41 protein-coding genes, 8 pseudogenes and 1 riboswitch (2 of these 50 only partly in view) are annotated in these 57,671 nt (G+C 63.7%); of the genes and pseudogenes, 15 read left to right on the forward strand and 34 right to left on the reverse strand.

Annotation, left to right across the window (positions count from 1 at the left end; genetic code table 11):
* From dapE to ACQVLG_RS28620, 3 genes and pseudogenes are all read left to right on the forward strand, one after another.
* Positions 1 to 206, forward strand: partial view of a succinyl-diaminopimelate desuccinylase gene (gene dapE, locus ACQVLG_RS28610; protein WP_230540465.1) — the 3' portion only. The gene continues 931 nt to the left of window position 1, outside the view; only the last 206 of its 1,137 coding nucleotides appear in the window; its start codon lies off the left edge, out of view; its stop codon occupies positions 204 to 206.
* 56 nt (positions 207 to 262) lie between these two features.
* Positions 263 to 1,153, forward strand: a complete 891-nt coding sequence (prmB, locus tag ACQVLG_RS28615; protein WP_230540459.1) for a 50S ribosomal protein L3 N(5)-glutamine methyltransferase — start codon at positions 263 to 265, stop codon at positions 1,151 to 1,153.
* Positions 1,154 to 1,257: 104 nt separating this feature from the next.
* Positions 1,258 to 3,253: pseudogene (locus tag ACQVLG_RS28620) on the forward strand (ATP-binding cassette domain-containing protein).
* Positions 3,254 to 3,295: 42 nt separating this feature from the next.
* Here the strand turns inward: ACQVLG_RS28620 and ACQVLG_RS28625 are convergent.
* The gene (locus ACQVLG_RS28625) at positions 3,296 to 3,778 is read right to left on the reverse strand and encodes a chemotaxis protein CheW (RefSeq protein WP_474292044.1); all 483 of its coding nucleotides are present in this window, start codon (positions 3,776 to 3,778) and stop codon (positions 3,296 to 3,298) included.
* A gap of 194 nt (positions 3,779 to 3,972) precedes the next feature.
* On the opposite strand from ACQVLG_RS28625, the gene arfB reads away from it, so the two are divergent.
* Positions 3,973 to 4,371: an alternative ribosome rescue aminoacyl-tRNA hydrolase ArfB gene (arfB, locus tag ACQVLG_RS28630; protein WP_034749850.1), complete on the forward strand. Its 399-nt coding sequence runs from the start codon at positions 3,973 to 3,975 to the stop codon at positions 4,369 to 4,371.
* Here the strand turns inward: arfB and ACQVLG_RS28635 are convergent, their stop codons facing one another.
* Together ACQVLG_RS28635 and ACQVLG_RS28640 are read right to left on the reverse strand one after the other, a co-directional pair.
* Entirely contained in the window at positions 4,372 to 6,237 is a 1,866-nt protein-coding gene (locus tag ACQVLG_RS28635; protein WP_474292045.1) for a flagellar assembly protein A, read from the reverse strand.
* A gap of 273 nt (positions 6,238 to 6,510) precedes the next feature.
* Positions 6,511 to 6,900 carry a hypothetical protein gene (locus ACQVLG_RS28640; RefSeq protein ID WP_230540448.1) on the reverse strand — a complete coding sequence of 130 codons (390 nt, stop codon included), beginning with the start codon at positions 6,898 to 6,900 and terminating at the stop codon, positions 6,511 to 6,513.
* A gap of 264 nt (positions 6,901 to 7,164) precedes the next feature.
* Between ACQVLG_RS28640 and ompR the strand changes: the two genes are divergently transcribed.
* Both ompR and ACQVLG_RS28650 read left to right on the forward strand, forming a co-directional pair.
* A complete protein-coding gene (gene ompR, locus ACQVLG_RS28645; protein WP_223278807.1) occupies positions 7,165 to 7,866 on the forward strand; it encodes an osmolarity response regulator transcription factor OmpR in 702 nt (233 codons plus the stop codon).
* 13 nt (positions 7,867 to 7,879) lie between these two features.
* Complete coding sequence (locus ACQVLG_RS28650; protein ID WP_230540447.1) at positions 7,880 to 9,238, forward strand: sensor histidine kinase; 1,359 nt, start codon at positions 7,880 to 7,882, stop codon at positions 9,236 to 9,238.
* A 66-nt stretch (positions 9,239 to 9,304) separates the two neighbouring features.
* On the opposite strand, the gene ACQVLG_RS28655 is transcribed toward ACQVLG_RS28650, so the two are convergent.
* Entirely contained in the window at positions 9,305 to 9,784 is a 480-nt protein-coding gene (locus tag ACQVLG_RS28655; protein ID WP_230540445.1) for an Imm26 family immunity protein, read from the reverse strand.
* A 93-nt stretch (positions 9,785 to 9,877) separates the two neighbouring features.
* Positions 9,878 to 10,183: a ferritin family protein gene (locus tag ACQVLG_RS28660; protein ID WP_034750230.1), complete on the reverse strand. Its 306-nt coding sequence runs from the start codon at positions 10,181 to 10,183 to the stop codon at positions 9,878 to 9,880.
* Between the two features lie 142 nt (positions 10,184 to 10,325).
* On the opposite strand from ACQVLG_RS28660, the pseudogene ACQVLG_RS28665 reads away from it, so the two are divergent.
* Positions 10,326 to 11,485 (forward strand): annotated as a pseudogene (locus ACQVLG_RS28665) (iron-containing alcohol dehydrogenase).
* A 66-nt stretch (positions 11,486 to 11,551) separates the two neighbouring features.
* Positions 11,552 to 11,649, forward strand: a riboswitch (TPP riboswitch).
* 85 nt (positions 11,650 to 11,734) lie between these two features.
* Complete coding sequence (locus ACQVLG_RS28670; RefSeq protein ID WP_474292046.1) at positions 11,735 to 13,900, forward strand: TonB-dependent siderophore receptor; 2,166 nt, start codon at positions 11,735 to 11,737, stop codon at positions 13,898 to 13,900.
* Here the strand turns inward: ACQVLG_RS28670 and ACQVLG_RS28675 are convergent.
* From ACQVLG_RS28675 to ACQVLG_RS28685, 3 genes are all read right to left on the reverse strand, one after another.
* Positions 13,897 to 14,445, reverse strand: coding sequence for an AAA family ATPase (locus ACQVLG_RS28675; protein ID WP_474295837.1), 549 nt, complete (start codon positions 14,443 to 14,445; stop codon positions 13,897 to 13,899). The two genes, ACQVLG_RS28670 and ACQVLG_RS28675, sit on opposite strands and share 4 nt — an antisense overlap.
* Positions 14,445 to 15,056, reverse strand: coding sequence for a nicotinamide riboside transporter PnuC (gene pnuC, locus ACQVLG_RS28680; RefSeq protein ID WP_474292047.1), 612 nt, complete (start codon positions 15,054 to 15,056; stop codon positions 14,445 to 14,447). The genes ACQVLG_RS28675 and pnuC overlap by 1 nt, the downstream gene beginning before the upstream one ends.
* An 86-nt stretch (positions 15,057 to 15,142) precedes the next feature.
* Positions 15,143 to 15,661 carry a DUF2867 domain-containing protein gene (locus ACQVLG_RS28685; RefSeq protein ID WP_474292048.1) on the reverse strand — a complete coding sequence of 173 codons (519 nt, stop codon included), beginning with the start codon at positions 15,659 to 15,661 and terminating at the stop codon, positions 15,143 to 15,145.
* A 67-nt stretch (positions 15,662 to 15,728) separates the two neighbouring features.
* Here ACQVLG_RS28685 and ACQVLG_RS28690 point away from each other — a divergent pair, with 67 nt between their 5' ends.
* Positions 15,729 to 16,379 carry a TetR/AcrR family transcriptional regulator gene (locus ACQVLG_RS28690; RefSeq protein ID WP_230540436.1) on the forward strand — a complete coding sequence of 217 codons (651 nt, stop codon included), beginning with the start codon at positions 15,729 to 15,731 and terminating at the stop codon, positions 16,377 to 16,379.
* Entirely contained in the window at positions 16,361 to 16,852 is a 492-nt protein-coding gene (locus tag ACQVLG_RS28695) for a hypothetical protein (RefSeq protein WP_230540434.1), read from the forward strand. The genes ACQVLG_RS28690 and ACQVLG_RS28695 overlap by 19 nt, the downstream gene beginning before the upstream one ends.
* Positions 16,853 to 16,855: 3 nt before the next feature.
* Here ACQVLG_RS28695 and ACQVLG_RS28700 read toward each other — a convergent pair whose 3' ends face one another.
* The 21 genes and pseudogenes from ACQVLG_RS28700 to ACQVLG_RS28800 all read right to left on the reverse strand — a co-directional run bounded on the left by ACQVLG_RS28700 (position 16,856) and on the right by ACQVLG_RS28800 (position 50,086).
* Positions 16,856 to 17,389 (reverse strand): hypothetical protein, encoded by a 534-nt coding sequence (locus tag ACQVLG_RS28700; protein WP_474292049.1) that lies wholly within the window; start codon positions 17,387 to 17,389, stop codon positions 16,856 to 16,858.
* 42 nt (positions 17,390 to 17,431) lie between these two features.
* Positions 17,432 to 18,529 carry a tetratricopeptide repeat protein gene (locus tag ACQVLG_RS28705; RefSeq protein ID WP_474292050.1) on the reverse strand — a complete coding sequence of 366 codons (1,098 nt, stop codon included), beginning with the start codon at positions 18,527 to 18,529 and terminating at the stop codon, positions 17,432 to 17,434.
* A gap of 90 nt (positions 18,530 to 18,619) precedes the next feature.
* Positions 18,620 to 20,212 carry an SEL1-like repeat protein gene (locus tag ACQVLG_RS28710; RefSeq protein ID WP_474292051.1) on the reverse strand — a complete coding sequence of 531 codons (1,593 nt, stop codon included), beginning with the start codon at positions 20,210 to 20,212 and terminating at the stop codon, positions 18,620 to 18,622.
* 4 nt (positions 20,213 to 20,216) lie between these two features.
* A complete protein-coding gene (locus ACQVLG_RS28715; RefSeq protein ID WP_474292052.1) occupies positions 20,217 to 21,815 on the reverse strand; it encodes a tetratricopeptide repeat protein in 1,599 nt (532 codons plus the stop codon).
* 2 nt (positions 21,816 to 21,817) lie between these two features.
* Entirely contained in the window at positions 21,818 to 23,875 is a 2,058-nt protein-coding gene (locus tag ACQVLG_RS28720; RefSeq protein ID WP_474292053.1) for a phospholipase D-like domain-containing protein, read from the reverse strand.
* 25 nt (positions 23,876 to 23,900) lie between these two features.
* Complete coding sequence (locus ACQVLG_RS28725; RefSeq protein WP_474295839.1) at positions 23,901 to 25,601, reverse strand: type VI secretion system Vgr family protein; 1,701 nt, start codon at positions 25,599 to 25,601, stop codon at positions 23,901 to 23,903.
* A gap of 20 nt (positions 25,602 to 25,621) precedes the next feature.
* Positions 25,622 to 26,674, reverse strand: a pseudogene (locus ACQVLG_RS28730) (type VI secretion system Vgr family protein); the annotation flags it as partial.
* A gap of 145 nt (positions 26,675 to 26,819) precedes the next feature.
* The gene (locus ACQVLG_RS28735; protein WP_474292054.1) at positions 26,820 to 28,976 is read right to left on the reverse strand and encodes a S46 family peptidase; all 2,157 of its coding nucleotides are present in this window, start codon (positions 28,974 to 28,976) and stop codon (positions 26,820 to 26,822) included.
* An 87-nt stretch (positions 28,977 to 29,063) separates the two neighbouring features.
* Positions 29,064 to 31,187, reverse strand: coding sequence for a PAS domain-containing sensor histidine kinase (locus ACQVLG_RS28740; protein ID WP_474292055.1), 2,124 nt, complete (start codon positions 31,185 to 31,187; stop codon positions 29,064 to 29,066).
* Positions 31,184 to 33,766 (reverse strand): chemotaxis protein CheB, encoded by a 2,583-nt coding sequence (locus ACQVLG_RS28745; RefSeq protein WP_230540421.1) that lies wholly within the window; start codon positions 33,764 to 33,766, stop codon positions 31,184 to 31,186. The genes ACQVLG_RS28740 and ACQVLG_RS28745 overlap by 4 nt, the downstream gene beginning before the upstream one ends.
* A gap of 128 nt (positions 33,767 to 33,894) precedes the next feature.
* Positions 33,895 to 35,325, reverse strand: a complete 1,431-nt coding sequence (locus ACQVLG_RS28750; RefSeq protein WP_474292056.1) for an efflux transporter outer membrane subunit — start codon at positions 35,323 to 35,325, stop codon at positions 33,895 to 33,897.
* Positions 35,322 to 38,556: pseudogene (locus ACQVLG_RS28755) on the reverse strand (efflux RND transporter permease subunit). Before ACQVLG_RS28755 ends, ACQVLG_RS28750 begins: the two are co-directional and overlap by 4 nt.
* A pseudogene (locus tag ACQVLG_RS28760) lies at positions 38,553 to 41,679 on the reverse strand (efflux RND transporter permease subunit). The pseudogenes ACQVLG_RS28755 and ACQVLG_RS28760 overlap by 4 nt, the downstream one beginning before the upstream one ends.
* Positions 41,676 to 43,042 (reverse strand): annotated as a pseudogene (locus ACQVLG_RS28765) (efflux RND transporter periplasmic adaptor subunit). Before ACQVLG_RS28765 ends, ACQVLG_RS28760 begins: the two co-directional pseudogenes overlap by 4 nt.
* 438 nt (positions 43,043 to 43,480) lie before the next feature.
* Entirely contained in the window at positions 43,481 to 44,020 is a 540-nt protein-coding gene (locus tag ACQVLG_RS28770) for an N-acetyltransferase family protein (protein WP_474292057.1), read from the reverse strand.
* A gap of 75 nt (positions 44,021 to 44,095) precedes the next feature.
* The gene (locus ACQVLG_RS28775) at positions 44,096 to 44,557 is read right to left on the reverse strand and encodes a S49 family peptidase (RefSeq protein WP_474295841.1); all 462 of its coding nucleotides are present in this window, start codon (positions 44,555 to 44,557) and stop codon (positions 44,096 to 44,098) included.
* The gene (locus tag ACQVLG_RS28780) at positions 44,469 to 45,506 is read right to left on the reverse strand and encodes a S49 family peptidase (RefSeq protein ID WP_474292058.1); all 1,038 of its coding nucleotides are present in this window, start codon (positions 45,504 to 45,506) and stop codon (positions 44,469 to 44,471) included. Before ACQVLG_RS28780 ends, ACQVLG_RS28775 begins: the two co-directional genes overlap by 89 nt.
* Complete coding sequence (locus tag ACQVLG_RS28785) at positions 45,395 to 45,973, reverse strand: hypothetical protein (RefSeq protein WP_474292059.1); 579 nt, start codon at positions 45,971 to 45,973, stop codon at positions 45,395 to 45,397. Before ACQVLG_RS28785 ends, ACQVLG_RS28780 begins: the two co-directional genes overlap by 112 nt.
* Before the next feature lie 63 nt (positions 45,974 to 46,036).
* The gene (locus ACQVLG_RS28790; protein ID WP_474292060.1) at positions 46,037 to 47,515 is read right to left on the reverse strand and encodes a sodium:solute symporter; all 1,479 of its coding nucleotides are present in this window, start codon (positions 47,513 to 47,515) and stop codon (positions 46,037 to 46,039) included.
* Between the two features lie 68 nt (positions 47,516 to 47,583).
* Positions 47,584 to 48,799: pseudogene (locus ACQVLG_RS28795) on the reverse strand (YeeE/YedE family protein).
* Between the two features lie 75 nt (positions 48,800 to 48,874).
* The gene (locus ACQVLG_RS28800) at positions 48,875 to 50,086 is read right to left on the reverse strand and encodes an MFS transporter (protein WP_474292061.1); all 1,212 of its coding nucleotides are present in this window, start codon (positions 50,084 to 50,086) and stop codon (positions 48,875 to 48,877) included.
* A 144-nt stretch (positions 50,087 to 50,230) separates the two neighbouring features.
* Here ACQVLG_RS28800 and ACQVLG_RS28805 point away from each other — a divergent pair, with 144 nt between their 5' ends.
* The gene (locus ACQVLG_RS28805) at positions 50,231 to 50,467 is read left to right on the forward strand and encodes a DUF3820 family protein (RefSeq protein WP_034749909.1); all 237 of its coding nucleotides are present in this window, start codon (positions 50,231 to 50,233) and stop codon (positions 50,465 to 50,467) included.
* An 8-nt stretch (positions 50,468 to 50,475) separates the two neighbouring features.
* Here the strand turns inward: ACQVLG_RS28805 and ACQVLG_RS28810 are convergent, their stop codons facing one another.
* Positions 50,476 to 50,859 (reverse strand): glutaredoxin domain-containing protein, encoded by a 384-nt coding sequence (locus tag ACQVLG_RS28810; RefSeq protein WP_474292062.1) that lies wholly within the window; start codon positions 50,857 to 50,859, stop codon positions 50,476 to 50,478.
* Positions 50,860 to 50,994: 135 nt separating this feature from the next.
* Between ACQVLG_RS28810 and ACQVLG_RS28815 the strand changes: the two genes are divergently transcribed.
* Entirely contained in the window at positions 50,995 to 51,519 is a 525-nt protein-coding gene (locus ACQVLG_RS28815) for a hypothetical protein (RefSeq protein ID WP_474292063.1), read from the forward strand.
* Positions 51,520 to 51,532: 13 nt separating this feature from the next.
* Here the strand turns inward: ACQVLG_RS28815 and ACQVLG_RS28820 are convergent, their stop codons facing one another.
* On the reverse strand, positions 51,533 to 52,357 hold the full coding sequence (locus ACQVLG_RS28820; RefSeq protein ID WP_474292064.1) for an APH(3') family aminoglycoside O-phosphotransferase: 825 nt from the start codon (positions 52,355 to 52,357) through the stop codon (positions 51,533 to 51,535).
* A gap of 4 nt (positions 52,358 to 52,361) precedes the next feature.
* Positions 52,362 to 52,785 (reverse strand): annotated as a pseudogene (locus ACQVLG_RS28825) (Lrp/AsnC family transcriptional regulator).
* On the opposite strand from ACQVLG_RS28825, the gene ACQVLG_RS28830 reads away from it, so the two are divergent.
* Together ACQVLG_RS28830 and ACQVLG_RS28835 are read left to right on the forward strand one after the other, a co-directional pair.
* The gene (locus tag ACQVLG_RS28830) at positions 52,735 to 52,893 is read left to right on the forward strand and encodes a hypothetical protein (RefSeq protein WP_474295911.1); all 159 of its coding nucleotides are present in this window, start codon (positions 52,735 to 52,737) and stop codon (positions 52,891 to 52,893) included. The pseudogene ACQVLG_RS28825 and the gene ACQVLG_RS28830 overlap by 51 nt on opposite strands.
* Before the next feature lie 35 nt (positions 52,894 to 52,928).
* The gene (locus ACQVLG_RS28835; protein ID WP_474292065.1) at positions 52,929 to 53,816 is read left to right on the forward strand and encodes an EamA family transporter; all 888 of its coding nucleotides are present in this window, start codon (positions 52,929 to 52,931) and stop codon (positions 53,814 to 53,816) included.
* A 3-nt stretch (positions 53,817 to 53,819) separates the two neighbouring features.
* On the opposite strand, the gene ACQVLG_RS28840 is transcribed toward ACQVLG_RS28835, so the two are convergent.
* Positions 53,820 to 55,052, reverse strand: coding sequence for an MFS transporter (locus ACQVLG_RS28840; RefSeq protein ID WP_474292066.1), 1,233 nt, complete (start codon positions 55,050 to 55,052; stop codon positions 53,820 to 53,822).
* Between the two features lie 98 nt (positions 55,053 to 55,150).
* Here ACQVLG_RS28840 and ACQVLG_RS28845 point away from each other — a divergent pair, with 98 nt between their 5' ends.
* Positions 55,151 to 56,068 carry a LysR family transcriptional regulator gene (locus ACQVLG_RS28845; protein WP_474292067.1) on the forward strand — a complete coding sequence of 306 codons (918 nt, stop codon included), beginning with the start codon at positions 55,151 to 55,153 and terminating at the stop codon, positions 56,066 to 56,068.
* Here the strand turns inward: ACQVLG_RS28845 and ACQVLG_RS28850 are convergent.
* Positions 56,065 to 57,671, reverse strand: the 3' portion of a protein-coding gene (locus ACQVLG_RS28850; protein ID WP_230540401.1) for a putative bifunctional diguanylate cyclase/phosphodiesterase. 553 nt of this gene lie beyond the right edge of the window; the window shows 1,607 of its 2,160 coding nt (coding positions 554-2,160); its start codon lies beyond the right edge, outside the window — the gene reads right to left on this strand; the stop codon is at positions 56,065 to 56,067. The two genes, ACQVLG_RS28845 and ACQVLG_RS28850, sit on opposite strands and share 4 nt — an antisense overlap.

Raw genomic sequence — 57,671 nt, forward strand, 5'->3', positions numbered from 1 at the left:
TGGAAGAAACGGGCCTCACGACGGAGCTGTCGACCACGGGCGGCACCTCGGATGGCCGGTTTATCGCGCAAATCTGCCCCCAAGTGATAGAATTCGGGCCGCCCAATGCCAGTATTCACAAGATCGACGAGCACATCGAACTGCGCCACATCGATCCCCTGAAGAATATTTACCGGCGCACGCTGGAGCATTTGCTGCCCGTCTGAACCAGAATACCGAGGCCCGTCACGGCGGGCCAGAACACCGTCTTTTCGAGAATGCCATGACCCCGAACCCGTTTTCCACGCCACGCGACCTGCTGCGCTACGCCGTTACCCGTTTTAACACCGCCAAGCTGTTTTTCGGCCACGGCAGCGCCGAAGCGTTCGACGAAGCGGCCTATCTGATCCTGCACACGTTGAAGTTGCCGCTCGACAAGCTCGAACCGTTTCTCGACGCCAAATTGCTGCCGTCGGAAGTGGCCAGCGTCATGGCGGTCATCGACCGCCGCAGCATCGACCGCGTGCCGGCCGCCTACATCACCAAGGAAGGCTGGCTGGGCACGTATAACTTCTACGTGGACGAGCGCGTGATCGTGCCCCGCTCCTTCATCGCCGAGCTGATCCCTGAATACTTCTCACCATGGGTGGCGGAACCGGAAGCCGTGGAAAACATCCTGGAACTGTGCACCGGCTCGGGCTGCCTGTCGATCATGATGGCCGACGCCTTCCCGAACGCCAGCGTCGACGCCGTGGACATTTCCGCCGACGCCCTGGCCGTGGCCAAGCGCAACGTCGACACGTACAAATTGCAGGACCGCGTGAACCTGATCGAATCGGACCTGTACACGAACGTGCCGGCCAAGAAATATGATTTGATCATCAGCAACCCGCCGTACGTGAATTCCGCGTCGATGGGCGCCCTGCCCCAGGAATACCTGGCCGAACCGCAAATCGCCCTCGACGGCGGCAGCGACGGCATGGACCTGGTGCGCAAGATCATCGCCGGCGCGGCCGAGCGCCTGACGGATGACGGCATCCTGATGATTGAAATCGGCAACGAACGCGAATACGCGGAAGCGGCCTTCGGCGAACTGGGCCTGACCTGGCTGACGACGAGCGCCGGCGATGACATGGTGTTCCTGCTGACGGCCGAGCAGTTGAAGCTGGTTTAATTGACAAACGCACGACCTCACTCAACCCAACAGCAAATGCCGGGGTCGTACCCTCAGGGTACGACCCCAGGTTTCCGCCTCTGGGTTAAAACACAAAGAAAAAAATGATACGTTTCCTACAAGTAAGCCTGATGCGCGGCATCAAACCGTTGCTCGAACAAGTCGATGTCACCCTCAATCCGGGCGACAAGATCGGCCTGATCGGCGCCAATGGCGCGGGCAAATCGAGCCTGTTCGCCATGATGCGCGGCGAACTGCACCCTGACCAGGGCGAGATCGATTTCCCGGCCAAGTGGCGTGTGGCTTACGTGGCGCAGGAAACCCCGCCGCTGGACCGTGCCGCGCTCGACTACGCCATCGACGGCGACGTGACCCTGCGCAAGCTGGAAGCGAACTGGCGCGCCTGGAATCGGAACCGGCCACGTCGGAAAACGGCATCGCCATCGGCGAGATCTACAGCGCACTGGCCGATGCGGACGCCTACACCGTGCAGTCGCGCGGCGAGCAATTGCTGCTGGGCCTGGGCTTTACCCTGGACCAGATGCAGCAGCCTGTCGCCAGCTTCTCCGGCGGCTGGCGCATGCGTCTGAACCTGGCGCAAGCGCTGATGTGCCCGTCCGACCTGCTGCTGCTCGATGAACCGACCAACCATTTGGACCTGGACGCCATCATCTGGCTGGAAGACTGGCTGAAGCGCTACGCCGGCACCTTGCTGATCATTTCCCATGACCGCGACTTCCTCGATGAAGTGGTCAACGTGGTCGTGCATATCGACGAGCGCAAGCTGAAGCGCTACTCGGGCAACTATTCGAGCTTCGAGCGCCAGCGCGCGGCGCAGATGATCCTGGCCGCCGGCGCGCTGGAAAAGCAGCAGCGCAAGCGTGCCCATCTGGAATCGTTCGTGAACCGCTTCAAGGCGCAAGCGTCCAAAGCCCGCCAGGCGCAAAGCCGCATGAAGGCGCTGGCAAAGATGGAAGAACTGGCGCCGCTGCGCGCCGCCGCCGAATTCTCGTTCGAGTTCCGCGAGCCGCTGTCGGCCCCGAACCCGCTGCTGGTGATGGAAGACGTCGACGCGGGCTACAAGATCGAAAACGAGGCGACGGGCGAGATCACGCACAAGACCATCGTCAACGGCATCAAGTTTTCGCTGCAGATCGGCCAGCGCATCGGCCTGCTGGGCCAGAACGGCGCCGGCAAATCGACCCTGATCAAGACCATCGCGGGCGAACTGATGCCTTTGACGGGCGACGCCACCATGGGCAAGGGCCTCAACATCGGCTACTTCGCCCAGCACCAGGTGGAAATGCTGCGCCACGACGAATCGCCGCTGTGGCATCTGGCCAAGATCGCGCCGACCGTGCGCGAGCAGGAACTGCGCAACTTCCTCTCGGCGGCTTCAACTTCCCCGGCAACATGGTCACCGCGTCCATCGCCCCGTTCTCGGGCGGCGAAAAAGCCCGCCTGGCGCTGGCCCTGATCGTCTGGCAGCGTCCGAATTTGCTGCTGCTCGATGAACCGACCAACCATCTGGATCTGGAAACGCGCGAAGCGCTGACGGAAGCGCTGGCGCAGTTCGAAGGCACCCTGGTCGTCGTGTCCCATGATCGCCATTTGCTGCGCGCCACCACGGACGAATTCATCATCGTGGCCGACGGCAAGCTGCAGCCGTTCGACGGCGACCTGGACGACTACAAGGATTGGCTGTTCAAGACCAAGCTGGGTAAAGGTACCGATGTGCTGCCGGCCGCCGGCAAGGCCAACAAGACCGATTTCCCCGTAACGTCATCCGTCCCTGCGCCGGCCGCCGCCCCTGCCGCGCCCGTGCGCGACAAGCGCAAGGAAGCGGAAGAGCGCCAGAAAACGGCCGCCCTGCGCAAGCCGATCGAAAACAAGATCAAGCGCCAGGAAGAGCAGATCGCCAAGCGCAATGCGCAAAAAGCGGAAACCGACGCCAAGCTGGGCGAGCCAACCATCTACGACGCGGCCAACAAGGCCAAGCTGAAACAGTTGCTGGCCGACCAGACCTTCTTCACCAAGGACCTGGCGCAGCTGGAAGCGGAATGGCTCGATTTGCAGGATCAGCTGGAGAAACTCGGCTAATTCTGCGCTGATAGAAGACGACCTCCGGGTCGTCTTTTTTTTTCAGGCTGCCTGCATGGGGCTGGGGCTGCGGATCGCCATCAGGCGGTCGATGTCGACGAGGATCAATCTGCGTCCCGCCACCGTGCCCAGGCCCAGCAGGTAATCGGCTTCCGTCTCGCCCAAACCGGGCACGGCGGCGATGTCGGCGGGCGCCAGGCTGACGATGTCGGTGACGCCGTCGACCACCATGCCCATCACGCCATTGCTCAGCTGCAAGATGATCACGTCGGTGGCGGGGTCGGGCGCGCCGTGGGTGCTGCCGAACGCGGCGCGCATGTCGACGATGGGAATGATCACGCCGCGCGAGACGGCCACGCTTTGCAGCACTTCCCCTTCCGAGGAAAAGCGGTCAAGTTCCTTCAGCGGGCGCAATTCCCGCACGCAGCGATAATCGAGGCCGTATTCCAGGCCGCCCAGCCGGAAGCTCAGGTACTGCGTCAGGTATTGGGCCGATGCGGCGCCAGGCGTGGTCGTGGGCTGCATGGTGTTCCTTTCATCCGGTAAGCGCTGCCAGATGCGCAGTGGCGCAACGTTGGCCCCATGCTAACCAGCATCGCCGCCGCCAGCGTTGAGAAACATCAACTTTCCAGGAAGACAGCACCGTGTGCGGCCACGGCCTTGCGCCGGCGCAGCCATCTTCCCTTACAATAGCCCCATCGTTTCCCCACAGGCAGGCCATGCAACACCTCGTCAATCCCGCTGAAGTTGAATTTTCCGCCATCCGCGCCCAAGGGCCGGGCGGGCAGAATGTCAACAAGGTGTCCAGCGCCATCCATCTGCGCTTCCCCATTGCCGCCTCGTCGCTGCCGGAAGCGTACAAGGAGCGCCTGCTGGCCCTGCGCGACAGCCGCATCAGCAAGGATGGCGTGCTGGTGCTCAAGGCGCAGCAGTCGCGCAGCCAGGAACAGAACAAGGAAGAAGCCTTGCGGCGCCTGCAGGAAATCATCGACAGCGTGACCTTCCTGCCCGCCGTGCGCCGTGCTACCAAGCCCACGCGCAGCTCGCAGCGGCGCCGCCTCGACAGCAAGAGCACGCACAGCGTCTTGAAACAGTCGCGCGGAAAAGTGACGGATTAACTACGGCGGCGGCTGGTACGTCCAGTCCAGGCTGCCTGTGCTGTCCGCAAACACGGCTTGCGTCACCGGCGTGGCGCTGCGCAACAGCGCCTTGATCTCTTTCGGCGGCCGGTCGTACACCTTGGCCTGCCCGGGCGGCACGACCAGGGCGCGCACCGTCGTTTCGCCATCGACCAGGCCCAGGGTGCAGCGCGACTGGCCAGCCGTCGCCTGCCGCTCCTGGCGCAGCTGCGCCACCAGCGCCAGCATCTGCGCGTGCAGGATTTCCGACTGTTTGACTTCCAGCCGCAGCCGCGCCACTTCCTTCAGGACGGGGGCGATGCGCGCGGCCAGCTTGTCGTACTGCAACTGTTGCGCCGGCTGCAGCTGCAATTCGCCGCGCCGCAGCTGGCCCGCCAGGGCCAGGTAATTGCGCACCTCGAGCAATTGCGCGATGGCATCGATTTCCTGCTGGCGCTTGTGCTGCAACTGCTGGTATTGCGCCGCCTTCGCCAGGCTTTCCGCGATTCTCTGCTCCAGGACGCTCAAATCGGGCACCAGCGGGAACAGCAGCATCTCCACCTGCCTGCGCGGACCGGCGCTGCCGATGCGGATGATGCGCGCCGCCACGGCGCAGCCTTCAGCCAGTTCGATGACAACCTCGTCGGCGATGATTTCGCAATTGCTGCTGGCGCTGTCGATCACCACGCGCGTGCCGGCGATGACGCAGCTTTCGGCACGCTTCACGTGGACTTCGCCGCTGAGCGCCTGCAGCACGGAACCGGAAGCGACGCCCTCGACGCGCACGTCGCCGTGCTCATTGAAGGCCGTGCCGCCCACCAGGTTGCGCTGCAACAAGATCAGCCCGCCGTGCGAGTGCAAATGCCCATACACGTCGCCATGGATGGTGATGTCGCTGCCGTCAAGCTGGCGCTGCTCCTGCACGTCGCCATACTCCTCGTAGGCGGCGCGCAGCTTCAGATTGCCCGTGGTGCGGCTGCTGACGCCTTCGCGGCTGACGATCTTGTTCTCGATGGAAATCTTGCCGCCCTCATCGACATTCACGTAACCAGCCTGGGTGGCCACGACGAAGTCGCCATCGCTGAAATGCTCGACGGCCGTGCCGGCGCCGGCCACCGTAGCCAGGTCCAGCTCCAGCGGCGCGGGCGGCGGCAGCAGCTTGCCGGCCAGGTCGTCGTAGCCGGGCAAGCCGGGCGCGCCTGGCAGCAGACGCAGCAGGCGCGCGTGTTTCTTGACTTGAGGAAAGCGGTTCTTGAAGCTGAGCAAATCCAGCCGGCCATCGGAGCGTTCGCGCGGCGCATCGTCGCGGTGGATGCCTTGCGACACTTCGGCCAGCCGGGCATCGCGCCCCGGCTGCGGCGGCAGCGCCCGCGCCACCGTGATGCGCTCTGCCTTGCCGCTGCCGAGAATGGCGCGCACGGCCACGCCATCGATGCCGTAGTGCACGCCCTTGCACCACAGGTCAGCCACCAGCTCGTCGAATTCGCGGCGCGCCGGCACCTGGCCATCCGCATCGGCAGGCAAGGCTTCAAAGTAAAACTCGGCGCTGTCGCCGCGGATCTTGACCTGTTTATATAACGCGCGGCGCTGGGGCGGGAATGGCGCCACGCGCACGGCGATGCGCAGCAAGGCGTCGCCCTTGGGCGCGGCGCGGGGCGCGGGGGCATGGAACAGGGTCAGCAGGAACAAACCGTAGTCGAGGCCGGCCAGCAACTGCCCGGACTGAAATAGTTGCTCGACGGCATTGCGCAACTGCGCCGGCGCCAGCGACAGGTCCAAAAACACGCCCTCGTCGCGCTGGACGATGCCGCGCGGCAGGCCGGCAACAGGGACCGCATCAGGAACGGGCACGTCGTCGTCACTCACCACTCGCCTCCCCCGGCAACACATTCAGAGAATTGTCTCAGTGCACTAGAACAATATCACGGGGCGTGACGGTGTGCCGGATTAGCATAATCCTGGCGCAACAAACAGGGAGGGGAATGAAAAATGGAGATAGATGTTTCAGGTAAAGTCACGACATCTGGCAAGACCGTAGCGAGCGGAAGTGAATTGTGGCCGAGAAGCGGAACTGTACTTTAGTACAGTGAGCATCGCAGGCCACAAGTCGCGACGCGCAGTAGGTATTGCCGGATGTCATCAACGGCGCGGGGGATTCGAGTAAATATCCTGCCCCACTTCGTTGATCTGGCGGCGCAGGTCGCGCCGTTCGTCGGGCGTCATGCGGCCCGTGCGGCGCGACGCGTCGGCGCCTTCGCTGGCGCGGCGCTGCTCTTCGGCGCGCGTGTCGAAACTGCGTGCGTCACGCTGTTCGCGCAGTCGCGTATCATTGCTGTTGCTGCGCTGTACCTGCTCATACCGCTGGGCCTGCATTTGCTGCTGGTCGTCACGGCGTGGCGGCGGCTGGTTTTGCGCTGACGCCAGGCTGGCGGCGAACACGGAGCAAACGGCAAAGGCGGACAGCACAGCCGTACGTGCGGCGATAGCTGCGCTGGGAGCGGCGTGAATTTTTTTAGTAAAGATATTCATTGAGTTCCTCTTCCGCAATGCCGTATAAACTTAAAGCTGATTTCCACTGTGGCCCCAGTGTATGATGCTTTACACGGTGCAGTAAGAGTAATTGGGTAAAGTTTGTAACACTTTGTAATGGGTCGCCACAGCCCCTTGCCGACGCCGCGCGAGGCGTTACTATAGCAACTAATATACGATAACACGACACCCTAAATGACCACAACCTCCACTACCGGCAGCAACACGACAACGCAATCGATCCATGGCCACCAGGCAAAAATCATGGTGGTCGATGACGATGTGCGCCTGCGCGACCTGCTGCGCCGCTACCTGACCGAACAGGGTTTCAATGTCTTCACGGCAGAGAGCGCGACGGCCATGAACAAGCTGTGGCTGCGCGAACGCTACGACCTGCTGGTGCTCGACCTGATGCTGCCCGGCGAAGACGGCCTGTCCATCTGCCGCCGCCTGCGCGGCGCGGGCGACCAGACGCCGATCATCATGCTGACGGCCAAGGGCGAGGACGTGGACCGCATCGTGGGGCTGGAAATGGGTGCCGACGATTACCTGCCGAAGCCGTTCAACCCGCGCGAACTCGTGGCCCGCATCGGCGCCGTGCTGCGCCGCAAGGGTCCCGATGAAATCCCGGGTGCGCCGTCGGAAACGCCGCAAACCTTCGAATTCGGCGACTTCGTGCTGGACCTGGGCACGCGCACCCTGAAAAAGAACGGCGAAACGGTGCCGCTGACGACCGGTGAATTTTCTGTGCTGAAAGTATTTGCCCGCCATGCGCGCCAGCCCCTGTCGCGCGAAAAACTGATGGAACTGGCGCGCGGACGCGAATACGAAGTGTTCGACCGCAGCCTGGACGTGCAGATTTCGCGCCTGCGCAAACTGATCGAACCAGATCCGTCGAGCCCGCTGTTCATCCAGACCGTGTGGGGCCTCGGCTACGTCTTCATCCCGGACGGACAGCCGCGCTGATCGCTGGCGAGGCATGATGAAGCTTGTTCCCGATATCAGCCTGGCGCGGCTGAAAAGCGGCCTGTTCTGGCGCACCTTTTTGCTGCTGGGTACTTTGACCACCGTCAGCATGATCACCTGGATCGGCATGATTTCCGTCATCCAGCGCGAGCCGCAGGCGCAGCAGATTTCCGCCCAGATCATTTCCGTCGTCACCATCACGCATGCGGCACTGACGCACTCGGCGCCCGAGCTGCGCCGAGAGCTGCTGTTCGACCTCGTCAGCAACGAAGGCATCCGCATCTTCTCGCTGGAAGAAGACGACCGCATCGAGCCGCCGCCCGACAATTACCTGATGCCCGACATCGAGGCGCTGGTGAAGGCCAAGCTGGGCAAGGACACGCGCTTTTCCGCGCGCGTCAACGGCGTGGCCGGCTTCTGGGTCAGCTTCAAGATCGACGACGACGAGTACTGGCTAATGCTGGACCGCGAGCGCCTGCGCGGCCTGACGGGCTTCCAGTGGCTGGGCTGGGCCAGCCTGGTATCGCTGCTGTCGCTGCTGGGCGCGGCCATCATATCCAGCCTGATCAATCTGCCGCTGTCGCGTCTGACGGCGGCCGCGCGCGACATCGCCAAGGGCAAGCAGCCGGCGCCGCTGCCGGAAAAGGGCCCGATCGAAATCATCGAGGCAAACCGCAGCTTCAACCAGATGGTCGATGACTTAAAGCAAGTGGAATCGGACCGCGCCGTGATTTTGGCGGGCATTTCGCACGACTTGCGCACGCCGCTGGCGCGCATGCAGCTGGAAGTGGAAATGGCGAATCTGTCGGACGAGGCGCGCGAAGGCATCCAGTCCGATATCGGGCAAATGGACGCCATCATCGGCCAGTTCCTCGACTACGCCAAGCCGACGGAAGCGTCGAGCTTCACGGACGTTGACCTGAGCGGTTTGCTCAACGACATGGCGCGCGAAGCGATGCGCCTGCCCGACGTGAAGATCAATGCCAGCATTGCGGAAGGCGCGCACGCGATGGGCAACCCCACCGACTTGCGCCGCGTGCTGAACAACCTGATCGAGAATGCGCGCCGCTATGGCAAGACACCGGGCAGCGACGTGACGGAAATCGACATCGCCTGCCAGGTGCGCACCAGCCACGGCGCGAAAAAGGTGATCATCGAGGTGCAGGACCACGGCACGGGCGTGCCGGCGGAAAAGATCGAGCAGCTGATGAAGCCGTTCACCCGCCTCGACACGGCGCGCGGGCAGGCAAACGGCGCCGGCCTGGGCCTGGCCATCGTCGACCGCGTGCTGCTGCGCCATGGCGCCGAATTGCAGGTGCGCAACCGCGAAGGCGGCGGCCTCGCGTTTCAGATCAGCTTGCCGGCGGCATAATTGATGTAGGTTGGATTAGCACGGCATCGCCGTGCGTAATCCAACGCCGATGCCGCCCGGCAGCCATCATGCCGGCGCCTGCTCCGGCGCCAGCAATTTATTCATCAGCAATTCCGTCGCCCCATAGCCGTACAGGGAATCGCTTTCCATGCCCGGCGTATCGAAGGGGATCGATTCCTCGCGGTTCAGCTTGGCAGGGTCGGCGTCCGCATAGCTGGCGCGCCAGGCGCGCTGCAGGGATTCATTGCGGCGGATAAAGGCCGGCATGGGCCAGGCGTCGCGCTCCCAGTGGCGGCTGTCGCCCAGCAGGGGCCAGCGCTCGTTGAGCAAGGCCATGTCGCCCGTGCGCAGGCGGCGCACGGCCTGTTCCGGCCGCAAGCCTTCCACCTCTTCCAGCGTGGGCAGGCTGTCGCGCTTCGGCCCGAACATATACGCCAGCATGATGCGCCCGGCAGGCGCCCTGCGCGCCACCACGCCGACGGCATAGCCGCCGCCCGGCAGGGGCACGGCAAACCAGCTGCCTTCTCGGTATGGTAATGATCTCATCGTTGCAAACTCCCCCAAAATCGTGTTCGGGGCACAGTCTACGCGAAACGATGCGAATGTGGCGCATGGTACGTTACAGCAACAAACCAATAGTTACAATATTTTCTCGTCATAGTGATACTGGGCAACAATCGGCCCCGCCTTGAACAGCGCTTCCTTCATGGCCGTGTCCAGGCGCGCGTCGCGGCGGCGCATCCATTCGAGCAGCATGGCCGCTTCCTTGCGGCTGGTGTCGCCCGCATGCGCCAGCACGCGGCGCAGTTCGGGGTCGGTGCACGCCTCGAAACGCTGGCTGTTCAAGTCCAGCGCCTGCAGCGCGGCGATGGTGGCGCCGATGGCCCGGTGCATGTCGAGCGCCGTGGCCGGCAAGCCGGATTCTTCCAGTGGGACGGTGGTCATGCGCATTCCTTTTCGCGTGGTGGTGACATCGGCTGCATTCTCCACCGCGCGGGCGAAAAGCTCAAGCGTCCACGACACGATTTCATCCGTTCGGCCATAATCATGGCTCAGCAACAGCCTACACCTCGGCAGCGGGAGCCCCATGTTCAATTTCGACTTTTACAATCCGACGCAAATCCTCTTCGGCCAGGGCCAGATCGCCGCCATCGCCGGCCTGATCCCGCCGCAGGCGCGGATCCTGATGACCTACGGCGGCGGCAGCATCCGGCAGAACGGCGTCTACGACGAAGTCAAGGCGGCGCTGGCCGGCCACACGGTGCTGGAATTTGCCGGCATCGAACCGAATCCCAGCTATGAAACCCTGATGCAGGCCGTGGCCATGGTGAAAAGCGAGCGCATCGATTTCCTGCTGGCCGTCGGCGGCGGCTCCGTGGTCGATGGCACCAAGTTCATCGCCGCCGCCGCCCTGCATGAGGGCGAGGCGTGGGACATCCTGGCCAAAGGCGGCAAGATCGTCGAAGCGGCCCTGCCCTTCGGCACCGTGTTGACCTTGCCGGCCACGGGGTCCGAAATGAATGGCTCGGCCGTGATCACGCGCAAGGCGACGCAGGAAAAGCGCTCGTTCATGAGCCGCAAGGTGTATCCTAAATTTTCCGTGCTGGATCCGTCGAAGACGTTCACCTTGCCGCTGCGCCAGGTGGGCAATGGCGTCGTCGATGCGTTCGCGCATGTGATGGAACAGTATCTGACCTACCCCGTCAATGCCTCCGTGCAGGACCGCTTCGCCGAAGGCATTTTATTGACGCTGATCGAGGAAGGCCCGAAGGCGCTGTCGCAGCCGGACGACTACGACGTGCGCGCGCCAACGTGATGTGGAGCGCCACCCTGGCCTTGAACGGCCTGATCGGCGTAGGCGTGCCGCAGGACTGGTCCACGCACGCCATCGGCCACGAATTGACGGCCCTGTATGAGCTTGACCACGCGCAAACCCTGGCCATCATCCTGCCCAGCATGTTGCGCGTGCGCAAGCAGGCCAAGCGCGCCAAGCTGCTGCAATATGCGGCCCGCGTGTGGGGCCTCGATGGCGGCGACGAGGATGGCCGCATCGAGGCAGCCATCGCGCGCACGGAATTCTTCTTCCGCCACATGGGCGTCAAGACGCGCCTGGCCGACTATGGCCTGAACCATGCCAGCGTGGACGCCGTCGTGTCCGCCCTGGAAGCGCACGGCATGACGGCGCTGGGCGAACAGCGCGAAGTGACGCCCGCCGTCAGCCGCAAGGTGCTGGAACTGAGTCTGTAGATTTTGTCGACACTGTTGTAAAACGGTCAGCCGGTGGGACAGCCGGCCGTGCTTCATGCTAAGCTGTCATTTCGCTAGGGGTCCTGGAGCAGTCATCCGGGTGAGAGATACCCTTCGTACCTGATCTGGATAATGCCAGCGAAGGAAAGCGCAAAGTACCTCCCTCCTTTGATAGCTCCTGCGTTGGCGCCAGCCGAACAAGCAGCCTGCCGTGCTCTTTCCCGAGACGGCTTGAACCACGAGCAATCTATGTCCACACCGAATTTATCCGCGCATTTTTCACGCCCCGCTTTGACCCTGGCCATCCTGCACGCGTTTGCCGCGCCTGCCTTCGCCGCAAATGACACCACCGAAGCCGCCGAGCCGCAAGCCCAAAATATGGCTGAAGTCGTCGTCACGGCCAGCAAGGCGCCGGCTGCCAAGCGCGCCTCCGTCGGCGGTTTCAGCGACGCGCCGCTGCTGCAGACGCCCGCGTCCGTCACCGTGATTTCGCAAAAAGACATGCAGGACTTGCAAATCCGCAATCTCAGCGATGCCGCCAGGCTCGACGCCAGCATCAACGACGCCTACAACGCCGTCGGCTATGCGGAACAGTTCACCATCCGCGGCTTCAAGCTCGACAACAATTCCAGCTACCGCAAGGATGGCGTGGCCATTCCTGGCGATACACAGATTCCGCTGGAAAACAAGGAACGCATCGAAGTGCTGAAGGGCCTGGCCGGCTTGCAGGCGGGCGTGGCCGCGCCGGGCGGCGTGATCGACTTCATCGTCAAGCGCCCGACCAACACGCCATTGCGCACGGTCACCGTGGAAGCGCGCGAGCGGGGCACCCTGTACGGCGCCGTCGACCTGGGCGGCCGCCTGGAAGACACGCGCTTCGGCTACCGGGTCAACGTGGCGGCCGAACGCCTGCGCTCCTACATCAAGGGCGCCGACGGCAACCGCAAGTTCATTTCAGGCGCCTTCGACTGGCAGATTTCGCCGCAAGCCCTGCTGCAACTGGACGCCGACTACCAGGACAAGGCGCAGGCGACGGCGCCCGGCTTCCAGCTGCTGAACAATAAGACCTTGCCAACCGGTATCAGTGCCGACGCCATGCTCAACTTGCAGCCGTGGACGCGCCCCGTGGAAACCGTCACCAGCAATATCGGCCTGCGCTTCCAGTACGCGTTCAATGAGGACTGGCACGCCACCCTGTCGGCCAACCAGCACTCGTTCAAGCGCGACGATTACACGGCCTTCCCGTACGGCTGCAGCGGACAGGACCTGTACCCCGGCTTCTGCGGCAATGGCGACTATGACGTGTATGACTACCGCAGCCTGGGCGAGACGAAAAAACCGCTGAGCGCGCAAGCCATGATCCAGGGCAAGTTCGCCACCGGCTCCCTGCGCCATGACTTCACGGCCGGCGTGTCGACCTTCCGCCGCAAGGACCGCGCCGGCCTGTACGTGTACGACTGGGTGGGCGTGAGCAACATCTACCAGCCGCAGATCGTCGGCACGTCGCCCGGCGTCACGGGCCCCGTGCGCCTGGTGCGCAAGGATACGGAAAATTCCGTCTCCGTGCAGGACATCGTCAGCCTGGCGCCGAACTGGAAACTGCATGGCGGCTTGCGCCATATCAATGTCGACGGCTACCAGTACGTGCTCAAGGCCGACACGGAAATCCGCGCCAGGCACGACTTCCTGCTGCCGAATGTATCGCTCGTCTACACCCCGCTCGACAATGTGTCCGTGTATGCGGCCTATTCGCAGGGCATGGAACATGGCGGCACGGCCGACCGCAAGGCGATGAATGCCAATGAAGAACTGTCACCGAGCCGCTCGAAGCAGATCGAACTGGGCGCCAAGATGGATGTGACGCCGGACTTCATGCTGGCGGCCAGCCTGTTCCAGATCCGCAAGGGCCTGGAATTCCAGAACACGGCCGGCTACTTCGTGCGCGAAGGCCAGGCCCAGCACCGTGGCCTGGAATTGTCGGCCCAGGGCAAGGCATCGTCCAGCCTGAGCCTGGGCGCTTCCGTGACGGCCCTGAACAGCCAGCAGTCGGGCACGGGCAGTGCCGACCTCGACCTCGACGGCAAGCGCGTGCCGAACGTGCCCGCCTTCAAGGCGGCCGTGCATGCGGACTACGCCGTGCAGCAAGTGGCGGGCCTGAGCGTCAATGGCAACTGGGAATATGCGGGCAAGAAAGCGTTTGAGTACAACAACACGACCTTCGTGCCGTCGTACCACGTGTTCAACCTGGGCGCCGCTTACGCCACGCGCATCGCCGGCACGCGCGCCGTGCTGCGCGCCGCCGTCAACAACGTGGCCGACAAGTTCTACTGGCGCGATGTGACGCCGGAATCGGATGGCTATCTGTATCCGGGCGCCAGCCGCACCTTCAAGGTGTCAGCGCAGTTCGATTTTTAATTGAGGGAAATGGCAGGCGCTGCAGCAAGCGCCTGTTGCAGCAAAGGCGCCGCCTGTTCCAGGCGCGCCTCCAGGCTGTCGCGCAGCACGTGGTAAGCGATGCCGCGCGCGTCCAGTTCGTCGAGCAGGTAGCGGTAGATCAGCTGGCGCACGGCTTCGGACTCGCGCTGCAAGCCGTCCGCCACCCACGGGCTGTCGGGCGCCGTCACCAGGGTCAGGTCGTACCGCGTGGCATCGGCCAGCGCCGCCAGCCGGGCATCCGCACCGGCAAAGTAATGGCGGCTGTAGACCACCGTCATCAAGGGCGTCGTGTCGCAAAACAGATAGTCGCGGGCTTGCGTGGCAGCGGCCGCTTCGCGCTCGACTTGCGTTCGCGCAATCCCAAACTGGTCGGCCGCGACGGGCACCCTGCCTTGCGTTTCCACAAACTCCCGCAAGTATTCGGGCACCCAGACGGTGCCGTGGCGCTGGGCCAGGGCGGCCGCCAGGGTCGACTTGCCCGACGATTCCGCGCCCAGGATGGCCACGCGCACGCAGTGTCCCATCACTTGAGGACCATCGCGCCGGGCGCGGCCGGGGCCGACTTCTTCCACGCCAGCAAGCCGACGACGGCCATCACGACGAAGAAGGCATACAGCACGGCCGTCAGGGTCAGCCCCTTGTGCACATACAGCCACACATACAGCACGTCGACGATGATCCAGGCGATCCAGTTTTCCAGTTTCTTGCGCGACAGCAGGAATTGCCCCACGAGGCTGCCTGCCGTGAGGAAACCGTCCGCATGGGGCACGTCCGTGTCCGTCGTCGTCAGCAGCCAGGCGATGAGCAGGAAACCGACCAGCCAGCCCGCGGTGCAGGCCAGCCAGCCGCGGCCGTCGAGGCGCGTGACGGGCAGGGTCTTGCCGCCGCTGGCCGGATGCAGCCATTGATACCAGCCCCAGAACGAGACGCTGATAAACAGCAGTTGCAAGGCCATGTCGCCATACAGGCGCGACTCGAAAAACACGAATCCGTAGGCGGCCGAGGAAATGATGGCGAACAGCCACGCCCAGTGATTCTGGCGGATGTTCAGCGCAACGGTTGTCAGTGCCAGGACAAAGGAAATCAGTTCAAGCGGCGTGGTGGCAAAACCCAGCAGGAGAAGCGTATCGTTCATGGGAATCGTGATGAGGCTGGTGGTGCAGTATGCAATACCGGCCATGAATAAGCAAGATTGCCCTTGCCATCCGCCCCCTCCCCGCCTCAGGCGAAGCCCGCCCTGGCGGCGCGCGCCAGCGAATGCCGCACGATCAGCTTGTGAAACGGGCGGATCAGCAGGATATACGCGCGCCCCACCCGGTTATGGCAATGCACGACGCTGGAGACGGTGACGCTGCCATGGCGGCCCGCGTCGCGGTTGCGCAGCACGGACAGGCGAAAGTCCAGGTGGCTGTCATCCTCGCCCAGGATGATCTCGTCGTCGCTGACGGCATAGATGCGGAAGATGCCGATGCGCTTGCCGGGCCGCGCTTCCATCTGTTTTGCCGTCCGGATGCCGAAACGCGCCACGATGGCGTCGCGCACCACCATCAGCTTGCGCGCCCAGCCCGGCTGCTTGCCCAGCAGCTGGCGCGCCATGCTCTGCATGTCCATCTGGCGCGCCTGCGCGGTGGGCAAATCGACGGCGTACGCGTCGGCCAGGTTGCTGCCCGGATACAAGGGGGCGATGCTGGCGCCTGGCGGCAAGTCCACGCTGCGGACGGCAATGTTCATCTCATGCATGTGCTCTCCATGTTTTCAGTGATAACATGCCCATCATACACGACAATGTGAACAGCGATAACATAGAATGACAACAACGAGCACCTATCATCACGGCAACTTGCGCGACACCCTGGTCGCCACCGTCATCGCGCAACTGGCGCAGCAGCACGACGCGGCCCTGTCGCTGCGCGAACTGGCGCGCACGGTGGGCGTGTCGGTCGCCGCCGTGTACCGCCACTTCCCCAGCAAGGAAGCCCTGCTGGCCGAGGTGGCGGCGGCCGGCTTCGCCAGCCTGATACAGAAATGGGAAACGCAGCTGCCGTCGCCGGGCAGCCTGCCCGCCGAACAGCGCTTTCAATTGCTGGGCCAGCAATACATCGAATTCGCCCTGGCTGCGCCCGCCCACTACCGGCTGATGTTCGAACACCAGGACGTGCGCCAGTTCCCCGCCCTGCAGGAAGCGGCGCAAGCGTGCTTTCAATATGTGCTGCAGACGGCCGGCGCGGCCGTGCGCGAAGCGGGCCTCGATGCGCGCTGGGACAAGGCCGCCGCCAGCGCCGGCTGGTCGCTGGGCCACGGCTACGTGATGCTGCTGCTGAGCGGCCGCCTGGCCATGGCGGATGGCGGCGACGCGCTGTCGCCGGCCATGGTGCCGCGCTTTTTTCAGTTACCGGTGGAGGCACTGCGGCAGGCGCCGCCTTCAGGAGCTTTGGACTCATGCACAACATCTCGATAGACACACTCTCCGTGATCGCCAGGCAATGCCTTGCCGTCACGTGCCTGCAACGCTTTTGCCGGCGCTTTGATATCGATCATCCCGCCCTGTCCGCGTTCGCCGCTCACGTGTGGAAAGTGGCGCAGCTCGCGCCTGGGGATTTTGCTGCCTGGGAACGGGGCTTTGCGTCCCTGGCTGTGACGGGCATGGGCGATCCCTGGCCGGAAGACGTGCGCGCGGCACTGCCCGGGCACCTGCTGGGCGCGCTGGAAGCACTGGTGCAGCATGTGCTGGAAACGAGCGCCTGCACCTGGCATGGCGATGACCTTCCAGCCAGCCGGCGCCAGCTGGAAGCCGTGCTGGCCATCTGCGTCCGGCATGACGTGGCCGTGCCGCAGCTTGCGTACTATGCGCAGCCGGATGCGGGGCTGCGCGGCGGCTGGGGGCCGGCGCTCACGGACGAGGAAGTGAAAGCCTGGCAAGCCCTGATATAGCGCTTACGCCAGAAGGCCTTGGCGCACCTGTTCGAGCAGGCGCTCCTCTTCATCCGTATCGGCATCGATTTGCGTGACCACGGTCCAGAACGGCGCACACGTCTTGATCTGCTCGAAAGCATGGCGCGTTTCCAGCCGCACCATGGTTTTCCTGAGGCTGTGCAGATAGCCTTCCTCGATGGCGCAGAGCAACTCGTCATCGGCAGCGTCGATCAGCTCGCTTAAAGCATCTTCGATCCTTGCGTAGCCCTCCTCCCACAATTGCCCGATTTCCGGCACATCGGCTTCCATGCACTCGTTCGACCAGTCCGGAGGATAGTAATCGCGCGCCCTGTTACCGGGATCGGTGTCAAAGCTCAGCGAAATGGACGGGAACGATACGGCATTGAAGGCAAAGGCTGAAAATGCCTGATCCTTGAAAGCGGACGCGCCCAGCAGCGCCAGCGAGGCATTGGCCAGCCTGAACCAGGTTGCTTCAACGTCGTATGCAGTTTCAAACGCGTGCCAATCCGGCGGCAAATCGGGAGTCGGGGGCATGGGAACCTGTCGAAAAAGAATAGTGGTGGATAGTGCGAGGAATTATACGTGGCACAGCCTATGCGGCAGGCCGTGGCGCGTGAACAGTGCGGGCAGTGCCGGGGCGGCAAAGCGGTGGGACGCAGCGCCTAGCCGGCGGCCAGGAAATATGGCTCTTTTGAAAGCGCCGCGGCGCCTGGCTGCGGGGTGGCTGGCGGTGGGCACGCCCATGGCGGCGTCAAGCAGGCTCTTTCGTTGACCATCCCAGGGCGGCAGATCGGCCGGTGGCAATGGCAGGATTTTATCGAGGTTGGGGAAGCGGCGATTGGGGTTGAAGCCGAGGGCATTACTAAGCATACGATATCGCTCGCCACGAGCCTTGTCCACATATGGCGCCAGCATATCGGCAAGATCAAAAGGTGAACCGAATTCAATTGCCAATGCATTTGCACAATCCTCACAACCAAACTTAACACCCTCATGCAACACCTTTAATGCACGATTTTTTGTTTCAGCGTTACGCGAGCCATTTATTTTCCCATTGGCAGCCCGTGGAGATACATACAAATAATGCAAATCAAATGCTGCGGGACCATATCCTTGCCCAAATGCACATTCCAGCATTTTTGTCGCTACCGGAATATTGGACCAATAGCCCGCCCCTTCACTGGCGGGTCCAACATTTAATTTATCCGCCAAAAATTTCATCGCCTGAGGATTTCCCATGACAGCAGCCTTTTGCCAGAAGGCATAGGCGCGAGTGATGTCACCGTTGACACCCGAGCCATTCGCGTAATACGTCCCCATCCGGTCATAGGCCGCCGGTATGCCCAGCCGCATCGCCTTTTCCACCAGTTGCACCGCTTCTTCCTCACCATATAAAGGATCGCGCTCTTCCACATACAGGCTGGCCAGATTGAGCATCGCCTTCCAGTGCAATCGCTCTGCCGCCTGACGCGTCAAATCGACGATTTTTTTGTAATCGCGGTCTTCCACGGCAATTTCGGGATCTTCCAAGGCGCGCGCTTCGAGGAACCAATCCTCGGCTTGCGCATCGATGGGCGGCACCTTGTTCGCCTCGGTTTCACAAATGAAGTCAGGAGCATGCGGATTGAAAAGCGGCAGGCTTTGGTTGCGCGGCAGGACTTTGTCGTCTGGCATTTTGCAGGCAAGCAGGCAGCACAAGAAAAAATAAGCGACGCGAAGCGTCCTCTCATGGCAGCCATGCTGGATTGATTGCTATCCATTGCCTTATCCAAGATCAGGAAGGGACGCATCCATCAAATGCCACGTCACCTCGCCATCTGGCAAGTCCAGCAGCCAGTCGCGGCGCGGTCGCGGGAACGGCGCGCCCTGGGTCAGCCAGGTCTGGCGCCAGTACTGGTTGACGATGGCCTGCAGCGGATGGTCGGCCGCCACCCACGGTTGCCAGACGCCGCTGACCGGACAGGCTTGCCCGCAAGCGCAGCTCAACAAAGGCTCGGGCCGCGCCACCTCGCGCAGCAAACCGCGCGCCGCGCGCGGTTCCACTGCCGCATGGTTGTGCCGTATCGTCAGGCACTGCTCCCATGTCACGGGGCCGTAACGGCTCTTCCCAGCGGCATCAAGCACGCTGAAATGGCGGAACTCCTCGCCTTCGCTGAACAGCCGGGCCGGCTCAGTCACTCCTTGCCCTTTGGCGGGTTGCCAGTATGCGGAAAACGGCGCAGTCGGCGCATCGCTGAGCAAGCCGGTGGGACGCAGCGCATAGTCGGCGGCCAGGAAGTACGGTTTTTGTAATAGCGCGGCGGCGCTTGGCTGCGGGGTGGCTGGCGGAGGACGGACACCCATGGCGGCATGCAGCAAGGTATCCCTGTCGCCATTCCAGGGCGGCAGATCGGCTGGAGGAAGCGGCACTACCTTGTCCAGATTAGGAAAGCGGGCATTGGGATTGAATCCAAGTTCACGGCTAAGTACACCGTAACGTTCCGCTCGCGCTTTATCAATGTACGGAACCAGCATATTTGCAAGATCAAACGGATCGCCGAATTCAATCGTGAGTTTGTTTGCGCATTTCTCGCAGCCCAGCCTTACTCCGGTATGTAATACTTGCAAGGCACGCTCTTTGGTTTCAGTTGTTCTTTCCCCATCAGACGTGCCGTCAGGCGTTCTTAATACAACATATAAATAAGATAAATCATATGCGGATGGGCCATATCCCTGCCCCAGCGCACACTCCATCATCTTGATTGCCACAGGAATATTCCCCCACATTTCAGCACCCGGATAATCCTTCCCCGCAGTGAGTTTTTCTCCTAAAAAACCCAGCGCTTGGGGGTTACCCATCTGCGCCGCCTTTTGCCAGAAAGCATAAGCACGCGTGATGTCGCCGTTGACGCCCGTGCCATTCGCGTAATACGTCCCCATCCGGTCATAGGCCGCCGGTATGCCCAGCCGCATCGCCTTTTCCACCAGTTGCACCGCTTCTTCCTCACCATGCAAAGGATCGCGCCCTTCCACATACAGGCTGGCCAGGTTAAGCATCGCCTTCCAGTGCGAACGCTGCGCCGCTTGACGCGTCAGATCGACGATTTTTTTGTAATCGCGGTCTTCCACGAAAATTTCAGGATCTTCCAAGGCGCGCGCTTCGAGGAACCAGTCCTCGGCTTGCGCATCGATGGGCGGCACCTTGCTCGCCTCGATTTCGCAAATGAAGTCAGGAGCATGCGGATTGAAGAGCGGCAGGCTTTGGTTGCGCGGCAGGACTTTGTCGTCTGGCATTTTGCAGGCAAGCAGGCAGCACAAGAAAATAAGCGACGCGAAGCGTCCTCTCATGGCAGCCATGCTGGATTGATTGCTATCCATTGCCTTATCCAAGATCAGGAAGGGACGCATCCATCAAATGCCACGTCACCTCGTCGTCAGGCAAATCGAGCAGCCAGTCGCGGCGCGGTCGCGGGAACGGCGCGCCCTGGGTCAGCCAGGTCTGGCGCCAGTACTGGTTGACGATGGCCTGCAGCGGATGGTCGGCCGCCACCCACGGTTGCCAGACGCCGCTGACCGGACAGGCTTGCCCGCAAGCGCAGCTCAACAACGGCTCGGGCCGCGCCACCTCGCGCATCAAACCCTGCACCGCGCGCGGTTCCACGGCGCCATGGTTGTGCCGTATCGTCAGGCACTGTTCCCACGTCACGGGGCCGTAACGGCTCTTGCCAGCGGCATCGAGCATGCTGAAATGGCGGAACTCTTCGCCTTCACTGAACAGCCGGGCCGGCTCAGTCACTCCTTGCCCTTTGGCGGGTTGCCAGTATGCAGAAAACGGCGCAGTCGGCGCATCGCTGAGCAAGCCAGTCGGACGCAGCGCATAGTCGGCGGCCAGGAAGTACGGTTTTTGTAATAGCGCGGCGGCGCTTGGCTGCGGAGTGGCTGGCGGCGGGCGGACACCCATTGCCGCGTCAAGCAGGCTCTTTCGTTGACCATCCCACGGCGGCAGATCGGCCGGCGGCAATGGCAGGATTTTATCGAGGTTGGGAAAGCGGCGATTGGGATTGAAGCCGAGGGCACGACTAAGTACGCCGTAACGTTCCGCTCGCGCCTTATCAATATACGGAACCAGCATATTTGCAAGATCAAACGGATCGCCGAATTCAATCGTGAGTTTGTTTGCGCACTTTTCGCAGCCGAATGCTACGCCCTCATGTAGAACTTTAAGAGCAAGTGCTTTAGTTTCTGGCGTACGCGGTCCGCTAACTCTCCCTGTGGCCATTCTCGGGGAGGCATACATGTAAGATAAATTATATGCAACTGGTCCGTACCCTTGGGAAAATGCACATTCCATCATTTTTATTGCAACAGGAATATTAGCCCAATACCCTCCGCCTTCATTTGCAGGACCTACATTTAGTTTATCTGACAAAAAATCCATCGCTTGGGGATTACCCATTTGCGCCGCCTTTTGCCAGAAAGCATAAGCACGCGTGATGTCGCCGTTGACGCCCGTGCCATTCGCGTAATACGTCCCCATCCGGTCATAGGCCGCCGGTATGCCCAGCCGCATCGCCTTTTCCACCAGTTGCACCGCTTCTTCCTCACCATGCAAAGGATCGCGCCCTTCCACATACAGACTGGCCAGATTGAGCATCGCCTTCCAGTGCGAACGCTGCGCCGCTTGACGCGTCAGATCGACGATTTTTTTGTAATCGCGGTCTTCCACGAAAATTTCAGGATCTTCCAAGGCGCGCGCTTCGAGGAACCAGTCCTCGGCTTGCGCATCGATGGGCGGCACCTTGCTCGCCTCGATTTCGCAAATGAAGTCGGGAACATGCGGATTGAAGAGCGGTAGGCTTTGGTTACGCGGCAGGACTTCTTTCGTGTCGTTTGACATTTTGCAGGCACCTAAAATGAAAATCAGGAAAACTGCCAAGATAAAAAAAGGCAGGGGAAGAGGGAAATTTTTATACTTTTTCATGCTCATCCCAAACGTATCGTGGAACTGCGTCTATCTTCCAAGGGGAGCAAGAAGCCGGTCATTTTCTTGTGGTCCGCACTTGCAGAATCAGATTTTTTCCTGCCACGGTTTTCTCCCATCAACTCCACCCACTTCCGATAAGCAGCTATAATTTCCGCCTTCGTCCCCGCCCCGCCATCAACCAATCCCCCGCTATGCATGCGCCACACCCGCTTGCGCAAATCGCGGGCCACGCGGTGATCGTCGGTGGCGATATTGATCTCGCTGTCGACGGCCATGCTGCGCTGGTTCAGGTTGGCGCTGCCCAGCGTCATGAACGCGTCGTCGACCAGCATCAATTTGGAATGGATGTAGATTTCACGGTAACGCCAGCGGTCCTTGTCAAACGCGCTGACATTGAGCATGGCCACCGATACCTTCAGCCCGAATTCGCTTTCGAGCGTCATCGCACCGGGTTTGTTGATGCCGTTGGCATGCTGTACCACGTCGGGCAACTTGACTTCCGCCTCGGTGGAAATGCCGAATCCTGCCCTGACACGCCGGGTTTTCGGTCGCTTGTTATAGTCGTCGATCATGGTGTTTTGCCCCGTCATGCCGGCATGCTGCCCCAGCGCAGCCAGCGTGTCGTGGGTGCGCGGCACCATCTGCGCGCGCTCCGGCACGGGAATGACAATGAATACGTGCATGACCGGCATATCTTCAAGACTCTTGCCCGCCTTGACACTGCCGGCCTTCCAGGCGGCGACCACCTTCTTGCGCTCGGCCAGCAAGTGCCGGGCCCATTCTTCATACTGGAAATACTGGTTTTCCACGTACAGGTAGCCGGCCGCCAGGCTGGCCTGGGTCACGGCGCGAAAATAGGTTTCCTTGATCGTCTTGTCTTGTTCCTCGGGCTGCGTCAGGACGATCTGCACGGTGGAGTCGCTTGGTCCGGCCTTGCGCAACAGCCGCGCCGGCGGGCTGCCATGTGGCAATTCGCGGCTCACGCTGGCAGTGGCGGCGCCATGCGTGCGATCACCAGACGCGCGGTCCCACGCCTTCACGAAATTATTGTAGAGCGCGATCAGCGCACGGCCGCCGTCGATGCGGCAGGCGTAATCCTGATAGGGTTTCAAGGTGGCGAAGCCGCCATCCGCGGCCATTCCCTGCACACACTCGCGCCGCTCGTTGACGCCGCCCTGTTCGCGGCGCGTATCGTCGAGCAGATGGGCCGTCGTATCCCAATAATCGGTCACCGAGTTCAGGCCCATCACGTAACCGACGGCCTTGGCGCCCTCTTCGTGATCGAAATCGATCAGGACCGGCTTCTGGTGGTGCGTGCCCAGGTATTGCATGCCGGGCTTTTCGATTTCCCCCATCGTCAGGCCGTGCGGCTGGTTTATTTCGGTCGCGATACTCTTGCTGATTGCGGCGCTGTCGCCGTGCCGCAAACGAATTTCCAGCCCCCCGAACAGGCCCTTGAAAGCGGCCGCATACCAGCTGTAACAATATTCTTGACGCGCCATTATCGGAATATCCTCAGGCCGGAGGTACTCGCCCCAATAACCGTTGCCTAAAATATGTTTCTTTTTTTGGACAGCATCGTGCAACATCGACAGGCTGGCTTTTGCGCTGATGTCATCAAAGCGTTGTCCATCGGCTTTCCATGATGAGGTACCGTGCGAATAGCCCGGCATATTGCGCACCATCGGCGAACCGATCCGGTCATACCAGACCAGCAGGCGCACCCTGACGTGACGCCGTGCGGCGGCGATCAGCAAGTCGCCAAACGTTTCGCCCCGCGGCCAGGTGGCGCCGCTGCCGCGCACCAGTTCCATGCCCGGGTCGAAACCCCAGCAGCACAGGTCGATCGAATGTTTAGCCTTGGCGATCTCGCCGGCGATGTTGGAGAACCCTTCCTGTCCGCAGATGAACAGTGTCAGCTTGTTGTTATGCGTAATCGGATGAGTGGCCTTGCCCTTCAGGTTGCGGTTTTCCAGCAGCCACTGAAGCGAACTCGTCGCAGTGCGTCCGACTTCGTCGATGTGGGTGGTTTCAATACGGCCGCTCGATTCCGGCATGGCACTCTCCAGTCAGTGTCGTGAATCATTGAACCCCGCGGCCGTCGGCCGTGTCGTCGAACGCGCGCAAGCCGCGGTTCGACAGCTTGTGTTCGCCGTCCGGCGCCGCGTCCGGGTCGAAGCGTGCGCTCGCTTGCAATGAAAACTCTTCGCCATTGCCAAGGACGACACGGTAGCGCGGCGTGCCATCCTGATGCGCGATCAGGATGCGACCGAATTCGTCGGTCAGGCCTTGCTCGACTTCGGCTTCCCCGTTGTACAGCGTGTACGGCACCTGCGCGTATTGCCCGCCATCCGCATGGGCCTGTATCGTATGCTGCAACTGCCCCGCTACCGGCGCGATGGGTGGCTCCTGCTCCGGTTGCGGCCGGTTCTTGGGGGCCAAGGTTTCCAGGTTTCCATGGAACAGCGTCGGCGACGCGGTAAAAAACTGGACCTTGTCGCTAATTTCAAGCATGCAATTGGCGCCATGCAGGCGCACGCCTTTGCGGCCGCGAATATTCACCCAGTCCGTCTGACTGATCAATTCCAGCACCTTGTTGGCGACGATATCGACCGCATCGGTTTGCGCCGCGATCTGCACCGGGCCAGCTGCAGCGATCAGTTTCATGCCAGCCTTGTGGACGAACAGGCGGAACGCTGCGCCGATGCTGGCGAACAGGCCGCCGCCGGCCGCCAGCGACAGGTCGCGCCCGGACGTCAGCGCAGTGTGCTCGGCGCTGGCGATGTGCGTCGATTGCGCGGTCGTCGTTTCGATACCGGCCGGACTGGCCAGCACCAGATGCGGTTTGGATAGTTCGGGAAATGCGCTTTCGCCACTGCCGGCACCGCCCTTGATCGCGGCATGCTGGGCATTGAGCACATCGGCGGCGGCGCCCTGCTGGGCGGCGCTTTCTTGCGCGCCGTAATGCTGCGCCAGGGCGGCCAGTGCCTTGTGCCGTTCAGCAGCCTCGGCCAACCGGCGCAAGGTTTCATCCATGCTCTTGATATGCGAGGCGGCGCCAGGGCGCGCTTCGGTGGTCAGCAACATGCCGCGGCCGGCGCGCGCCACGCCCCAGGCGTCTGACGCCAGTTCCCAGCCCTCGCCACGCGCATCCTTGCGCCCGCTGGCGTCTTCGATGCGGCTGATGCAGCCGAGCGACAATTGGCTGTGCTGATGATCGCTTTTCAGTTGCGCCTGGATGCGCTGGTGCGTGTCGTCGAGCACCAGCTGGTTGCCGCGCACGCCGTAGCCGCCGCCAGGCATCAGCTCGGCGCTGCGCCAGCCGCCCAGCATGCGTTGCCCCGGCAAATTCCACGGCGGCGCATGGTTGCCGTTGTACACCGCGCCGACGATGACGGGACGGTCGATATTGCCGTCGAGAAATTGGATCAGCACTTCCTGACCGATGCGCGGCAGCGCGATCTGGCCAAACGCCTGGCCCGCCCATGGCGTCATGACCCGGATCCAAGGCGAACTGCCCGCGTCGAACTTGCCCAGCCGGTCCCAGTGGAATTGCACCTTCACCCGGCCCAGACCGTCGGTATGGATGGTTTCGCCTGCCGGCCCGGTGACGATCGCCGTCTGCACGCCGGGCAAGGCGCAAGGCGTGCTGTTGAAGTGCCGCCCCGGATACCAGCGGATGCTCTTGCGGATGCAGCGAAAACGGTTTTCATACTGCGACTTCGCACCCGTGCCTGCTGGTAATTGTTGCTGGCGATATGATCGACCGACACGATCAGGTATTCGCGCGCGCCGATGTCCGGGCGCGCCGCCTCACCTCTGGCCGGCATGGCTTGCTGGGCGCTGAAGTGTCCGCCCAGCGTGAAACTGCGCCCGGCCTGGGCGCAGCGGTGATTGCCGCCAGCTTCGAAGTATTGCGCCTGGCAGTTCTGCTCCTCCAGGCGGCGTTGCGCCAGCGCTTCGCCGTCACCCATGCCGGCATAGCCATAGCCGGTGTTTTGATACAGTTCATGGGCAAACACGTCGCCCTGCTGGTGCAGCGCGTAGCCGCTGGCGCGGCTGGCATACGGATGCTTGTAGTTGAAACTGGCCAGCGTGAGCGAGCCTGAGGCGATCTTCCGTATTGCCTGCCAATCGCGTATGCCGTCGCGCTCCAGCGAGCCGGCGCCGCTGCGAAACGCCATCTCGTCGGCTTCGCCGGCATGGCCGTCGCCTGGATCGATGCTGTCGTTCAGCCAGGTATTGTCGCCCAGACACAGCGTATGGCCGTCGGCGCGATGTTCATACCAGTAATGGATACCCTGGTCTTCCCAGCGCCGGTGCAGATGGTTGTAATCGGTTTCATTATGCTGGTTGGCGCAGCTTAATATCGCTTTTTCCTCCTGCAGCCGGTTTTGCCAGTCGCGCTGCAAATAATGATTGAAGGTCGTTTCGCTGATGTCGATGACCGTGCGTTCGTGGAACGAAACGTTGTCCATGCGCAGCCTGGAAAACGCCAGCCAGGGTTGCAGCACCATCTGGTAGAACGCGAAACCGCCATCGCTGCGCAACAAGCGAAATTCGCCGACGTAGCCATTAAAATAGCGCAAGCTGCCGTCATCGCGCACCAGCGAAATCGTGACCATGCGTCCCATCATCGCCGTCAGGGGGACGTGGAGATTGTCCGACAGCACTTCGGCGTCGAAGCGGAAGTCGCGTGACATTTCCTCGTGTGCCCGCAAGCTGTTGACCAGCAGCGCGGTATCGGGCGGACCGTCCTCGCGCGGAAAATCCATGCGCAGCAAGCGGCTGTCCTGAACTTGTCTACCTGCTCCGAAAAGGCGCGCAAGATCGGCTGCCAGCTCGCCATCATCCATATTGCCTCCATCGCATAGTCTCCCTGGTTCATGCTAACCATGGCGGACGCTGGCATATTGATGGAACTCAAAATAGTTGGCCATACGCAAAAAAGCCGCATCGGCCCTGGGGCGGATGCGGCTTTGCGCTGGCGCAAGCTGAAGCTTACTTGTTGGCAGTTTTCACAGACTTCGGATACTTGATCGTCATTTCCTGCAGCAAGTTATCCGCGTGGTCCACTTCCTTCATTACCCACAGCATGTAGCGGATGTCGAGGTGGATGGCGCGCGTGATGGCCGTGTCGAAGTACCAGTCCTTGGTGATCGATTCATACGTGGAATCGAAGTTCAGGCCGATCAGCTCGCCACGCTTGTTCATCACGGCCGAGCCCGAATTGCCGCCCGTGGTGTCCGCGCTGGTCAGGAAGTTGACGGGAACCGTGCCCAGGGCCGGGTCGCGGAACTGGCCGTAGCGTTTTTGCTTGACGGCGTCGATCAAGCCTTGCGGCGCTTCGAACGGGGCCTTGCCCGTGACTTTCTCGACGATGCCTTCCACGGTCGTGAACGGTCCCTTGGTGATGCCATCGCGCGGCGAGTACGGCGAGACGGTGCCGTAGGTCACGCGCAGGGTCGAATTGGCGTCAGGATACACCGGCTTGCCTTGTGTTTTCTTCCAGGCAATCACAGCTTGCATGTATTGCGGAATCACGCGTTCCAGGTTGCCGTCGATTTCCTTGCGGCGCTCTTCCAGCGCCGCTTCCACGGGCTGCAGCTTGATGGCCAGCTGCATGAAGGCGTCGTCGGACCGGGCCACGGCAGCCTGGTCCTTTTCCAGCCAGGCCAGGCGCTTGGCCGTGTCAGCCAGTTGCGTCTGCTGGTACAGGGCCGCCACGGCAGCTGGCGCCGGCAGCAGCGCGTCCAGGCCTTGCGGATGGCTCTTCGCCGCCAGCTGGGCATAACGCTTCAGGCCGGCTTCAAAACGCGCCTGGTCCACCTTGTTGACGTACGACTGTTCCAGGCGCGCCAGGCGGGCCTTGATGAAAGCCAGGTCGCGCTGCTGGAAGCCCGATTCGCGCTCGGCGTCCGCTTTCTGGCGCTCCAGCGACAGGCGGTAGACGGTGCGCGCGCTTTTCAGCAGATCGCTGTTGGTGGCCACGGACCAGGCGAATTCTTCTTCGCTCAGGGCCATGTCGCTGGCGATCGCCGCGTCCAGTTCCGCCAGCAGGGTAGGCGACACGTTCGGCTGCTTGGCGTACCAGGCGCGGAATTCGGCATCCTGCACATCCTTGATGGCGGCGATGTCCTTGCGCGCGAAACCGTCGAGCAAGCCCTGGGTTTTCTTCAGCACGTTGTTGATGCTTTTCACCACGCTGGCGTAACGCACGGCGGCGGCGGCATCGCCCTGCGTCGCGTCGGCCATCACGGCCAGGTCGGCTTGCAGTTCCGATACTTTCAGGGGGAAGGCCGTATCGCGCGCAAAGCGGATTTCCGCCGGCAGCTTGTAGCGGCTGGTGCGGCCGGGGTAGCCCGCCAGCAAGATGCCGTCGCCGGCTTTCAAGCCTTCGGCCGAGACCACCAGGAAATCCTTCGATTTATACGGCACGTTGTCGGGCGACGGGTCGGCCGGACGGCCATCCTTGCCCACGTAGGCGCGCAGGAACGAGTAATCGCCCGTGTGGCGCGGCCATTCGTAGTTGTCGGTGTCGCCGCCGAAATTGCCGATCTTGTCCGATGGCGCGTACACGAGGCGCACGTCGCGTATCATCATCTGGCGGATGCGGTAGTACTCGAGGCCGCGGTGGAAGGCGGGCACGGAACAGCGGTACATCTTGTCCGTTTCGCATTCGGCGATCAGGTCCTTGATGCGCTTTTCCACGGCTTCGTGGCGCGCGCGGCCGCTCATGTCGGCCGTCAAGCCTTTCAGGACGCGGTCGCTGACGTTCTCCACCTTGTCCGTCACATACACGAGACTGTTCGGACCGCCAGGAAGCTCTGCGGCGCGCGTCTTGGCCAGAAAGCCGTTGGTGATGTAATTGTGTTCCGGCGTGGAATTGCGCTGCACGGCGCCATACGCGCAATGGTGGTTCGTCACCACCAGGCCCGCGTCGGAGACGAAAGCGGCCGAGCAGCCGCCCAGCGACACGATGGCGCTCATCGGGTGCTTGCTCAGGTCGGCGAGTTTTTCTGCAGGAATGTCGATGCCGACCCGTTTGAGCTCGGCTTTCAGCTGTGGCAGCTGGTGTGGTTGCCACTGCCCTTCGTCGGCGTGTGCGCCGGCGAACGCGCCCAACAAGGCGACTGGTAAAACGATTGTTTTGAACAAGATATGCCCCTCCATGAATAGCAGGCGAAAGTATAGCCTGTCCAGGAGAGCCGAGTCGGCAAAAATTAACCCATTGCAATTTCCGTATCAGGTGGCCGGCCGTCCCGTCCCCTGCAGGGGAATCTGCAGGGCCAGCCGGCAACCGGCGCCCGAGACCGGCAAGCCCACCTCGAAGTGGCCGCCCAGCGCCGTCACCCGCTCGGCGATGCCGATCAGGCCAAAACACTGTTTCTTGCGCTGCTGCTGCGGCGTGATGCCGACGCCGTTGTCGCTGATGGCCAGGTACACGGCGCAGGCATCCGAACTGAGTTCGATCTCGACCTGGCTGGCCTGGGCGTGGCGCATGACGTTGCTGAGCGCTTCCTGCACGATGCGGAACAGCACGATCTCGACCTGGCTGCCGATGGCGGCGAACAGCGCCTCGTCGCGTATCAGCAGGCGGCAGGCGACGCCGCTGCGCTTGCGGAAGTCGCCTACCTGCCACTCGATGGCGGCTTGCAGGCCCAGGTCCAGCGCCATCGGGCGCAATTCGTTCATGATGCCGCGCACGCTCTTGATGGTAGTGTCGACATTGCTGAGCACGGCGCCGACCCGGCGATGCAGGCGCGGATGGGAACCCTCGGTGCGCGCGCTGAGCATGGAAATATCGATGCGCAGCGCCAGCAGGTTTTGTCCCAGTTCGTCGTGGATATCGCGCGAGATGCGCTTGCGTTCATCTTCCTTGGCCGTTTCCAGGTGCAGCGCCAGCTGGCGCAGCTGGGCATGCGACTGGCGCAGCGCGCCATCCATCAGCTTGCGTTCGGTGATGTCCGTGTGCGCCACCACCACGCGCAGCGGCCCTTCGCCGAGGAAACGGCTGGTCCGGGCCTGCGACCAGCGGGGGCCCGAGCGCGTGGCAAATTCGTATTCGAGCGCAAACGTGTCGGCAGTGCCGGCAATGACGGCGCGGATGCCGGCAGCCAGCTCGCGTCCGGCGCTGCGCTGCCAGCGCGGGTCCGCCTCGCAAAATTCCAGGTAATTCAGCGGCCGCGGGATTTGCCCGACGAAGGCCAGGCAAGCCTGGTTGGCATGCACGATACTGCCGGCCTGATCCAGCACCAGCACCCGGTCCGTCAGCGAATCGATAGTGGCGTGAAAGAAACGCTCGGCGTCGCGCAAGGCTTCCTGTGCCCGCTCGCGCTGGTGCACTTCCAGCTGCAGGTGCTGGTTGGCCCGCAGCAATTCGGCCGTGCGGTCGACGACCCGCTGATCCAGCTCGCGGTGCAGTTCGCGCAAATCGGCCTCGGCCAGCTTGCGCTCGGTAATGTCGGAAAACACGCCGACAAAATGGCTGATGCCGCCATCCTGGCTGCGCATGGGCGTAATCGACAGCGATTCGACGAAGCGTTCGCCATTCTTGCGCCGGTTCACCAGTTCGCCATACCAGTTGCCATCCTGGTGCAGGCTGCGCCACATGGCTTCATAGAACTGCGGCAAATGCGTGCCGCCGCCGAGGAAGGACGGGTCGCGCCCGATGGCTTCCTCCGCCTGATAGCCGGTGATGGTGGTGAAAGCGGGGTTGACGGAAATGATGCGGTTGTCGCTGTCCGTCACCAGCACGCCTTCGCGTATGCTGTCGAGAATGACAAAGGCGCGCCGCAAGGCCGATTCGCGCGCATGCTCGTCGCCCAGGTCCGTCACCAGCATGCGCGCCGTGGCGCTGGCCGCGTCGAGATTGGCCTCGATGCGCACCATGCCGCCCGTGCCGCCCGCCTCGCCTTCGAACAGCTGCGCTTCGAGCACCTGGCGCGCGCCGCTGTTGAAGACGGCGTCGAGGAAACGCCGGAAGCCGCCCTGTGCATGGGGCGCGACGAATTGCTCGAAGCGCCGCCCCAGCAGCTGGTTCTTGTCGCGCTGCAACAAGCCGCACGCCGCCACGTTGACACGCGTGACGAGCCCATCGCGCGCCAGCGAAAAATAGCTGACGGGCGCCTGCTCATACAGCTCCGCATAACGGTCGCGGCTGCTTTCAAATTCATTCTTCAGCTGCTCCAGCTCGGCCAGGGCCGCGTTCTGCATTTCCAGCTCGATCTGGCTGACCTGCAGCTCATGCAGCTGACGCATCACGTCTTCATTCGACTGCGGCGGCACGGTCTGGCGCTGCTCCGCTGCCAGTTGTTCGGCCTGCTCCCTCAGCCTGCCCGGCACGCCGCCGTCGAATGGTTCGCTCATGGCGCGCTTTCTCCGGCCGCCCCGTCGGACTGCATCTGCCGCAACTGGGCTTCCAGCAGCTTCGATTCCGTGATGTTGATGAAGGTCACCACCACGCCATCGATCACGTTTTCGATCGTGCGGTACGGCATGATGCGCACGTTGTACCAGCGCCCCGTCTTGGTCGGCACCTGCCGCTCGCAAAACACGAGGCTGCGGATGACTTCCAGCGCATCGTCTTCCAGGCCCGGATAATCGAGGTCGTTGACGATGTCGCTGAGCGGACGGCGCAAGTCCGTCTGGATCAGCTTATAGATTTGCGTGGCCGGCGCCGTAAAGCGGCGGATGCGCAAATCGCTGTCGAGGAAGATGGTGGCGATATCCGTACTATTGAGCAGATTCTTCATGTCGCTATTGACCAGCGACAAATCATCGACCTTCGATTGCAGCTCGGCATTGACCGTGTACAACTCTTCATTGAGCGACTGCATCTCTTCCTTCGAGGTGGTCAGCTCCTCGTTCGTCGATTGCAGCTCTTCATTGGTCGACTGCAGCTCCTCGTTGGCCGATTTCAGTTCCTCGCGCGAGGTCTGCATCTCGTCGCGCACGGCCTGGATCTCATTGCGCGCCTGCGCCAGCTGCTGTTCCAGCTCCAGCACCTTGGGGTTCGGCGAACGGCCGCGGCGCGCTTCGGCCACCAGGGGCACGCTGGAAAACGTCACGAAGACCATGCCGCGCAGGGATTCCGGCTGGCTCAGGGCTTCGGCGCTCAAGTCCACGCCCAGCGATTGTCCCAGGTGGTCCTTGACTACCAGGCCCTTCAGGCGCACCACGCTTTCGCTTTGCAGCGCCTGCTTGATCAGGCCGGCCAGCTCGTAGCGCAAGCCTTCGCGCGCCATGGCGTGGATATTCCAGTTGGCCTTGCCGGCCGCCGGTTCCAGGAAGGCGCCCGTGCGGCCATTGATGTACAGGATGTCCCCATCCTGGTTCAGCAGCGCGGCGGCCGGTGAATATTTCTGGAGCAATAATTGCTCGACATGGGATTGAATCTTTCCGGTCATGCTGACTTCTCTCGTGTCGCTAGGTGTGGGGGGGGATGCCAACGAAACCTTGGTGGGAAAATACGTGGGCAGGCGCTGGCGCGCCAGGTTGTCGAGGCGGCGGTACAGCCGGGTCGACGTGGTCAGCGGCGAAAACAGCTCGGAAAAGTGGCCGGGCGTATCGGCGCTGCCCAGCAGTAAGATCCCATCGCGGTTCAAGGCGTAATGAAACAGGGGAATCAGGCGCTGCTGCAGCTTGGCATTGAGATAGATCAACAGGTTGCGGCAGCACAAGATGTCGAGCTTGGTAAACGGCGGGTCCGAAATGATGTTTTGCTGGGCGAAGATGATCGTGTTGCGGATCTCTTTCTTCACATGGTAGCCGTTCTTGTCATTGACAAAAAAGCGCTCCAGCCGTTCGGCGGACACGTCGCTGATGATGCTGTGCGGAAAGCGCCCCTGGCGCGCGCGGTCGATGGCGTCGGCCGACAGGTCGGTGGCGAAGATCTGCAGGCTGTATTTCGACGGCGGGTTGATGCCGGCCACCACTTCATGGAACACCATGGCCAGCGAATACGCCTCCTCTCCCGTGGAACAGGCGGGCACCCAGGCCTTGAAGGCGCGTCCGTCCGGGTGGGCCGCCAGCATTTGCGGCACGACCACCATCTTCAGGTATTCCCACACTTTCGGATCGCGGAAAAAGCTCGTCACGCCGATCAGCAATTCCTTGAACAGCAAGTCGATTTCCGCGGGATTGGCGCGCAGATACGGCACATAGTCTTCCATCGACGTCATCTGGTACAAGCTCATGCGCCGCTCGATGCGGCGCAGCACCGTGTTGATCTTGTAATCGGTAAAACTGTTGCCCGTGTGCTCGGACAGCAAGGCGACGATTTCTTGCAGGGAATTGCGGCCGTTCGGTTCATGCCCCGGCAAGCTGAGGAAACTGCTGCGGAACAGATAGGTGATGATCTTGTCCGGCATCTTGTCGGGAAAATCGACGAGGTCCACCACTTCGGCGGAAATCGCGCTTTGCGGCATCATGTCGAACTTGGCCGTATCGGGATGCTGGGCCAGGGTCAGGCCGCCCGCCTGCTTGATGGCCTGCAAGCCGCGCGTGCCGTCGCTGCCCATGCCGGAAAAGATCACGCCGACGGCCAGCTCGCCCAGTTCGGCCGCCAGGCTTTCGAAAAAGGCATTGATGGGCAGGCGGTGCCCGCGCAGCTGCAGCGGCTCGCTGAGCACGAATCGGCCCTTGGACAGGCCCAGATCCGCATTCGACGGAATCACATAGATATGGTTCGGGCGCAATTCCGACTGATGCGTGATTTCCGCGACGGGAATGCTGGTGGCGCGCTGCAGCAATTCCGGCAGCATGGCTTTTTGCGTGGGATCAAGATGCTGGATCACCACAAAGGCGATGCCGCTTTCCTGCGGTACGTTGGCCAGGAAAGCGACGATGGGATCGAGTCCGCCGGCGGAAGCGCCGATGGCCACCACGGGAAAGACGATGGTGGCCACGTCGGGAACGGACAAATTGCTGTGTTTGCTGCGTGTCATCGTCGGCAAGATAGCAGCCACGGCCAAACCGTCAGGCTGGGAATTGATAATCTTGCATTCTAGCACTCAAGATGCGCGGGAAAACGCGAATTTGGCGCAGGTTTTTCAGCCCGCGCCAGCCTGTCCCCTTACTGCGCCTGCGGCGCATGCCAGCCGCCGCCCAGCGACTGGATCAGCGCCACGGCCGTCGTCTGGCGGTCCGCCTGGGCTTGCACCAGCGAACGGCGCGCCGACAGGGCCGTCACCTGCGCCGTCACCACGTCCGTATAGCCGACCTGGCCCGCGTTGTAGCGGTTCAGCATCTGCTGCTCGACCTGGTCGGCGGCGGACGATGCCTGCTGGCGCAGGGCCAGCTGTTCGGCCAGCGCGCGCGTGGCCGACAACTGGTCTTCCACGGCGCCAAAGGCACTCAATACCGTCTGGCGGTAGCGCGCCACGGCCGCCTCATGCCCCGCCTTGGCCGCATCCACGCTGGCCGTGGTGGCACCTGCGTTGAACAGCGTTTGCGCGGCCGACACGCCCAGGGACCACAGGCTCGACGATGCATTGAACAGGTCGCCCACCTTGCTGGCGCCGGAACCGTACGATCCCGTCAGGTTCAGGCTCGGATAGTAGGCGGAACGGGCGATGCCGATCTGCTCGTTGGCCACGGCCACCCGGCGCTCGGCGGCGGCGATGTCGGGACGGCGCTGCAGCAGGGTCGATGGCACGCCCAGCGGCACCTCGGGCACGGTCAGGGTCCATGGCGCCACGGCCAGGCTGAAGTCGGACGGCGCTTTTCCCAGCAGGATGGCGATCGCGTGTTCCAGCTGGGCGCGCGCGCGCGTCTGGCTCGACAGGTCGATTTGCGCATTGGCCAGCTGCGTCTGCGCCTGCAGCAGGTCGGACTTGGCGGCGATGCCGGAGTTAAAACGGTTGCCGGTGATCTCGAGCACGCGCTTGTAGCCGTCGATCGTTGAATTGAGCAGCGCGATCTGCGCATCGCTCTGGCGCAGCGAAAAGTAATTGGTGGCCAGCTCGCCCTGCGCCGACAGGCGCGCGGCGGCCAGATCCGCCGCGCTGGCGGACGCGCTGGCGTCGGCGCCCGTCACGCCGGCGCGCAGCTTGCCCCACACGTCCGGCTCCCACGAGGCGCCGATGGCGGCCTTGAAGTTGTTGTTCGTCTGCTGCTCGCCGCCGCCACCGGAACGGGCGCCGCTGCCCGTCAGGTTCACCGTGGGGAACAGCGAGGCGCGCTGCTCGCGCACCAGCGCGCGCGCCTGCTCGTAGGAAGCGATGGCGGCCGCCACGTTCTGGTTCGAGATGTCGATGCCTTCGGCCAGCTGGTTCAATTGCGCGTCGCCGAACAGGGTCCACCACGGTCCCCGCTCCAGGGTGTCGGCCGGCGCGGCAGGCTGCCAGCCGGCCGCCTCCTTGAACGCTTGCGGCGCGGCGGCCGTGGGCGTTTCATACGCGGGGCTGACGGCGCAGCCGGCCAGCAGGAGGAAAGCGGTGGCCGCGCCCAGTGCCAGCAGGTGGCGTGCGGGAACGGCGGAGGAAATAGGTTTTACTTGCTTCATGATTGTGTACTCGAGTTATCTGGCCCAGGAATGCGGCTCAATTGCTGCTCGTCGGCGCTGCGCGTGCGCAGCTTGTCGAGCAGGATATAGACCACCGGGGTGGTCAGCAATGTGAGTAACTGGCTGGCAATCAGGCCGCCGATGATGGCGACCCCCAAGGGCTGGCGTAGCTCTGACCCCTCGCCGAAACCGATCGCCAGCGGCAAGGCGCCAAGCGCCGCCGCCAGGGTGGTCATCAGAATGGGGCGGAAACGCAGCAAACATGCCTCGCGCACCGCCTCCACTGCACTCAAGCCGCGCGAACGCTCGGCCTCCAGCGCGAAGTCGATGATCAATATAGCATTTTTCTTGACGATACCGATCAACAGGAACACGCCGATCAGGGCGATGATGGAAAACTCCATGCGGAACAGCAGCAAGGCCAGCACGGCACCCACGCCCGCCGAGGGCAAAGTAGACAGCACGGTGACGGGGTGGACCAGGCTTTCATACAGGATGCCCAGCACGATGTAGATCACCACGATGGCCGCCAGGATCAAGAGCGGCTGCTCCTTGTTGCTGTCCTGCGCGCTCTTCGCCGAACCCTGGAAGCTGCCGCGCACGTTGACCGGCATGCCGATTTCCGACTCCGCCTGGGCCACGGCCGCCTGCCCGTCGCTGAGCGGATAGCCGTCGGCCAGGTTGAACGACACGGTGGTGGCCAGTTCGCCGCCCTGGTGGTTGATCGACGTGGCCGTCGCGCTTTCGGCAAAGCTGCTGAACGACGACAGCGGCACCATGTGCGCCAGGGTCGTGGACAGGGCCGAGCCGCTGGACGGGTCGCGCGCCGCCGTCGTATTCGACGGCGCCGCTGCCACACTGGTGGTGGTGGCAGTGGCGGCGACGGCCGCCGCATTCGACGCCGGCACGTACACGGAGCGCAGCGCTTCCGGGCTTTGCGCATAGCGGGGCGCCACTTCCATGATCACGTGGTACTGGTTCAGCTCATCGTAGATGGTCGCCACCTGGCGCTGGCCGAAGCTGTTGTACAGCGCATTGTCGATGTCGCGCACCTGCACGCCCAGCTGCGTGGCGCGGTCCTTGTCGATGGAGACAAAGGTTTCCACGCCGTTTTCCGCCTGGTCCGTGTCCACGTCGATCAGGGCCGGCTGCAGTTTCATCTGGTCGGCCAGCTTCGCCGCCCATTTCTTCAGGTCGGCCTGGTTGTCGCTGATCAAAGTGTACTGGTACGTGGAATTGCTCGAGCGCCCGCCCATGCGCAAATCCTGCACGGGGTTGAGGAACAGCGAGATGCCCGTCACCTTGGCCAGTTGCGGGCGCAGGCGCGCGATCACGGCTTGCCCCTTGTCGGTGCGCTGCGACGCGGGTTTCAGGTCGATGAACATGAAGCCGCCCCCTGCCCGTCCGCCGCCCGTAAATCCCACGACGGTGGCGACGGCCGGATCGTCCTTGATGATGTTGACCAGCTGGCGCAATTTACTCTGCATGGCCTGGAACGAGATGCTCTGGTCGGCGCGCATGCCGCCATTGATCTGGCCCGTGTCCTGCTGCGGGAAAAAGCCCTTGGGCGCGGCCGCGAACAGGTACACGTTCAAACCGACGACGAACACGAGGATGGTCATCACCAGCGCGGCGCTCGACAAGGCCCAGTCCAGGCAGTGTTCATACACGTTCAGCATGCGCTCGAAACCCCGCTCGAACCAGCGCGCCACCGCACCCGGCTTTTTATGCTGCTGGCCGCTTTTCAGCAGCCAGGCGCACATCATCGGCGTGGTCGTGAGCGAGATCACCAGCGAAATCATCACGGCGGCCGACAGGGTGACGGCAAACTCGCGGAACAAGCGCCCCACCTGCCCGCCCATGAACAGCAGCGGGATGAACACGGCCACCAGCGACAGGCTGATCGACAGCACGGTAAAACCCACTTCGCGCGCGCCCAGCAGGGCCGCCTTGAAACGGTCCATGCCGGCCTCGATGTGGCGCTGCGTGTTTTCCAGCACCACGATGGCATCATCGACGACAAAGCCCGTGGCCACCGTGAGCGCCATCAAGGAAAGGTTATTTAGCGAAAAGCCCAGCATGTACATCACGCCGAAGGTGCCCAGCAGCGAGACGATGGTGGCCACGGCGGGGATGATGGTGGCGCGCACGCTGCGCAAGAAGGCGCTGACCACCAGCACGACGAGCACGATGGACAATATCAGCGTGAACTCGATCTCGTGCAGGGACGAGCGGATGGATGGAGTTGGTGCTGTCGGACGCCACCTGCAGCTTGATGTCGCCGGGCAACTGCGCCTGCAGTTGCGGCAGCAGCGCGCGCACGCCGTCCACGGTGGCGATGACGTTGGCGCCCGGCTGGCGCGTGATCAGCACGATGACGGCCGGGTCGCCATTGAACAGGCCCAGGGTATTGTTGTTCTCCACGCCGTCGACCACGTCGGCCACGTCGTCGAGGCGGATGGCGGCGCCGTCGCGCCAGGCCACCACCAGGCTGCGGTAATCGGCGGCGCTGCGCCCGCCCGACGCCGTCGCCGCGCCCGAATAGATCTGCAGGCTGCGCGCGTCGCCGGAAATCGCCCCTTTCGGGCGGTTGGCGTTACTGGCCTGGATGGCTGCGCGCACGTCTTCCATCGACACGGCATAGTGATTGAGCTGGTACGGCAGCAGTTCCACGCGCACGGCCGGCAGCGAGCCGCCGCCCAGTTCCACGTCGCCCACGCCCTTGACTTGCGCCACCTTCTGCTGCACCAGGTTCGACACGGCGTCGTAGATCTGGCCCGGCGTGCGCGTTTTCGACGTCAGCGCCAGGATGATCACGGGCGCGTCGGACGGATTGGCCTTGCGGTAGGTGGGGTTGCTGCGCAGGGTGGCCGGCAAGTCCACGCGCGCGGCGGCAATGGCCGCCTGCACTTCGCGCGCGGCCGAATCGATCTTGCGGTTCAGGTCGAACTGCAAATTGATGCGCGCCGAGCCCGTGCCCGACGACGACGTCATCTCGTTCACGCCCGAGATCACGCCCAGGCGCCGTTCCAGCGGCGTGGCCACCGACGTGGCCATGGTCGCGGGGCTGGCGCCGGGCAGGCTGGCGCTGACGGAAATGGTCGGATAATCGACCTGCGGCAGCGGCGAGACGGGCAGCACGAAGAAGGCGCCGATGCCCGCCAGCGCGATGCCGATGGTCAGCAGCACGGTGGCGATGGGACGCTTGACGAACGGTTCGGACAGGTTCACGCGGCGCTCCCCGCGTTATCGGCCGGCTTGTCCAGGTTCACGCCCCGCGTTTTGGATGCGAAGCGCTGGCCCAGGCGGTCGAAGCCCAGGTAGATGACGGGCGTGGTAAACAGCGTCAGCACCTGGCTGACGATCAGGCCGCCGAAAATGGCCAGGCCCAGCGGACGGCGCAACTCGGCGCCCTCGCCCCAGCCCAGCATCAGCGGCACGGCCGCGAACAGCGCCGCCAGGGTCGTCATCAAAATCGGGCGGAAACGCAGCAGCGCCGCCTGGTGGATGGCTTCCTGCGGGCTTTTCCCTTCATCGCGTTCGGCCTCGATGGCGAAGTCGATCATCATGATGGCGTTCTTCTTGACGATGCCGATCAGCAGGATGATGCCGATGATGCCGATCACGCCCAGATCCTGGCCCGAGATCATCAGCGCCAGCAAGGCGCCCACGCCGGCCGACGGCAGGGTCGACAGGATCGTCAGCGGGTGGATGTAGCTTTCGTACAGCACGCCCAGCACGATGTAGACGCAGACGACGGCGGCAAGAATGAGCCACAGCTGGTTCGACAGCGAATTTTCATACGCGCCGGCCGCGCCGAGGAAGGTCAAAGTCACCGACGGCGGCAAGGCGATGTCCTTCGCCGCCTGGCGGATGGCGTCGACAGCGCTGCCCAGGGCCACGCCTTGCGTCGTATCAAAGCCCAAGGTCGTGGCCGGGTACTGCGCCACGTGCGTGATCTGCAGCGGCGCCTGTTTTTCGCTGACGCTGGCAAAGGCGGACAGCGGCGTCGACTTGCCGGAACCCGTGCGCACCTGCAGCTCCGACAGGTCGGCCGGCGTGGTGACGATGCCCGGCTGCGCTTCGAGGATCACGCGGTACTGGTTGGTTTCCGTGAAAATCGTCGAAATGATGCGCTGGCCGAAGGCGTTATATAAGGCGTCGTCGACGGTGGCCGTGGTGACGGACATGCGCGCGGCGCTGTCGCGGTCGATGGAGACCGTGACGGCGGCGCCCGTGGCGCCCGGCGCCCGCATCCGTGACGACGTTGCGCAGCTGCGATTGCTCGCGCATGCGCGCGGCCAGCTTGCCGGCCCACTCGGTGACGGTGGCCGTGTCGGCCCCTTCCAGCGAGACGCGGTACTGCGTCGGGCCCGATTCCGCATCGATGGTCAGATCCTGCGTCGGCTGCAGGTACAGGGTCACGCCAGCCACCCTGGCCACGCGGTTGCGCAGGCGTTCCATGATCTCGTCCTGGCTGCCGCTGCGCGGACGCTTGAGATTGATCAGCATGCTACCCGTGTGCAGCATGGTATTGTTGGCCGCATCGACGCCGACGAGGGAACTGAGGGTATCGACAGCGGGATCTTCCAGCAGCGCGCTGGCGGCGGCCTGCTGCAAGGTGGCCATGCGTTCGTACGAAACGGCTTGCGACGTTTCGATGCGCGCCTTCAGCTGGCCCGTGTCCTGCGTGGGGAACAGGCCTTTCGGAATCGTGATGTACAGGACGACGGTCAGCAGCAAGGTGGCCAGGGCGACGAGCAAGGTCAGGCCCTGGCGTTTCAGCACCCACACCAGCGCGTGGTCGTACTGCACGATCACGCGGTCGAGGAAAGCCTGGATGCGCTGGCCCGTGGCGCTGATTTTTTCATCGGCATGGCTTTTCAGCCAGCGCGCCGACATCATCGGCACCAGGGTCAAGGACACGACGGCGGAAATGAGGATGGTGATGGCCAGGGTCATGGCAAATTCGCGGAACAGGCGGCCCACGACGTCGCCCATGAACAGCAGGGGAATCAGCACGGCGATCAGCGACACAGTCAGCGAGATGATGGTAAAGCCGATCTGCGACGCGCCCTTCAGGGCGGCGGCCATCGGCGTTTCGCCCTCCTCGATGTAGCGGGCGATGTTTTCGATCATGACGATGGCGTCGTCGACGACGAAGCCCGTGGCAATCGTCAAGGCCATCAGCGACAGGTTGTTCAGGCTGTAGCCGAGCAGATACATGACACCGCAGGCGCCGATCAGCGAAATCGGCACGGACAGGCTGGCGATCACGGTGGCGCGCAGGCTGTGCAAAAAGGCGAAGATCACCAGCACCACCAGCAGCACGGACAACAGCAGCTCCATTTCCACGTGTTCGACGGAAGCGCGGATGCCCGTCGTGCGGTCGCTCAGCACGTCGAGCTTCATGGCCGCCGGCAGGCTGGCCTGCAGGTCGGGCAGCAGGGCCTTGATGGCGTCCACCGTCTTGATGACGTTGGCGCCCGGCTGGCGCTGCACGTTCAGGATGATGGCCGGCTGCTTGCCCGACCAGGCGCCCAGGCGCGTGTTTTCCGCGCTGTCGACGACGTTGGCCACGTCAAGCAGGCGCACGGGCGCGCCGTTTTTATACGTGATGATCAGGCGCTTGTAGTCTTCCGCCGTCACCAGCTGGTCGTTGGCGTTGATGGTGAACGAACGCGTGGGGCCGTCGAAACTGCCCTTGGCGCTGTTGACGTTGGCCGCCGCGATGGCCGTGCGCAGGCTGTCGAGGCCCAGGCCGTACGAGGCCAGCAATTTGGTGTCGCCCTGGATGCGCACGGCGGGACGCTGGCCGCCCGACAGCGAGACCAGGCCCACGCCGTTGACCTGGCTGATTTTCAGCGCCAGGCGCGTGTTGACGATGTTCTGCACCTGCGTCAGCGGCATCGTGTCCGAGGTGATCGCCAGCGTCAGCACGGGCGCGTCGGCCGGGTTGATCTTCGCGTACACGGGCGGCGCCGGCAAGTCCGTCGGCAGCAGCGAGCCGCCCGCGTTGATGGCCGCCTGCACTTCCTGCTCGGCCACGTCCAGCGTCTGCCCCAGGGTGAATTGCAGGGTGATGAGGGAGACGCCGGCCGCGCTGGTGGAACTCATGCGCTGCAAGCCCGACATCTGCCCGAACTGGCGCTCCAGCGGCGCCGTCACGGTCTGCCCCATGACTTCGGGACTGGCGCCCGGGTACAGGGTCTGCACCTGGATGGTGGGGAAATCCACCTGCGGCAAGGCGGCCAGCGGCAGGAACTTGAAGCCGACCAGCCCCGCCAGCACGATGGCCAGCATCAGCAGCGCCGTGGCGACGGGGCGCTTGATGAACGGAGTCGATGGACTCATTGCGCCGCGCCCTTCGCTGGCGCCGTGGCTGGCGCACTGGCCGGCGCCGAGGCGGAAGCCGATGCGCTGGCCGCGCCGCCACTGCCATCAGGGTGCTGGCGGCGGTGGCGGCGTTCGCCACCCACGCCACCGGCGCCACCCATGGCCGGCTTGTCGCCCGCCAGGGTGACTTTCGCGCCTTCCTTCAGGCGGTCGGCGCCTTCCGTGATGACTTGTTCTCCCGCTTCCAGGCCGGCGCGGATTTCCACCATGTCGGTGGTGGCCTGGCCCCGCGTGACCATGCGCACGGTGACGGTTTTATCCGCTTTCAGCACATACACGAAGTCGCCGTTGTTACTGTGACGCAGGGCCGTGACGGGCACCAGCACGGCGCCCGTGATGTTGCCCGTTCCAGGCGCACGTTGACGAACTGGCTGGGGAACAGCGCCATCTTGTCGTTCGCGTAGCGGGCCTTGGCGCGCACGGTGCCCGTCTGCACGTCGACCTGGTTGTCCAGCGCGCTCAGGCTGCCCTGGTCCAGGGTATGCGTGCGCGTGCGGTCCAGCGCCAGCGCCGCCAGGGCCGACCCCGAATTCAGGCGCTCCTGGATGGTTTGCACCTTATCCTGCGGCACGGAAAACTGCACGTCGATGGGCGACAGCTGCGTCACCACCACCACGCCGCCCGCATCACTGGTGCTCACCAGGTTGCCGATATCGACCACCTTCAGGCCTGCGCGGCCGCTGATCGGCGACACCACTTTTGTATAACCCAGGTTCAGCCTGGCCGTGCCTTCGGCCGCGCGGTCCGTCATCACCGTGCCTTCCAGCTGTTTCACCAATGCTGCCTGCGTATCGACATCCTGGCGCGCGATGGAATCCTGGCCCAGCAGGGTTTGATAGCGTTTCAGGGTCAGGCGCGCGTTTTCCAGCTGCGCTTCGTCGCGCTGGCGCTGGCCCGTGGCCTGCATCAGCGCCATCTCGAACTGCGCCGGGTCGATCTGCGCCACCACCTGGCCCGCCTTGACCATGCCGCCTTCCTTGAATTTCAATTCTTTTAATATGCCCGACACTTGCGGGCGCACCGTCACGGTAGACGCCGCCGTCACCGTGCCCAGCGCATCGAGCACCACGGGCAGGTCGGACTTGACGGCCGTGGCCACGCCCACGGTGGTCGACGGCGCGCCGCGGCGTCCGCCTGGCCCGCCAGGCCCGCCGGGACCGCCAGCGCCGGCGCCCGCGCCGCCCTGGGCGCTGGCGCCGGAGTGGGTCAGGTACCAGGCACCGCCGCCCAGCGCGGCCATCACGGCCAGCGCGATGACCGTGCCGACGATTTTCGAGCGGCGGCTGCGCCGCGGGGTGTTGGGTGTTGTCTGCGAATCCATCGCTTATCCTTGTAGTGGCCGCTGGCACGGCGAGTCTGTGGCGCCGGCCGAGGTGGAACACACTCAGGCCGGACGACCGTTTTTCGGGGTTGTTTCGGTACACAGCCGGGGGAGTCAAGAGCTGAAAGTCAGCTGAAAAAACATCGCTCCCTAGCGTGAAACGACTCTAGCATAGTCATGTAACTGTTTCATTTCTACTTGAAACAATTACACACAGCCAGGCAGGCATGGGAGGAGCAGGCGGGCCGGCAAGCAGGCCGCCAGTGCGGGGGAATGGTGAAAAAATCAGGCTTGCGGGGCGCCGCGCCCCGGCGAGCACGTGACGCGGGCGACTCGCATGCAGATACAAACTCGCTACAAATCTCCCGCCAGCCGGCTTGACCAGGCGCCACGCGGGTGCTCAGGCGGCGCCGGATGGCAGCGATTCTTTACCTGGCTTTACAAGGTCATGCCGAGGATGACATCCTGATAGTCGGTGCGGCCCACGCGGAAGGTGCGCCGGCCCACTTGGGCAAAGCCGCAACGCGCATAGAACGCCAGCGCGTCGTGGTTTTCCGCGTACACGCCCAGCAGCACGCGCCCTGCCCCGCCGGCGCGCGCCTGCTCCACCGCCGCCTGCATCAAACGCTGGCCCACGCGCTGGCCCTGGAAGCGGTGCAACAGGTAGATGCGCTTGATTTCCAGGTCGTCCGGGCGCGGGTCTGCCACCGGCAGGCTGGCGGGGCTGAGCACCAGGTAGCCGACAGGTGCGCCGCCGGGCGTGGCCTCGGCCAGCCACAGGCGCATGGCCGGCAGCGCCAGCCAGTCGCGGTACAGCTGCGCGTCGTGCTGGCGCTGGCAATGGGCGATGACGTCGGCGCCGTCGAGGATGCCGGCGAACGCTTCAAGAAAAGTGGCCTGTCCCACCAGCGCCAGCGCCGCTTCATCGCCCTTCGCGCACGGCCGGATGGCGATCGCCGCGTCAGTGTGTGTACTCATGTCGCTTGCCATGCTGTGCTCCTGATATGAAACAAGCCGGACGAAGCCGGCTTGGGTATGCTGTTGATGTGGCTGTTACTTGCCGCCCAAAGGCACCTCGCACAGGCAGTGCGTGAGGGCCATGAACGGTTTGCGCTCGCGCGTGATGCCCGACAGCCAACTCAAGTCCTGCGCCATGCCCAGCGCCGCGTCGGCCGGCAAGCCGGTCGTGGCCAGGCCCAGTTTCACGTGCTCGCCCAGCCCCAGCGAGGCCATGGCCTTGGAGCCGAACATGCCCAGCAAACGGTCGACGTTCGACGTTTCCTGCTCCAGGTAGGTCACGCGGTAGTCGGCGCCCAGCTTGGCGCGCTTGGCGGCCGACGCCAGCGCATCGCCATAGCTGCCGATGCGGTCGACCAGATTGCGCTCTTTCGCCTGCAAGCCCGTCCAGACGCGGCCCTGCGCCACTTCATTGATCTTTTCCGGCGTGGTCTTGCGCGCCTTGGCGGCCAGGTTCAGGAAATCGCCATACACGTGGTTGATCGAACCCTGGATCACTTGCGGCAAAGCGGGGGTCGAGCGGACGCAGCGGGTTGCCCGCGTCGGCCAGCCAGGTGGTCGGCGAGCCGGCCGTGTGGATGCCGAGCTTTTCCACCACCTTGTCGGCCGTCGGCAACAACGCGAACACGCCGATGGAACCGGTGATGGTGGCCGCGTCGGCGATCACTTCATCGGACGAGGTGCTGATCCAGTAGCCGCCCGACGCGGCCACGTTGCCCATCGAGACGACCACGGGCTTGCCGGCGGCGCGCGTCAGCTCCAGTTCGCGGCGGATCAGTTCCGAGCCGAAGGCGCTGCCGCCCGGCGAATCGACGCGCAGCACGACGGCCTTGATCGACTTGTCTTCACGCGCCTGGCGGATCAAACGCGAAGTGGACAGGCCGCCGATGGCGCCCGGTGCCGCGATGCCGTCGCCGATTTCACCCGAGGCGATGACCACGCCGACGGCGTCGCCGATGTGCACGGGGCGCAGGCGCGCCAGGTAATCGGTGTAGTTCACCTGGCGGAAATTCGTGCCTTCCGTGTTCTTGGCGCCGCGCGCCATCATGAACTGGCGCAGTTCATCGCGCGTTTTCAGGCCGTCGACCAGCTTGGCGTCCAGCGACAGCTTGCCCAGGTCGCCGCCTGCCGCCGTCATCAGCGCGGGCAGCGCATCGATAGCCTGCATGATGGCGCCGGCCGGCAGCTTGCGCGCCTTTTCCACGTCCGCCGTGTAGGTGGCCCACAGGCCGCTGTTCAGGTAGCGGTCCGCCTCGGCCGCCGCTTCGGACGGGCCGTTGGCGATGAAAGGCTCGGCCGCGCTTTTATACGTGCCCACTTTCAGCAGGTTCACCGTCACGCCCACCTTGTCGAGCGCGTCGCGGTAGTAATTGCGGTAGCGGCCAAAGCCTTCCAGCATGACGCCGCCCATCGGGTGCAGGAATACCTCGTCGGCCTTGGCCGCCACCAGGTACTGGCGCTGGTTGTAGCTCGAACCCCAGGCCGTGACTTTCTTGCCCGTGGCGCGCGGAAGCGTTCCACGCCGGCCGCCACTTCGCGCAGCGACGCCAGGCCGCCGCCCTGCAATTCGTCGAGCAGGATCACCATGGAGCCGATGTTCTTGTCCTTGCCCGCCGTGTCGAGCACGGCCAGCACGTCGCGCAGCTGCACGCTTTTCTTGACTTCGCCGCTGACATTGGCCAGCACCGCTTCGCGCACGCCGCCCGGGGTTTCCTCGACCAGCGGGCCTTGCAGGTCCAGCACCAGGGTGGTCTTCTCGGCCAGGGGCTTGGCGCCGCCGCCAAAGATGGCGATCAGGATGGCGATGACGATCAGCAGGAAAATCAGATTGATGACCGCGCGGCGGGTGGCGTCCAGCGCGCGCCAGAATGCGCCAAAACCGCGGCGTAGCGGCGGGAAGGGGTTGAGTGACATCGATGCTCCGTGAGGTTATGTACCTAAAGGAAATCAATATAACTGAAAACGGCCTGAATCGTCTTATTTTGACAACTGTAGCGTGCCCGCGCCGCCCTGCCCTGCCGGCGTGGAAATGAGGAACAAGCCAGCAAGTACCAGGGCGCCATTCAGGATCAGCAATTCCAGGCCGATGCGGTAATGTTCGAACAGCCGCGCCTGCTCCCCTTCGATCAGCGCGCACAGCAACGGCCCCGCCACGGCCACCAGCGGTACCCAGCGGTCGCGCACGCCGCGCCGGCTCAGCAGGCCGAAGGCGAACAGGCCCAGCAGCGGACCATAGGTATAGCTGGCCAGTTTCAGGATCACGCCTATCATGCTGGGGTCGTCGAGCCACTTGAAGGCCATGATCAATATCAAGAACAATGCGGAAAAGCCCAGGTGCACACGGCGGCGCCAGCGCATCTGCACGGCCGGGCTCAAGTCCGGCCTGCGCTGCACGCCCAAAATATCGATGCAGAAGGTGGACGTCAGGGCAGTGAGCGCCCCGTCCACGCTGGGAAACAGGGCGGAAATGAGGGCGATGAAGAAAATCAGCTGCACCATGGCGGGAAAGTGCCCCAGCACGACGGCCGGGAAGAGTTTATCCCCTGTCGCCGTCACGCCGGCCAGCGGCGCGTACAGGTGCAGCAGACCGCCCAGAAACAGGAACAGCAGCAGCACGCCCGTCAGCACCACGGTGAGACTCAGCATGTTCTTTTGCGAATCGCGCAAGGTCCGCACGGAAATGTTCTTTTGCATCATTTCCTGGTCCATGCCCGTCATGGCAATCGTGATGAACATGCCGGCAAGAATGTGCTTCCACACATAGGCGGGGCTGTCCGGGTCGGTAGTGAACATGCGCGTGAGGCCTTGCGCGCGCATGCGTTCGAGGCTGTCGACGAGCGACAAGTCCATCTCTCGCAGCAAAAACACGCTGCAGATGACGAGGCCGGCCAGCATGCACGCCGTTTGCAGGGTATCGGTCCAGACGATGGTCTTCACGCCCCCCTCATACGTGTACAGCAGGATCAGCAGCAGCACGATGCACGAGGTCAGCCAGAATGGCACGCCCAGGCTGTCGAGTATGGTGGCCTGCAGGATATTAACCACCAGATACAGCCGCGCCGTGGCGCCCAGCAGGCGCGAGACGATGAAAAACGCCGCCCCGCTCTGGTAGGAACGCCGTCCCAGGCGCACTTCCAGGTAGCGGTAGATGGACGTCAGCTGCAGCCGGTAGTACAGCGGCAGCAAAATGAACGTGATGGCCAGGTAGCCGAGCACATAGCCGAGCATCAGCTGGATGTAGCCGAAACCGTTGCTGCCCACGGCGCCGGGCACGCTGATGAAGGTCACGCCCGTGAGCGTGGTGCCGACCATGCCGAAGGCCACCAGCATCCAGTTGCTGTCCTTGTTGCCGATGAAGAAACTGTCGTTGGTGGCGTGGCGCGAGGTGCGCCACGCCACGCCCAGCAGGATCAAAAAATACGCGAGGACGACGGAAAACAGGGTGACTGGGGACATGGGCGAGACGCTGGCGGCAAGGGGAACAGGGGCAGAAATATACAGCAAAGCCCCTGTTGACGCCGGCCTCAGCAGCCAGTCGGTTTGACTTTCTCCACTTCCAGGCCGAACCACGGACGCAGGCGCGTGCCGACGACGTTGCCCAGAAAAGCGCAGACCAGCCATAGCCAGCCGTGCAGGCTGCCCGAGACGATGCCGCTGAAGTAGGCGCCGATATTGCAGCCATACGCCAGGCGCGCGCCGTAGCCGAGCAGCAAGCCGCCGACGACGGCGGCGATGACCGAGCGGCGCGGAATGCGCCACACGGGCGCGTAGCGGCCGGCCAGGGCCGCGGCCAGCATGGCGCCCAGCACGATGCCGATATCCATCACGGAAGTCTTGTCCTGCGTCAAAGGCGCGGCCAGGGCGGCCGCGTTGGCCTTGGTCGACCAGTAGGCCCAGCTGGCCGTGTCGATGCCGATCGCGGACGCGGCCTTGGCGCCCCACAGGGCGAACGCGGACGTCACGCCCCACGGCTTGCCCGACAGCGCCAGGGTGATGAATTGAGCACGACGAGCGCGATGGCGCCCGCCACCAGCGGCCACGGGCCGTGCAGCCAGGGCGACGCCTGCGCCGGGCGCAGGGGCGTGGCGACAAGCTTGCCATGGCGGCGCTTTTCCACCAGCACCGTGATGCCGGCGATCAGCGCGAAGACGATCCAGTTCAGCGCCAGCGCCGGTACCAGGCCCAGCGTCGTGACGAGGGAAATGGGTTTTAGTTGCGGCAACGCCGTCCAGAACGGCATGTGCGCCGTGCCGATCACGGAGCCGACGATGAAGGCGGCCAGGGTGATGAGCATGCGCGTGCTGCCCCCGCCCACCGTGTACAGCGTGCCGGAGGCGCAGCCGCCGCCCAGCTGCATGCCGATGCCGAAGATGAAGGCGCCGAAGATGACGGAAGTGCCGGCGGGCGACACCAGCCCGGCGACGGGCGTGCCGAACAGGGTGCCGGCCGACAATGCCGGGAAAAACAGGGCCACGCCCACGGCCAGCATCAGCATTGCGCGCGCAAGCCGTCGCCGCGGCCATCGGCGATGAAGACGCGCCAGGCGGACGTGAAACCGAAGGCCGCGTGGTACAGGGTAATGCCGAGCAAGGCGCCCACCACGTACAGCGCGGACTGCGTGGCGCCGACGGTTTGCGCCAGGTAGCAGGCGCCGAGCACGATGAGCAAGAGCGCCACGCCCAGCGGTTTAGGATTGATGGCGGCGCGCAGGCGCAGCGGTGACATTGCGGTATCGGACATGGGGAGTATGGGCGAGAGGAAGGTAAGCGCCATTGTAAACCCTAGTCTCGTCCATGCCAGCGACTTGCCTGTAGATTAATGCCCCACCGCATGCATCGACTTTTCGCCGCCAGCACGCACGGGAATGGGATGCAGGCGGTCCATGCGGCCGCTCAAGGCCGTCAAGCCGAAGGCCCCCAGCACGACGAGCGCGCCGATCCAGCCCGTGTGCACGAGGCCCAGGTGTTCCACGATCAAGCCGCCGCCCCAGGCGCCGCCGGCGATGCCCAGATTAAAAGCGGCGATATTCAGGCCCGATGCCACGTCCACGGCGCGGGGCGTGAAGTGTTCGGCTTGCTGTACGACATACACTTGCAAACCAGCAACATTGCCGAAGGCCACGGCGCCCCACAGCAGCACGGTGATGACGACGAGCACCGGGTGCGGCGCCGTGAAGGTCAACAGCAGCAGCACGGCTGCCAGCAGCAGGAAGATCAGTTTCAGGGCGCGCACGGGCCCCTTGCTATCGGCCAGCTTGCCGCCCCAGATATTGCCGAACGCCACGGACACGCCATACACGAGCATTACCGCGCCCACGGCGCCGGCGCTGAAACCCGATACTTGCTGCAAGATCGGCGCCAGATACGTAAAGGCGATGAAGGAGCCGCCATAGCCGACGGCCGTCATGGCGTACACCAGCAGCAGCCGGGGCTGGCCCAGCACCTGCACTTGCTGCAGCAGCGAGGCAGGCTTGCTGTGCTTGATGGTCGACGGCACGTACAGCAGGCTGCCGATGAAGGCCACCAGGCCCAGGGCCGAGACGGCCAGAAAGGTTTCGCGCCAGCCGAAGTGCTGGCCGATGAAGGTGCCCAGCGGCACGCCCGTCACCAGGGCCACGGTCAAGCCCGTAAACATGATGGCGATCGCGCTGGCGGCCTTGTCCTTGGGCACCAGCGAGGTGGCGATGGTCGAGCCGATGGAAAAGAACACGCCATGCGCCAGCCCCGTCAGGATGCGGGCGACGACGAGGGTTGCATAGCCGGGCGATTTCCACGCCAGCAAGTTACCCAAGGTGAACAAGACCATCAGCGACAGCAGCAGGGTCTTGCGCGGAATCTTGCCCGTCAGGGCGGTCAGCACGGGCGCGCCGACGGCGACGCCCAGCGCATACAGGCTGACCAGCAGGCCGGCCGACGGCAGGTTGACGCCCAGGTCGGCGGCGATGGTGGGCAGCAGCCCCACGATGACAAACTCGGTGGTTCCGATGGCAAACGCGCTGAGGGTCAGCGCGAGCAAGGCAATGGGCATGGCAAACTCCGATCAATGATGTTGGCATGCAGTATCGGGGTTTTCTTTGTTCCGAAAAATACGTCAGCGGGCAGAAGATAGTTGCGCCAAACTCAACAATGTAGAGGTCTGCTACACTGGGCAGGTCAACACGAGATTTCCACCATGAATTCAGAAAAACTGGCGCTGCTGGTCACGCGCGAAATGCCATATGGAAAATATCAGGGACGGCTGCTGGCCGACTTGCCGGGACACTACCTGGGCTGGTTCGCGCGCGAGGGCTTTCCCTCGGGCGAACTGGGCAGTTTAATTGCGCTGATGTACGAGCTCGACCACAACGATTTAAGAAGCTTGCTCGACCCCTTGCGCACGCGCAAGTCGCCGTGGCGGCCGGGCGAGTAAGGCAGCGCTTAAAACTGGCGCACCTTCTTCGCCAGCATGGCGCTGAACTCGCCATTTTCCACCAGCTTGCGCAGCTCGCTGGCACCACCGATGAGCACGCCATTGACGAAAATCATGGGAAACGTGGGCCAGCCCGTCCACATCTTCAGGGCATTGCGCCGGTGCCACTGGCTGAAATAGCTGCCGTATTGCAGGTACTGGTAGGGCGTGCCCAGCACGTCGAGCATCTTGCGCGCCTTGCGCGGGAACGGGTTGAGCGCCATGCCGACCACCACTACCTGGTGCGCGGCGATGGCGGCCTGCACCTCGCGCACGATATCCTGGTGCTTGCTGCCGATCAAGGGGCGGGCGGCGGGATGGATCTGGGCTTCGTCGAGGATGGCGCGGGTCATGAAAGTCCTGGGGCGAGTGGCACGTGGCGTGCGGATCCCGCATTGTGCCACGCACTTGTGCCATGCGCACGGGCTGGCGTGGGCTACACTGCGCTTCTCTCCCCTACACGTCAATATATGCAAGCAATCCCTCCCATGGCTGAATGCCGCACCCGCCGCCTGCTCGTCTCGCTCCTGCTCGCCACCTGCTCCTGCGGCGCCCTGGCCGCCGCAGATCCCGGGCTTGAAAGCGGCCTGATCCAGGCGCTGCACCTGAAAAAGGGCACGACGCAAAGAGTGGGCACCTCCGGCAAGGCCATCCGGGCTTACATGCGCGAAGGCTACCTTGGCAAGCACCCGGACCAGCGCTTCGATTACACCGATTACTACCTGCTGAAAAAGCCGGCCGGCTTCATGGGGCATGCACTGGTGCTGATCGAGGAAGAATACATCGCGCAATACATCGGCTGCTGCGTCAGCCCCGGCGCGGGCGTCACGCTCAGGGTGCAGGGCAGCACGCAGAAGCTGCAAGCGTTCGCCCGCGCCCAGCGCTGCACCTTGACCGACCCCGTCGATATCGGGCATGCACTGAACGAGGTTGCCATCAAGACCCGCCTGCCCAAAGGCCATTACGCGTCCCTGAGCTGCCGCGAACGCGATGCCGAGCGTGAAGAGCCGTGATCGCGGGCGGCGCTCAAAACAGCTCGTCGAGCAGCAAGTGAAATTGCAGCTTGCCTTGATCGATATCAAGGAACCCATATTGCTCAGCAAACCTTTGCTGTAGCGCGGCGTCCAACTCACCGAGAGCACGCCAGACGATGGCCAGATCCTGGTAACGGTCGGCAACGCCGGATCGTCCCACGTCGAGGCAGCCGACGACGGCGCCTTCGTGCAGCAGGATATTTTCCAGCGAGAAGTCGCCATGCGTGACGACGAGGTCGGGCGTGATCGGCAGGCAATCCTGTAGCGCCAGCCACACCTGCTGCGCCGTCCAGCCTTGCCGCCCGGCATCGAAATCGTCGGCGTCGACGAGGCCCGCATCGATGCGCTGGCGCGCCTGGGCCAGCCGGACGGCAGGGCCGGCGTCGAACGGACAGGCGCTCGCGGGCAGCGCGTGCAGGCGCCGCAGGAAGGCGGCCAGCGCGCCGGCCACGGCGGGGCCAAGCCCCGGATCGGCGTCCAGCAATTCGGACGCCGGCTGGCCCGGCAGCGCCGCCGTCGTCAGCAGCCATGCCTGGTCCGGCGCTGCCACGCGGGCGAACTGGAGCACCGCCGGCACGGGCAGGTGCGGCGCCAGCCAGCGCAGGCGCGCCACTTCATCGGCGAGGTCGGCAGCGGCGGCACCCCTGCCGTGCTTCAGGAACAGGTCTGGCGCACCGTTCCTGCCCTGCAGGCGGTAGACGGCAGCGTCCGACTCGCCGATGCTGTCGCGCGCCCATCGATAGCCGGCAACGGCGGTGCGCAGGCTGGCGGGCATGGCCGCCGTCACGAAGGTTGGCATCTTGTCGGAGGTACTCATCGCTCTAGCCCAGCGGCACGTGCAAGCCCATCTTGAGGCAGGTCAAGGCCACGGAAGTGCGGTAGCGCCGGATATTGTCGTCGCTGCCGAACAGGCGCTCCGTCAGCGCCTCGTACTCGGCCATGCTGCTGGCCGTGATGACCAGCAGGTAATCGGCCTCGCCCGTGATGCCGTAACACTGCTGGATGGCGGGTTCGGCCATGATGCGCGCGCGCATGCCGGCCGTGCGCAGCGGGTGCTCGTCGTGCAGATGCACTTCCACCGTCAAGATCAGCGGGCGGCCCAGGCGGCTGGGCGTCGAGCACGGCCACCTCGCTGCGGATCACGCCGCTCTCGCGCAGGCGGCGGATGCGCCGCTGCACGGCCGGCGCCGACAAATGCACGGCCTGGGCGATTTCGCGCTGCGAGGTCGTGTTATCGCGCTGCAAGATATCGAGGATCGCCAGGTCGAAGGCATCGAGGTCGGGGGAAGGCGTGAGCGAAAGTTGCGTCATGGAGGTCAAAATGCAGTACAAATATCGGAGCAGACACAATAAACTTTCGCTATTCCGATATCAAGCCTTTTATCACCATGCCATTACGCCGCTATTCCTCGTTCATTCCCCTGCTCGCCATCCTCGGCTCCGTCACCGCGCTGGGGCTGGGCACTTCGTGGGCCAAGCACAGCCTGTTCCCGCTGGTCGGTGCGCAAGGCACGACGGCCGTGCGCGTGGGCTTTTCCGCCCTGCTGCTGTTGCTGTTCTGGCGCCCGTGGCGCTGGCAGCTGAGCCGTGCCGACCTGCGCACCGTGGCCCTGTATGGCGCGGCGCTGGGTTTGACCAACCTGTGTTTCTATATGGCGCTGCGCACGATACCGTTCGGCATCGCCGTGGCCATCGAGTTTTCTGGCCCGCTGGCCGTGGCCCTGCTGGCCTCGCGCCGCCCGCTCGACTTCGTCTGGGTGGCCCTGGCCGTGGCGGGACTGGCGCTGCTGTTGCCGCTCGGCCACGACATCAGCAATCTCGATCCCACGGGCGTGCTGTTCGCGCTGGCGGCGGCCGTCTGCTGGGCCTCGTACATCGTCTTCGGCAAGCGCGCCAGCCATCTGCATGCGGGCCATTCGGTATCCCTGGGCCTGACCATGGCCGCGCTGGTGGTGGTGCCCGTGGGCGTGGCGCACAGCGGCGCCGCCCTGCTCTCGCCCGTCGTGCTGGGCGTGGGATTAGGGGTGGCGCTCATTTCCAGCGCGATACCGATTTCGCTGGAAATGGTCGCCCTGAAACGGCTGACGCCGCAAGCGTTCGGCATCATGAGCAGCATGGAGCCGGCCGTGGCCGCCATGCTGGCCTTCATCCTGCTCGACGAACGCCTCGGTGCCGGGCAATGGCTGGCGATTGCCATGATCATGGCCGCCTCCATGGGCAGTTCCTACATGGCGCAACGCCAGAAGCGGGCACCGGCGGCCGCCGTGCATACCTGAACCTCAGTGCGCGGCCGCGCCCGCCACGTGGGACGCCAGCTTGCGGCGCGCCAGCCACGCCAGCGGCAGCAGGGCCAGCAAGGCGGCGGCCACGCCGGCCCACGGCGACGATGCCATCAACTGGCGCGACACCATCAGCGCGCCGAGCATGGAACCGAAGGAAATGCCGAGGTTAAACGCGGAAATGTTCAGGCCCGAAGCGAAATCGACGGCTTGCGGCGTGTAGCGCTCGGCCGTGGCCAGCATGCCCGCCTGCAAGGCAGGCGACAGGCCGAAGGCGAACACGCCCCAGACGAACAGCATCACCGTCATCATCCATGGCGAGCTGATGCTCAAAGCCACGCCCACTTGCGTCACGGCAAGCAACAGCAGCATCGATCGCAAGGCCTTTTGCCAGCCCAGGTGGCTGGTCAGGTAGCCGCCCGCCAGGTTGCCGGCAAAGGTGGCGATGCCGAACACGATCAGCAAGGCGCTGGCCATGGTGGCGGAAAAGCCCGTCACATCCGTGAGGATGGGCGTAATGAACGTGAAGGCGGCAAAGCTGCTGCCGAAGCCGAACGTCGTCACGGCCATCATGGTCAGGATGGGGCCGCTGCCCAGGGCCGCCAACTGCGTCATGGCCTTGCCGCCCTTGCCCTGCTGCAAACCGGCCGGCAGCCAGCGCGCCATGGCGGCCAGGCCCAGCGCGGCCAAAACTACCACGGCAAAGAACGGCAGGCGCCAGCCCATCAGCCCATCAGGTTGCCGAGGAAAGCTGCCCAGCGGCACGCCGATCACCATGGCCAGCGTCAATCCCGCAAACATCACGGAAATCGCCCTGCCCGCCTGCGCCTTGCTGACCAGGCTGGCGGCCACGGTGGCGCCGATGGCAAAGAAGGTGCCGTGCGCCACGGCCGTGATGACCCGTCCCGCCAGCAACAATTCGAACGTGTGGGAAAACGCGGCCAGCAAGTTACCGGCGAGAAAAACGCTCATCAACCCCAGCAAGGCCGCCTTGCGCGGCAGGCGCGACATCAACAGCACCAGCAGCGGCGTGCCGATGGCCAGCGCCAGCGCATACAGGCTGACGAGGGAACCGGCCGATTCGATGGAAATCCGCAAATCTTTCGCAATCGCGGGCAGGATGCCGACGACGATGAATTCGGTGACGCCGATGGCGAAGGCGCCGACGGCCAGCGCCAGCACGCCGGGCGGCATCTTGGTGGATGAAGTGGAAACAGGGGCTGCGGTGGTCATGATGGCTCCAACAAATGGTTCAAGCGGGCCAGTGTATCGGGATAAATACTTTTGATATAGACTCCAATAATGGAAACACCTGTGAAATGGATTCAATAATGGCGCGGCAAGACATCAACCGTTCGTTCGAGATGGCCGTCTTCGTGGCCGTGGTGGAAACGGGGGCTTTTTCCGCCGCCGCGCGCCGCCTGGCCCTGACACCGTCGGCCGTCAGCAAGCTCGTCAATCGTCTGGAAGCGCGGCTCGGCGCCCGCTTGCTGCAGCGCAGCACGCGCCAGCTGCACACGACGCCCGAGGGCGACGCCTTTTTTATCCAGTGCAAGCGCATCCTCGACGATATCGACGGCGCCGAGCGCGAAGCGGCGCAGGGGGCGGCGCCGCGCGGACGCCTGCGCATCAACTGTTTCGTGCCGTTCGGCGTGCGCCATCTGCTGCCCATCCTGCCCGAGTTCGCCCGCCGCTATCCCGACATCGTGCTTGACGTCGTCGTCAGCGACGCCATCGTCGACTTGCTGGAAGACCGCACCGACATCGCCATCCGCACGGGCCAGCTGAAGGCATCGAACCTGGTGGCGCGCAAACTGGGCGAAGACGCGATGGTCGTCGTCGTCGCCTCGCCCGCGTACGCGGCGCGCCACGGCTTGCCGCGCACGCCGCAGGACTTATCCGAACACAATTTGTTGGCCTTCAACTTCCGCTGCCAGAACGAAACCTGGCCCTTCCTCGACGGGAGCGGAGGAACGTTGCAAGTGGCGCCGCAGGGCAATACCTGCGTCAGCGATGGCGAAAGCATGCGCCAGCTGGTGCTGGCGGGCATGGGCCTGGGACGCTTTTCGCGCCAGCACGTGCAGCGCGACATTGCGCAAGGTCAATTGGTGGAAGTGCTGCAGGATTACAATCCGGGCGACAAGGAACTCGTGCACGCCGTCTTCGTGGGTCCGGGCCTGCAAGTGCCGGCCCGGGTGCGCGTGATGCTCGATTATCTGCTGGAAAAAGTGCAGCTGGGCGTACCTTAAGCCAGCGCTTCGTTCAAACGCAAACTCCGGCCTTCATCGAGCATCACTTCGAATTCCGCCGCAGGCACGGCCGGGCTGAACAAATAGCCTTGCAACTGGTCGCAACCCAGTTCGCGCAAGAAACGCATCTGCTCGGCCGTTTCCACCCCTTCGGCAACGATTTCCTGGCGCAGCTGCTGCGCCATGGTGACGATGGCGCGGGCGATGGCGCAATCGTTTTCCTCGAAGGGCAAGCCGACGACGAAGGAGCGGTCGATTTTCAGGGTGCTGATGGGGAATTTCTTCAGGTAGGCCAGGCTGGAATAGCCGGTGCCGAAGTCATCCAGCGCCAGCGCCAGGCCCATGGCCACCAGCTGGTTCATGATGTCGATGACCTTGTCGGCGCCCCGCATCAGCAGGCTTTCCGTGATTTCCAGCATGATCTGCTCGGGCCGCACGCCATAGCGTTCGAGCACGGCCGCTATGCGCGCCGGCAACTGTTCATCGAACTGGCGCGCCGACAGGTTGACGGCGATGGCCGGCATGTGCAGGCCCCGGTCTTCCCAGCTGCGGATCTGCCGGCACGCCTCGTCCAGCACCCAGGTGCCCAATTCCAGAATCAGACTGGTTTCCTCGGCAACGGGAATGAAGACGCCGGGCGAGACCATGCCGCGCATCGGATGCTTCCAGCGCAGCAAGGCTTCCGCGCCCACGATGCGTCCGCTGGCCAGGCTCACTTTCGGCTGGTAATGCAGTTCCAGCTCCTTGTCGCCCAGGGCCAATCGCATTTCGCTTTCCAGGCGCAAATGTTCCTTGGCCCGCCGGTTCATGTCTTCGCGGTAAAACAGGAAGGTCGATTCGATGGTCTGCCCCGCCTTGGCCACGGCCACGTCGGCAAAGCGGAACAGGGCCGGCGCTTCCAGGCCGTCTTCCGGATACACGGTGATGCCGATGCTGGCGCCCACGTGCAGCGCGTGCGCATCGATATTGATGGGCGCTTCCAGCAGGTTGAGCAGCTTTTGCGCCACGTTGGCCGCGTGTTCGCGCTTTTCGATGTGCAGCAGGGCCACGACGAATTTGCTGTTGTCGACGCGCGCCAGGATATCGGCGTCGCGCAGGGCGCCGCGGAACAGCTGGCCGATGGCGATCACCAGCTGGTCGCCCACTTCATGGCCCAGGGTGTCACTGATGGAACCGATGCGGCTGATGTCGATGACCATCAGCGCGCCATGCGAGCCCTGGCGCTTCGCCTCGGCCAGTCCCTGGTCGACCAGCTGGTTCAGCAGGCAGCGGTTGGGCAAGCCCGTCAGGCTGTCGTAGTTGGCCATGCGCTGCATGCGCGCTTCCGCATCCTTGTGCACCGAGATATCGGAAAACAGGGAAAACACGTGGCTGATCTCGCCATACTCGTCGCGCACGACGCTGATGGTGACGTCTTGCGGGAACAGTTCGCCATTCTTGCGCTTGCCGATGATTTCGCCGCGCCAGGAACCGTGGCCGCGCATGGCGGCGCGCACTTTGGCGCGGAAATCGGGATCGTGCACGCCCGAACGCAGCAAGTCCGGCGTGCGGCCGATGGCTTCAGCCGGCGAATAGCCGGTGATGCGGGAAAATGAACTGTTGA

The sequence above is a fragment of the Janthinobacterium sp. TPC_1 genome, assembly GCF_056037845.1.

Excerpts from the sequence above, each read along its gene's own strand:
- ACQVLG_RS28740 (WP_474292055.1), bottom strand. The coding sequence starts at position 31,187 with ATGAGCGAACCATTCGACGGCGGCGTGCCGGGCAGGCTGAGGGAGCAG.
- ACQVLG_RS28720 (WP_474292053.1), bottom strand. The coding sequence starts at position 23,875 with ATGCCGGAATCGAGCGGCCGTATTGAAACCACCCACATCGACGAAGTC.
- ACQVLG_RS28640 (WP_230540448.1), bottom strand. The coding sequence starts at position 6,900 with ATGAATATCTTTACTAAAAAAATTCACGCCGCTCCCAGCGCAGCTATC.
- ACQVLG_RS28745 (WP_230540421.1), bottom strand. The coding sequence starts at position 33,766 with ATGACACGCAGCAAACACAGCAATTTGTCCGTTCCCGACGTGGCCACC.
- ACQVLG_RS28830 (WP_474295911.1), top strand. The coding sequence starts at position 52,735 with ATGCACGGCCTGGGCGATTTCGCGCTGCGAGGTCGTGTTATCGCGCTG.
- ACQVLG_RS28625 (WP_474292044.1), bottom strand. The coding sequence starts at position 3,778 with ATGCAGCCCACGACCACGCCTGGCGCCGCATCGGCCCAATACCTGACG.
- ACQVLG_RS28660 (WP_034750230.1), bottom strand. The coding sequence starts at position 10,183 with ATGACCACCGTCCCACTGGAAGAATCCGGCTTGCCGGCCACGGCGCTC.
- ACQVLG_RS28710 (WP_474292051.1), bottom strand. The coding sequence starts at position 20,212 with ATGGATAGCAATCAATCCAGCATGGCTGCCATGAGAGGACGCTTCGCG.
- ACQVLG_RS28840 (WP_474292066.1), bottom strand. The coding sequence starts at position 55,052 with ATGACCACCGCAGCCCCTGTTTCCACTTCATCCACCAAGATGCCGCCC.
- ACQVLG_RS28815 (WP_474292063.1), top strand. The coding sequence starts at position 50,995 with ATGGCTGAATGCCGCACCCGCCGCCTGCTCGTCTCGCTCCTGCTCGCC.
- prmB (WP_230540459.1), top strand. The coding sequence starts at position 263 with ATGACCCCGAACCCGTTTTCCACGCCACGCGACCTGCTGCGCTACGCC.
- ACQVLG_RS28750 (WP_474292056.1), bottom strand. The coding sequence starts at position 35,325 with ATGAAGCAAGTAAAACCTATTTCCTCCGCCGTTCCCGCACGCCACCTG.
- ACQVLG_RS28685 (WP_474292048.1), bottom strand. The coding sequence starts at position 15,661 with ATGCATGAGATGAACATTGCCGTCCGCAGCGTGGACTTGCCGCCAGGC.
- ACQVLG_RS28800 (WP_474292061.1), bottom strand. The coding sequence starts at position 50,086 with ATGCCCATTGCCTTGCTCGCGCTGACCCTCAGCGCGTTTGCCATCGGA.
- ACQVLG_RS28770 (WP_474292057.1), bottom strand. The coding sequence starts at position 44,020 with ATGAGTACACACACTGACGCGGCGATCGCCATCCGGCCGTGCGCGAAG.
- ACQVLG_RS28700 (WP_474292049.1), bottom strand. The coding sequence starts at position 17,389 with ATGCCCCCGACTCCCGATTTGCCGCCGGATTGGCACGCGTTTGAAACT.
- pnuC (WP_474292047.1), bottom strand. The coding sequence starts at position 15,056 with ATGAACGATACGCTTCTCCTGCTGGGTTTTGCCACCACGCCGCTTGAA.
- ACQVLG_RS28820 (WP_474292064.1), bottom strand. The coding sequence starts at position 52,357 with ATGAGTACCTCCGACAAGATGCCAACCTTCGTGACGGCGGCCATGCCC.
- ACQVLG_RS28650 (WP_230540447.1), top strand. The coding sequence starts at position 7,880 with ATGATGAAGCTTGTTCCCGATATCAGCCTGGCGCGGCTGAAAAGCGGC.
- ACQVLG_RS28785 (WP_474292059.1), bottom strand. The coding sequence starts at position 45,973 with ATGTCACTCAACCCCTTCCCGCCGCTACGCCGCGGTTTTGGCGCATTC.
- ACQVLG_RS28810 (WP_474292062.1), bottom strand. The coding sequence starts at position 50,859 with ATGACCCGCGCCATCCTCGACGAAGCCCAGATCCATCCCGCCGCCCGC.
- ACQVLG_RS28790 (WP_474292060.1), bottom strand. The coding sequence starts at position 47,515 with ATGTCCCCAGTCACCCTGTTTTCCGTCGTCCTCGCGTATTTTTTGATC.
- ACQVLG_RS28805 (WP_034749909.1), top strand. The coding sequence starts at position 50,231 with ATGAATTCAGAAAAACTGGCGCTGCTGGTCACGCGCGAAATGCCATAT.
- ACQVLG_RS28835 (WP_474292065.1), top strand. The coding sequence starts at position 52,929 with ATGCCATTACGCCGCTATTCCTCGTTCATTCCCCTGCTCGCCATCCTC.
- ACQVLG_RS28675 (WP_474295837.1), bottom strand. The coding sequence starts at position 14,445 with ATGGGACACTGCGTGCGCGTGGCCATCCTGGGCGCGGAATCGTCGGGC.
- ACQVLG_RS28690 (WP_230540436.1), top strand. The coding sequence starts at position 15,729 with ATGACAACAACGAGCACCTATCATCACGGCAACTTGCGCGACACCCTG.
- ACQVLG_RS28695 (WP_230540434.1), top strand. The coding sequence starts at position 16,361 with ATGCACAACATCTCGATAGACACACTCTCCGTGATCGCCAGGCAATGC.
- ACQVLG_RS28670 (WP_474292046.1), top strand. The coding sequence starts at position 11,735 with ATGTCCACACCGAATTTATCCGCGCATTTTTCACGCCCCGCTTTGACC.
- arfB (WP_034749850.1), top strand. The coding sequence starts at position 3,973 with ATGCAACACCTCGTCAATCCCGCTGAAGTTGAATTTTCCGCCATCCGC.
- ACQVLG_RS28845 (WP_474292067.1), top strand. The coding sequence starts at position 55,151 with ATGGCGCGGCAAGACATCAACCGTTCGTTCGAGATGGCCGTCTTCGTG.
- ACQVLG_RS28715 (WP_474292052.1), bottom strand. The coding sequence starts at position 21,815 with ATGAAAAAGTATAAAAATTTCCCTCTTCCCCTGCCTTTTTTTATCTTG.
- ACQVLG_RS28705 (WP_474292050.1), bottom strand. The coding sequence starts at position 18,529 with ATGCCAGACGACAAAGTCCTGCCGCGCAACCAAAGCCTGCCGCTTTTC.
- ACQVLG_RS28655 (WP_230540445.1), bottom strand. The coding sequence starts at position 9,784 with ATGAGATCATTACCATACCGAGAAGGCAGCTGGTTTGCCGTGCCCCTG.
- ompR (WP_223278807.1), top strand. The coding sequence starts at position 7,165 with ATGGTGGTCGATGACGATGTGCGCCTGCGCGACCTGCTGCGCCGCTAC.